Source organism: Arthrobacter sp. 05T444 (assembly GCF_056395905.1).
Map to the genome: position 1 here is coordinate 1 of NZ_JBFTKK010000014.1, position 57,671 is coordinate 57,671.

At 66.2% G+C, this 57,671-nt stretch carries 47 protein-coding genes, 1 tRNA gene, 1 pseudogene and 1 riboswitch (1 of these 50 running past the window's edge); of the genes and pseudogenes, 27 read left to right on the plus strand and 22 right to left on the minus strand.

The features are described 5' to 3' along the window. The first annotated feature begins 390 nt into the window (after positions 1-390). The 4 genes and pseudogenes from AC1DD3_RS13990 (at position 391) to AC1DD3_RS14005 (ending at position 6,762) form a co-directional block, all read left to right on the plus strand. Positions 391-1,631 (plus strand): annotated as a pseudogene (locus tag AC1DD3_RS13990) (IS256 family transposase). Positions 1,632-2,140: 509 nt separating this feature from the next. Continuing rightward, positions 2,141-2,428, plus strand: coding sequence for an HU family DNA-binding protein (locus tag AC1DD3_RS13995; RefSeq protein WP_056625601.1), 288 nt, complete (start codon positions 2,141-2,143; stop codon positions 2,426-2,428). A 141-nt stretch (positions 2,429-2,569) separates the two neighbouring features. Then, entirely contained in the window at positions 2,570-4,741 is a 2,172-nt protein-coding gene (locus AC1DD3_RS14000; RefSeq protein ID WP_476881945.1) for a bifunctional copper resistance protein CopD/cytochrome c oxidase assembly protein, read from the plus strand. Further along, positions 4,741-6,762, plus strand: coding sequence for an NHL domain-containing thioredoxin family protein (locus AC1DD3_RS14005; RefSeq protein ID WP_476881946.1), 2,022 nt, complete (start codon positions 4,741-4,743; stop codon positions 6,760-6,762). Before AC1DD3_RS14000 ends, AC1DD3_RS14005 begins: the two co-directional genes overlap by 1 nt. 116 nt (positions 6,763-6,878) lie before the next feature. Here the strand turns inward: AC1DD3_RS14005 and AC1DD3_RS14010 are convergent, their stop codons facing one another. Together AC1DD3_RS14010 and AC1DD3_RS14015 are read right to left on the minus strand one after the other, a co-directional pair. Continuing rightward, a complete protein-coding gene (locus AC1DD3_RS14010) occupies positions 6,879-7,871 on the minus strand; it encodes a zinc ribbon domain-containing protein (RefSeq protein ID WP_230120745.1) in 993 nt (330 codons plus the stop codon). A 129-nt stretch (positions 7,872-8,000) separates the two neighbouring features. Then, on the minus strand, positions 8,001-9,692 hold the full coding sequence (locus AC1DD3_RS14015) for a helicase HerA-like domain-containing protein (protein WP_230120743.1): 1,692 nt from the start codon (positions 9,690-9,692) through the stop codon (positions 8,001-8,003). A 175-nt stretch (positions 9,693-9,867) separates the two neighbouring features. Here AC1DD3_RS14015 and AC1DD3_RS14020 point away from each other — a divergent pair, with 175 nt between their 5' ends. From AC1DD3_RS14020 to AC1DD3_RS14030, 3 genes are all read left to right on the plus strand, one after another. After that, a complete protein-coding gene (locus tag AC1DD3_RS14020) occupies positions 9,868-10,857 on the plus strand; it encodes an LLM class flavin-dependent oxidoreductase (protein WP_230120741.1) in 990 nt (329 codons plus the stop codon). 401 nt (positions 10,858-11,258) lie between these two features. Then, positions 11,259-12,581 (plus strand): right-handed parallel beta-helix repeat-containing protein, encoded by a 1,323-nt coding sequence (locus AC1DD3_RS14025; RefSeq protein ID WP_476881947.1) that lies wholly within the window; start codon positions 11,259-11,261, stop codon positions 12,579-12,581. Positions 12,582-12,784: 203 nt separating this feature from the next. Beyond that, the gene (locus tag AC1DD3_RS14030) at positions 12,785-15,412 is read left to right on the plus strand and encodes a trehalase-like domain-containing protein (RefSeq protein ID WP_230120737.1); all 2,628 of its coding nucleotides are present in this window, start codon (positions 12,785-12,787) and stop codon (positions 15,410-15,412) included. Between the two features lie 24 nt (positions 15,413-15,436). Here the strand turns inward: AC1DD3_RS14030 and AC1DD3_RS14035 are convergent, their stop codons facing one another. The 4 genes from AC1DD3_RS14035 to AC1DD3_RS14050 form a co-directional block, all read right to left on the minus strand. After that, positions 15,437-16,570, minus strand: coding sequence for an FAD-dependent oxidoreductase (locus tag AC1DD3_RS14035; protein ID WP_476881948.1), 1,134 nt, complete (start codon positions 16,568-16,570; stop codon positions 15,437-15,439). 28 nt (positions 16,571-16,598) lie between these two features. Further along, on the minus strand, positions 16,599-17,525 hold the full coding sequence (locus AC1DD3_RS14040) for an AEC family transporter (protein WP_476881949.1): 927 nt from the start codon (positions 17,523-17,525) through the stop codon (positions 16,599-16,601). A gap of 145 nt (positions 17,526-17,670) precedes the next feature. Beyond that, positions 17,671-18,099: an aspartate 1-decarboxylase gene (gene panD, locus AC1DD3_RS14045; protein ID WP_230120726.1), complete on the minus strand. Its 429-nt coding sequence runs from the start codon at positions 18,097-18,099 to the stop codon at positions 17,671-17,673. 52 nt (positions 18,100-18,151) lie between these two features. Continuing rightward, positions 18,152-19,084, minus strand: a complete 933-nt coding sequence (locus tag AC1DD3_RS14050) for a LysR family transcriptional regulator (protein ID WP_230120725.1) — start codon at positions 19,082-19,084, stop codon at positions 18,152-18,154. A gap of 154 nt (positions 19,085-19,238) precedes the next feature. Here AC1DD3_RS14050 and AC1DD3_RS14055 point away from each other — a divergent pair, with 154 nt between their 5' ends. After that, on the plus strand, positions 19,239-20,702 hold the full coding sequence (locus AC1DD3_RS14055; RefSeq protein ID WP_230120723.1) for an amino acid permease: 1,464 nt from the start codon (positions 19,239-19,241) through the stop codon (positions 20,700-20,702). Positions 20,703-21,056: 354 nt separating this feature from the next. Continuing rightward, the gene (locus AC1DD3_RS14060) at positions 21,057-24,593 is read left to right on the plus strand and encodes a bifunctional proline dehydrogenase/L-glutamate gamma-semialdehyde dehydrogenase (protein WP_476881950.1); all 3,537 of its coding nucleotides are present in this window, start codon (positions 21,057-21,059) and stop codon (positions 24,591-24,593) included. Between the two features lie 597 nt (positions 24,594-25,190). On the opposite strand, the gene AC1DD3_RS14065 is transcribed toward AC1DD3_RS14060, so the two are convergent. Then, positions 25,191-26,045 carry a LysR family transcriptional regulator gene (locus AC1DD3_RS14065; protein WP_476881951.1) on the minus strand — a complete coding sequence of 285 codons (855 nt, stop codon included), beginning with the start codon at positions 26,043-26,045 and terminating at the stop codon, positions 25,191-25,193. Between the two features lie 172 nt (positions 26,046-26,217). Between AC1DD3_RS14065 and AC1DD3_RS14070 the strand changes: the two genes are divergently transcribed. Further along, a complete protein-coding gene (locus AC1DD3_RS14070; protein ID WP_476881952.1) occupies positions 26,218-27,549 on the plus strand; it encodes an MFS transporter in 1,332 nt (443 codons plus the stop codon). Positions 27,550-27,603: 54 nt separating this feature from the next. On the opposite strand, the gene AC1DD3_RS14075 is transcribed toward AC1DD3_RS14070, so the two are convergent. The 3 genes from AC1DD3_RS14075 to AC1DD3_RS14085 form a co-directional block, all read right to left on the minus strand. Continuing rightward, the gene (locus AC1DD3_RS14075; RefSeq protein WP_476881953.1) at positions 27,604-28,767 is read right to left on the minus strand and encodes a N(5)-(carboxyethyl)ornithine synthase; all 1,164 of its coding nucleotides are present in this window, start codon (positions 28,765-28,767) and stop codon (positions 27,604-27,606) included. Then, positions 28,764-28,910, minus strand: a complete 147-nt coding sequence (locus tag AC1DD3_RS14080; RefSeq protein WP_230121423.1) for a hypothetical protein — start codon at positions 28,908-28,910, stop codon at positions 28,764-28,766. The genes AC1DD3_RS14075 and AC1DD3_RS14080 overlap by 4 nt, the downstream gene beginning before the upstream one ends. A gap of 125 nt (positions 28,911-29,035) precedes the next feature. After that, positions 29,036-29,109, minus strand: a tRNA-Gly gene (locus AC1DD3_RS14085). 244 nt (positions 29,110-29,353) lie between these two features. Here AC1DD3_RS14085 and AC1DD3_RS14090 point away from each other — a divergent pair. Then, positions 29,354-29,800 carry an SRPBCC family protein gene (locus tag AC1DD3_RS14090; protein WP_230121424.1) on the plus strand — a complete coding sequence of 149 codons (447 nt, stop codon included), beginning with the start codon at positions 29,354-29,356 and terminating at the stop codon, positions 29,798-29,800. 47 nt (positions 29,801-29,847) lie between these two features. On the opposite strand, the gene AC1DD3_RS14095 is transcribed toward AC1DD3_RS14090, so the two are convergent. Beyond that, the gene (locus AC1DD3_RS14095) at positions 29,848-31,668 is read right to left on the minus strand and encodes a CAP domain-containing protein (RefSeq protein ID WP_230121425.1); all 1,821 of its coding nucleotides are present in this window, start codon (positions 31,666-31,668) and stop codon (positions 29,848-29,850) included. 105 nt (positions 31,669-31,773) lie between these two features. On the opposite strand from AC1DD3_RS14095, the gene dcd reads away from it, so the two are divergent. Both dcd and AC1DD3_RS14105 read left to right on the plus strand, forming a co-directional pair. Further along, a complete protein-coding gene (gene dcd, locus AC1DD3_RS14100) occupies positions 31,774-32,349 on the plus strand; it encodes a dCTP deaminase (protein ID WP_230121426.1) in 576 nt (191 codons plus the stop codon). 165 nt (positions 32,350-32,514) lie between these two features. Continuing rightward, entirely contained in the window at positions 32,515-33,456 is a 942-nt protein-coding gene (locus tag AC1DD3_RS14105; protein ID WP_476881954.1) for a hypothetical protein, read from the plus strand. 69 nt (positions 33,457-33,525) lie between these two features. Here AC1DD3_RS14105 and AC1DD3_RS14110 read toward each other — a convergent pair whose 3' ends face one another. The 3 genes from AC1DD3_RS14110 to AC1DD3_RS14120 all read right to left on the minus strand — a co-directional run bounded on the left by AC1DD3_RS14110 (position 33,526) and on the right by AC1DD3_RS14120 (position 36,719). Beyond that, positions 33,526-34,710: a cation:proton antiporter gene (locus AC1DD3_RS14110; protein ID WP_476881955.1), complete on the minus strand. Its 1,185-nt coding sequence runs from the start codon at positions 34,708-34,710 to the stop codon at positions 33,526-33,528. A gap of 5 nt (positions 34,711-34,715) precedes the next feature. Continuing rightward, on the minus strand, positions 34,716-35,198 hold the full coding sequence (locus AC1DD3_RS14115) for a cation:proton antiporter regulatory subunit (protein ID WP_230121429.1): 483 nt from the start codon (positions 35,196-35,198) through the stop codon (positions 34,716-34,718). Positions 35,199-35,315: 117 nt separating this feature from the next. Next, positions 35,316-36,719, minus strand: a complete 1,404-nt coding sequence (locus AC1DD3_RS14120) for an MFS transporter (RefSeq protein WP_476881956.1) — start codon at positions 36,717-36,719, stop codon at positions 35,316-35,318. A gap of 191 nt (positions 36,720-36,910) precedes the next feature. Here AC1DD3_RS14120 and AC1DD3_RS14125 point away from each other — a divergent pair, with 191 nt between their 5' ends. From AC1DD3_RS14125 to mnhG, 6 genes are read left to right on the plus strand one after another with little or no spacing between them, the layout of a single operon-like run. Continuing rightward, positions 36,911-40,051, plus strand: a complete 3,141-nt coding sequence (locus tag AC1DD3_RS14125; protein ID WP_476881957.1) for a Na+/H+ antiporter subunit A — start codon at positions 36,911-36,913, stop codon at positions 40,049-40,051. Continuing rightward, complete coding sequence (locus AC1DD3_RS14130) at positions 40,048-40,647, plus strand: Na(+)/H(+) antiporter subunit C (RefSeq protein ID WP_476881958.1); 600 nt, start codon at positions 40,048-40,050, stop codon at positions 40,645-40,647. The genes AC1DD3_RS14125 and AC1DD3_RS14130 overlap by 4 nt, the downstream gene beginning before the upstream one ends. Beyond that, on the plus strand, positions 40,644-42,278 hold the full coding sequence (locus AC1DD3_RS14135) for a Na+/H+ antiporter subunit D (protein ID WP_476881959.1): 1,635 nt from the start codon (positions 40,644-40,646) through the stop codon (positions 42,276-42,278). Before AC1DD3_RS14130 ends, AC1DD3_RS14135 begins: the two co-directional genes overlap by 4 nt. Beyond that, complete coding sequence (locus tag AC1DD3_RS14140; protein WP_230119174.1) at positions 42,275-42,820, plus strand: Na+/H+ antiporter subunit E; 546 nt, start codon at positions 42,275-42,277, stop codon at positions 42,818-42,820. Before AC1DD3_RS14135 ends, AC1DD3_RS14140 begins: the two co-directional genes overlap by 4 nt. Further along, the gene (locus AC1DD3_RS14145; RefSeq protein ID WP_230119175.1) at positions 42,817-43,095 is read left to right on the plus strand and encodes an MrpF/PhaF family protein; all 279 of its coding nucleotides are present in this window, start codon (positions 42,817-42,819) and stop codon (positions 43,093-43,095) included. Before AC1DD3_RS14140 ends, AC1DD3_RS14145 begins: the two co-directional genes overlap by 4 nt. Then, positions 43,085-43,501 carry a monovalent cation/H(+) antiporter subunit G gene (gene mnhG, locus AC1DD3_RS14150; RefSeq protein ID WP_476881960.1) on the plus strand — a complete coding sequence of 139 codons (417 nt, stop codon included), beginning with the start codon at positions 43,085-43,087 and terminating at the stop codon, positions 43,499-43,501. The genes AC1DD3_RS14145 and mnhG overlap by 11 nt, the downstream gene beginning before the upstream one ends. A gap of 10 nt (positions 43,502-43,511) precedes the next feature. On the opposite strand, the gene AC1DD3_RS14155 is transcribed toward mnhG, so the two are convergent. The 4 genes from AC1DD3_RS14155 to AC1DD3_RS14170 form a co-directional block, all read right to left on the minus strand. Beyond that, complete coding sequence (locus tag AC1DD3_RS14155; RefSeq protein WP_476881961.1) at positions 43,512-44,276, minus strand: SDR family NAD(P)-dependent oxidoreductase; 765 nt, start codon at positions 44,274-44,276, stop codon at positions 43,512-43,514. Between the two features lie 141 nt (positions 44,277-44,417). Continuing rightward, entirely contained in the window at positions 44,418-45,296 is an 879-nt protein-coding gene (locus AC1DD3_RS14160) for an SDR family oxidoreductase (RefSeq protein ID WP_476881962.1), read from the minus strand. Continuing rightward, entirely contained in the window at positions 45,289-46,266 is a 978-nt protein-coding gene (locus tag AC1DD3_RS14165; RefSeq protein WP_476881963.1) for a helix-turn-helix transcriptional regulator, read from the minus strand. The genes AC1DD3_RS14160 and AC1DD3_RS14165 overlap by 8 nt, the downstream gene beginning before the upstream one ends. Before the next feature lie 96 nt (positions 46,267-46,362). Further along, the gene (locus tag AC1DD3_RS14170; protein WP_476881964.1) at positions 46,363-48,072 is read right to left on the minus strand and encodes a PucR family transcriptional regulator; all 1,710 of its coding nucleotides are present in this window, start codon (positions 48,070-48,072) and stop codon (positions 46,363-46,365) included. Positions 48,073-48,199: 127 nt separating this feature from the next. On the opposite strand from AC1DD3_RS14170, the gene AC1DD3_RS14175 reads away from it, so the two are divergent. From AC1DD3_RS14175 to AC1DD3_RS14195, 5 genes are read left to right on the plus strand one after another with little or no spacing between them, the layout of a single operon-like run. Next, positions 48,200-49,492, plus strand: a complete 1,293-nt coding sequence (locus AC1DD3_RS14175; RefSeq protein WP_476881965.1) for an alpha-hydroxy acid oxidase — start codon at positions 48,200-48,202, stop codon at positions 49,490-49,492. Further along, a complete protein-coding gene (locus AC1DD3_RS14180) occupies positions 49,492-50,436 on the plus strand; it encodes an ABC transporter substrate-binding protein (protein WP_476881966.1) in 945 nt (314 codons plus the stop codon). Before AC1DD3_RS14175 ends, AC1DD3_RS14180 begins: the two co-directional genes overlap by 1 nt. A gap of 12 nt (positions 50,437-50,448) precedes the next feature. Then, positions 50,449-51,381, plus strand: a complete 933-nt coding sequence (locus AC1DD3_RS14185) for an amino acid ABC transporter permease (protein ID WP_476881967.1) — start codon at positions 50,449-50,451, stop codon at positions 51,379-51,381. Beyond that, entirely contained in the window at positions 51,381-52,145 is a 765-nt protein-coding gene (locus AC1DD3_RS14190; protein WP_476881968.1) for an amino acid ABC transporter ATP-binding protein, read from the plus strand. The genes AC1DD3_RS14185 and AC1DD3_RS14190 overlap by 1 nt, the downstream gene beginning before the upstream one ends. Positions 52,146-52,201: 56 nt before the next feature. After that, on the plus strand, positions 52,202-52,582 hold the full coding sequence (locus tag AC1DD3_RS14195; RefSeq protein ID WP_230119184.1) for a RidA family protein: 381 nt from the start codon (positions 52,202-52,204) through the stop codon (positions 52,580-52,582). Between the two features lie 100 nt (positions 52,583-52,682). Here the strand turns inward: AC1DD3_RS14195 and AC1DD3_RS14200 are convergent, their stop codons facing one another. Next, positions 52,683-52,946, minus strand: coding sequence for a DUF4235 domain-containing protein (locus AC1DD3_RS14200; protein WP_230119185.1), 264 nt, complete (start codon positions 52,944-52,946; stop codon positions 52,683-52,685). 35 nt (positions 52,947-52,981) lie between these two features. Then, on the minus strand, positions 52,982-53,527 hold the full coding sequence (locus AC1DD3_RS14205; protein WP_230119186.1) for a heme-degrading domain-containing protein: 546 nt from the start codon (positions 53,525-53,527) through the stop codon (positions 52,982-52,984). A gap of 168 nt (positions 53,528-53,695) precedes the next feature. After that, positions 53,696-53,839, plus strand: a riboswitch (TPP riboswitch). Between the two features lie 71 nt (positions 53,840-53,910). Between AC1DD3_RS14205 and AC1DD3_RS14210 the strand changes: the two genes are divergently transcribed. From AC1DD3_RS14210 to AC1DD3_RS14220, 3 genes are read left to right on the plus strand one after another with little or no spacing between them, the layout of a single operon-like run. Beyond that, on the plus strand, positions 53,911-54,531 hold the full coding sequence (locus AC1DD3_RS14210; protein WP_230119187.1) for an ECF transporter S component: 621 nt from the start codon (positions 53,911-53,913) through the stop codon (positions 54,529-54,531). Beyond that, positions 54,531-56,180 (plus strand): ABC transporter ATP-binding protein, encoded by a 1,650-nt coding sequence (locus tag AC1DD3_RS14215; RefSeq protein WP_230119188.1) that lies wholly within the window; start codon positions 54,531-54,533, stop codon positions 56,178-56,180. The genes AC1DD3_RS14210 and AC1DD3_RS14215 overlap by 1 nt, the downstream gene beginning before the upstream one ends. Then, a complete protein-coding gene (locus tag AC1DD3_RS14220) occupies positions 56,177-56,980 on the plus strand; it encodes an energy-coupling factor transporter transmembrane component T family protein (protein WP_230119189.1) in 804 nt (267 codons plus the stop codon). Before AC1DD3_RS14215 ends, AC1DD3_RS14220 begins: the two co-directional genes overlap by 4 nt. 21 nt (positions 56,981-57,001) lie before the next feature. Here AC1DD3_RS14220 and AC1DD3_RS14225 read toward each other — a convergent pair whose 3' ends face one another. Continuing rightward, on the minus strand, positions 57,002-57,532 hold the full coding sequence (locus AC1DD3_RS14225) for a GNAT family N-acetyltransferase (RefSeq protein WP_230119190.1): 531 nt from the start codon (positions 57,530-57,532) through the stop codon (positions 57,002-57,004). A gap of 120 nt (positions 57,533-57,652) precedes the next feature. Continuing rightward, positions 57,653-57,671, minus strand: partial view of a glycoside hydrolase family 25 domain-containing protein gene (locus AC1DD3_RS14230; RefSeq protein WP_230119191.1) — the end only. The gene runs 938 nt beyond the window's last position; only the last 19 of its 957 coding nucleotides appear in the window; its start codon lies beyond the right edge, outside the window; it ends in the stop codon at positions 57,653-57,655.

Sequence of the window (57,671 nt, forward strand, 5' to 3'; positions counted from 1 at the left end):
GGTGTGGGAGAGTAGGTCACCGCCGGACACTATTTACGGCCAAGGCCCCGACAGCAAATGTCGGGGCCTTCGCTCTTTAACCCCAAATATCCCCCCGGAGTCGACGGGCCCTGCCAGCACGGCCCCGCCACTGCCCGGCCGCGGTGCCGACAGACTCAACGGCAGGGGTTTTGCACCGGCCGAGATTTATAGGCACGCTCTCTCACTTCCTGCACCGAAACAAGGGACCCTCACGCACTTCCTGCACCCTCTCCGGCCACGCCCTCTCACTTCCTGCAGCTTCCTGGGCAACGCTCTCTCACCCCACCAAGGTCGGCCGGGACTGTAGATTTTCTGGTGTAACTCCTGAGGAAGAAGGAGAGAGCCGTGACGGATGTGACAGCCGCCGCGATCGGTGCGGTGGACGAGGAACTGGTTCGGCAGCTGACGGAGCGCGCCCGGGCCGAGGGGCTGCAGCTGACCGGTGAGGGCGGGCTGCTGCAAAAGCTGACCAAGCTGGTGATGGAATCGGCGCTGGAGGGCGAACTGGACGATCATCTCGGCTACGGCAAGCACGATCCGGCCGGGCGCGACGGCGGCAACTCCCGCAACGGCCGGCGGTCCAAGACGCTGCTGACCGAGGCCGGGCCGGTAGAGATCTCGGTGCCCAGGGACCGCGACGGGTCGTTCGAGCCGCGGATCGTGGCCAAGCGGCAACGCCGGCTGACCGGCGTGGACGACCTGGTGATCTCTCTTTCGGCCAAAGGCCTGACCCATGGCGAGATCGCGGCGCACCTGGCGGAAGTCTATGGCGCCGGGGTGTCCAAACAGACCATCTCCACGATCACCGACCGGGTGCTGGAGGGGATGGGCGAGTGGCAGAGCCGCCCCCTTGACCCGGTGTACCCGGTGATCTTCATCGACTGCGTGAACGTGAAGATCCGCGACGGCCAGGTCGCGAACCGCCCGATCTACGTCGCCTTGGCCGTCACGGTGGACGGGACCCGGGACATCCTCGGGCTCTGGGCCGGGGAGCACAGGGACAGCGAGGGCGCGAAGTACTGGCTGCGGGTGCTGACCGAGATCAAGAACCGCGGCGTGGCCGACTGCTGCATCGCCGTCTGCGACGGCCTAAAGGGCCTGCCGGACGCAGTCGCGGCGGTGTGGCCGCAGACCGTCGTGCAGACGTGCATCGTTCACTTGCTGCGCAACAGCTTCCGCTATGCCTCGAGGAAGGACTGGTCGCAGATCGCCAAGGACATGAAACCGGTCTAGACCGCGCCGAGCGAGACAGCCGCGGTGGACCGGTTCGCGGAGTTCGCCGGCAAGTGGGAGAAACGGTACCCGGCCATCATCGGACTCTGGACCAACGCCTGGGCGGAGTTCGTACCGTTCCTGCAATTCGACAACGAGATCCGCACAGTGATCTGCACCACCAACGCGATCGAGAGCATCAACGCTCGGATCCGCCGAGCCGAGAACGCCCGCGGCCACTTCCCCACCGAACAGGCCGCGCTGAAATGCGTCTATCTGGCGATCATGAGCCTGGACCCCACCGGCAAGGGCCGAAACGCTGGACCAACCGCTGGAAGGCCGCCCTGAACGCCTTCGAAATCACCTTCGACGGACGCCTTTCCGCCGGCAGGAACTAAACAAGAAACAACCCCAGTTACACCGAATAATTAACAGACCCCATCTGGGCACCCAGGCAAGCACGCCGCCGTCGAACCCGACAGCATGAAAAAGCGTCGGTGACTTTCCCCAGGAAGTGAGGGAGCGTCCGTAGTTCTCCCGCAGGAAGTGAGAGAGCGTCGCCGTGGGGCGTGCGGAGAGTGAGAGAGCGTCGGTGACTTTCCCGCAGGAAGTGAGAGAGCGTCGCAGTGGGGCGTGCGGGAAGTGAGAAAGGGTGGCGCCCCTTTCCCCGCGGCGTCGTGCTTTATGTTCGCTGAGACTTTATGTTCGCTGAGATAGGCCGGCGACAGTCCGCTGAGGGCGCAATTCGAAGCAAAACCCCCGAATTTCCGGTGATTTAGGTCAAAAAGTCGCGGAAACACGCGGAATTTGTCCCCCTCACGAGTGCAAGCTGGTAAGTTTTCGAACAGTGGCTTGTACGCATGCCGCGTGCAGGCTCCAGAAATCAAAAGCGTCCAGGAGGACATAAATGGCTAAGAACCGTAGTGAACTTGTTGCAGAGGTAGCAGGCAAGGCCGGCACCAGCCAGGCAGCCGTCAACTCCGTGCTCGATGCACTGTTCGAGGTTTTCGAATCTTCCGTCGCCTCCGGCGAGAAGATCACCATCCCGGGCTGGCTCGCAGTTGAGCGCACCGACCGTGCAGCCCGCACTGGCCGCAACCCGCAGACCGGCGAGACCATCCAGATCGCAGCCGGCCACAGCGTCAAGCTGACCGCAGGCTCCAAGCTCAAGGCAGCTGTCTCCAACAAGAAGTAGTCTTCTTTTACAGCTCTGACGGAGCGGCAACCCTCTCGGTTGCCGCTCCGCTTGCGTTTAAGCCCCCCTTCCCGCCGGTCCGCCGCGTGCGCCACTCGGCTCCGATTCGCTGCGCAGGCGGCGGTAGCGGACAATGGGTAGGTGCCCTCAGCAGCAGAATCCCGTGTCCCACAGCCTGCGCCCAACCCGGAAGCGCAGAGCCAAGCTGACGCCGCGCTCGGCATTGCCCGGCCCTGGCAGTTGGCGGGACTGGCTGCACTTTTCCTGGGACTCGCGGCAGCACTGCTGTTCTCGGGTGCAGCCGCCGCCCGGGAGGTCTCCGATCCCGGGGCCATGGTCCGCTGGGGCCTTCCCGTCAGCAAGGCAGTCCACAACGTCTCGCTGGCCACCGTGATCGGCGGGCTCATCTTCGCCGCAGGCATCCTGCCGAAGAACCTGGGCAGAGGCCGCTCCAAGCAGGAGGATGCGCCGGAGCACCCGGCCTTCGCGCGCGCCATGGGCGTCGCAGCGGCCGCAGGTGTGGCGTGGACGCTCTCCGCGATCGCCGTGCTGGTCCTCACCTATGCCGACGTGGCAGGGCAGGGGATCTCCGGCGACGCGGAATTCACCAAGGCACTGGTCTTCTTCATGACCGACATAGCAACCGGACGCGCCTGGCTGGCCGTAACGGTCATCGCGGCCGTGGTTACGACCGCGCTGTTTGGCGTCCGGTCACTGACGGGCCTGGCGCTGACCCTGGTGCTTGCACTGGCCGGGCTGGTGCCCACCGCGCTCATCGGACATTCGGCGAGCTCGAATGACCACGACGGTGCCATCAGCTCACTGGGCCTGCACCTCGTGGGCGTGAGTGTCTGGGTCGGCGGCATCATCCTGCTGGCGCTGCTCTCGGGCGTCCTGGCCGGCTCGCGGACTTCCGCGGGTGGGGCCGCGCCGTCCTTGCCCGGCGGCCCGGCTGACATCACCGAGCCGACGCTGCGGCGTTTCTCGTCGCTGGCGGGATTCGCCTTCGCGCTGGTCTTCGCCTCCGGCGTGCTCAACGCCAGCGTCCGGGTGACCAACTGGGGCGATCTGTTCGGCTCTCCCTATGGCCAGCTGATCCTCGCGAAGACGGCCGCCACAATCGTGCTCGGCGGCATCGGGTTCATGCACCGGCAGTGGGTGATCCCGCAGCTGGGCCGCAAGGGTTCGGTCATGTCCTCGCGGCGCGTGCTGTGGCAGCTGATCCTGATGGAGCTCCTCATCATGGGGGCCACATCCGGAATCGCCGTAGCGCTCGGCCGTTCGGCACCGCCCGAACCGACCACGTACGCGCCTGATGCTTCGCCGGCTTTCATCCTGTCCGGTTACAACCTGCCTCCGGAGCTGACCCCCGAACGCTGGCTCAGCGAGTGGCGCCTGGACTGGATCTGGGTTGCGGTGGCCGTCTTCGGGCTGGTGTCCTACTTCCTGGGCGTGGCCAAGGTCCGCGCCCGGGGGGACAAATGGCAGCTCTTCCGGTCCGCCAACTGGGTGGTCGGCCTGCTGGTGCTGACGTATGTGACCTCAGGGCCGCCGGCCGTATATGGTCGTGTGCTGTTTTCCGCGCACATGGTGGACCACATGGCCCTGACCATGGTGGCGCCACTCTTCCTCGTCCTGGGCGCCCCCGTGACGCTTGCGCTGCGGGCACTGCCTGCCCGGGGCGACGGCTCCCGGGGCCTGCGCGAGTGGCTGCTGCTGTTCGTCCACTCAAAGTTCTCGCAGCTCGTGACCCACCCGCTCTTCGCCGCAGCAAACTTCGCCGGTTCGATCGTGCTGTTCTACTACTCCGATGCCTTTGGCTTCGCGATGCGGGAACACGTGGGCCACGAGCTGATGAACCTGCACTTTGCGCTGACCGGGTACATCTTCGTGCTCAGCATGATCGGCACCGACCCGCTTCCGCGGCGTGCCCCCTTCCCGCTGCGGCTCGTGCTGCTGCTGGCCACCATGGGCTTCCACGCATTCTTCGGCGTCGCCATCATGGGCGGCACCGGCCTGCTCGCCGCCGACTACTTCGGCAACCTTGGCCGGAACTGGGGGCCGTCGGCACTCCTGGACCAGCAACTGGGCGGCGCAGTGGCCTGGGGCATCGGCGAAGTGCCCACGCTGCTGGTGGCGATCGGCGTCGCCGTCATGTGGTCCAGGTCCGATGAACGGGAGACGCGCCGCACGGACCGGGCCGCGGACAGGAATAACGACGCCGATCTCACCGCTTACAACGATATGTTTGCCAAATTGGCCGAACGCGACGCCAAGCTGGCTGAACGCAACTCAAAGCTGGAAGGACGCTGATGAGCGAAACCGTACGCACCCACCACCGGGTACGCGCCTCCGAACTGGTGGGCCGCAACTGGCTGAACACCGGCGGCAAGTCCCTCGACCTGGAGGCCCTGCGCGGCAAGATTGTGCTGCTGGACTTCTGGACCTTCTGCTGCATCAACTGCCTGCATGTCCTGGACGAACTGCGCCCGCTGGAAGAGAAGTACTCCGACGTCCTGGTAACGGTCGGCGTGCACTCGCCGAAATTCGAGCATGAAGCAGATCCTGTGGCCCTCGCCGCCGCCGTGGAACGCTACGAGATCCACCACCCGGTCCTGGACGACCCCGAGCTGGAAACCTGGAAGGCCTACACGGCACGAGCCTGGCCCACGCTGGTCGTCATCGACCCCGAGGGCTACATCGTGGCCCATCTGTCCGGCGAAGGCCACGCTGACGGCCTTGCCGTGCTCATCCCCGAGCTGATTGCCGAGCACGAAGCCCGCGGGACCCTCCACCGCGGCAACGGCCCGTATGTGGCGCCGGAGCCGACGTCGGGCACCCTGCGGTTCCCGGGCAAGGCCCTGTACCTCCCGGCGGGGCGGGGAACCTCTGCTGTCGCTTCCGCCGAAGAGCCCGACGCCGGTGCTGCCGCCGGCACAGACGCCGGCACCTGGCTGGTCACGGACACGGGCCACCACCGCCTCCTGGAGCTCGCCACCGACTTCCGGACGGTGCTCGGCACCTTCGGGACCGGCACCAAAGGGCACGCCGACGGCCCCGCGGCAGCACTGGACTCCCGTGAGCCGATCGCGGAATTCAACGAACCGCAGGGACTTGTCCTGCTGCCGGAAGACGTGGCAACGAAGACGGGCTACGACGTCGTGATTGCAGACACTGTCAACCACCGACTGAGGGGGCTGTCGCTTGCAGACGGAACCGTCACCACCCTTGTTGGAAACGGCGTGCAGCGACTGCTGGAGACCGGCCCGGCCCGCGTTGACGAAGACGCTGCAGGCTTCACCGGACGCCTCAGCGAACACCCGCTTGAGGTCTCCCTCAGCTCTCCGTGGGATGTGGTGTGGTCAGCCAGGCTGAACGCCGTGGTGATCGCCATGGCCGGCGTGCACCAGATCTTCAGCTTTGACCCCCTGTCGGGGGCCGTGTCCATCATCGCCGGCAACGGACTCGAGGGGCTGCTTGACGGGGCCGCCCATGAAGCGTGGTTTGCCCAGCCGTCCGGTCTGGCCGAGGACGCCGACGGCAACATCTGGGTGGCGGACTCTGAGACCTCCGCCCTCCGGAAGCTCGCGATTGACGACGACGGGACCGTCACCGTTGAATCGGCAGTCGGCAAGGGCCTCTTCGATTTCGGTTTCCGCGACGGCGAGGCTGCGGAGGCTCGCCTGCAGCACCCGCTCGGGGTCACCGTGCTTCCGGACGGTTCGGTGGCCATAGCCGACACGTACAACGGTGCGGTGCGGCGCTACGACCCTGTGACCAAGACCGTGTCCACCCTCGCACGGGGGCTTTCCGAGCCCTCCGATGTGATCGTGGACCACACCCAGGTGGCCGGCAAGGAGCCGCTGCTGGTGGTGGTGGAGGCCAACAAACACCAGCTCGTGTACGTCCCCATCCCCAAGGAGGCCCAGCAGGTGGACGAGGGCGCCGCGCAGACGCACCGGCCCAAGAGCCCCGTCGCCCCGGGACTCCTCGAGCTGACGGTCCGCTTCACCGCGCCCACCGGCCAGAAGCTTGATGACCGCTGGGGCGATCCCACGCAGCTGAAGATCTCGTCCACGCCGCCCGAGTTGCTGGTGGCCGGGGGCGGGACGTCCGTGGGCCTGCTCCGTACCCTGGAGCTTTCCTCCGACGTGCCCGAGGGCGTGCTGCACATTACCGCACGTGCCGCAGCCTGCGACGGCCCGGAAACCGATGACGGCGAGATCCCGGACCACGCCGCGTGCCACCTGTACCAGCAGGACTGGGGCATCCCGGTGGTGCTGCAGGCAGACGGTGACGCCGAATTGGTCCTGGACCTCCGCGGCATGGACTAGGCGTACTTGCGTACTTGCGTGCTGAACTGGCCCGGCTTTGGACCCCCAGGGGTTGAGAGCCGGGCCAGCTTTGTCGGGGCCGCGGCGCTGCGCCGGCACCCGGCAGCCGGGCGGGACTAGAAGCTCAGGAGCGGCGTGACCTTGATGGTGTCGCCGTCGATGTCCAAGCGCGTGGTGAAGCTGAAGTCGTGCACCACGTTCAGGGCGGAGACGGCGCCCGTGAAGAGGTCAACCTGCTGGGCGGTGATTCTGGCCTTGCCGTCAAGGGGTGCCACCACCCATTTGCCGTCGAACGGCTCGATGCTGATCTTCGGGTACTCGGTGATGCCCCATTTGATGGTGCCGTCCACAACCCGGTTGTTGGTGGCATGGTAGAACGGGCAGTCGGGCTGAAGCCTCTGCTGCTTATCGGCCTCGGCGGCGCATTTGTCGAGGAATTCCTTGACCCGGGACGCCACAGCCTGGTTCAGCTCCTCCGTGGCGTGTGTCAGGAGGTTCAGGGGTGCAGCGGGGACGTCCCGCCCGGCAACTGTGGCGCGTGTGGGCGGGGCCGCGAAGAATTGGCCGTTGAGCGAGGCCTCGTACTCTCCAGGGTAGAACACGGCAAAGGTGTTGCGGCCGCCGGGCATATTCACCGGGATGCCGTTGAGGGTGGCATCGCTGGAGTTCACCACGGTCACGTCCACCGTGGGAAGCGCCGCAGGCACAAACGCCCATTTGTTGAAGAACAGCCACTCGGTGCCGGTGCTCTCAAGCAGGAACTCGGTCCGCAGCCTGCTGCCGTCGATCGTGTACTCCATGGGCACCATCACCCGCTTGCCGCCGCGCGATTCGGCATCGCCAAGCTTCACGTTGGCAATCCGCGAGGCGGACGTCTGCAGTGCCGTGCCGTCGAGCATGGCTGCGTCGGCGTCGGGCACGGAGGCGCGGAGCAGGCCCAACGCCCGCTCACCCTCGCCCTTCTGCAGGGCGTCCAGGTATTCGCGCACGGGCTGCTGCGGGCTGGCCACGGAATTGTTCACCAGATTGACCGAAACGATGGCTCCGGCCACGGCAAGCATGAGGCCCAGTAGCCATCCGGCCGCCATCCTCACCAACGCTTGACTCATCTGCACGCCCCTTACGTTACCTGCAAGTTACGTGAACGCAGGAGTAACAGGCGCCGTGCATGACGCGGGGCAGCCACAGAAAAACGTCCGACGGCGGGGCGTCGCCGGTGCCGGTGGCGCCTTCTGGCGCTAGCGGCGCCGCCGGGACGACGTGCCGAAAACGCCGCGTAATAGCTCGCGGCCCAGCTGTGTTCCCATCGAGCGGACCATGCTTTTCAGGCCTCCGCCGAGGGCCCCGCCGAGCGCGCCCGTGATGTCCTCCATCATGCCGCCGGCAGGGGGAGCCGGGCGCGGTGCAGGCGCCTGACGGGTTTCGGGGGCCGGCCTGCTGCTGGGGCGTCCAAGGATTTCCTCCTCGATGCGGCGGGCGTCGGCGTCCACTGCGTTGGGATCCAGGCTGCCGGGGACGAACACCCCGGGGGACGGAACCGGCGGCAGGCCCGGTGCCGCGGCACCCGTAGGCGCGGCGGCCTTTCCGGACAGTTTTTCATAGGCGGAAACGTTGTCCACGGCAGTCCCGTACTTGGCGAGCAGCACCGAACCGGCCACTGTGCTCTTGACCAGTTCTTCCGTGCTGGGGCCCATGACAGACTCGGGGGCCCGGAGACGGGTGAGGGCCACCGGCGTGGGCGCGCCCTTCTCGTTCATGACCGTGATGACGGCTTCGCCAATGCCTGCCGAGGTGAGCGTTTCCTCGAGGTCGTAATCACTGACAGGGAAGGTGGAGACGGTGGCCTTGAGTGCCTTGGCATCCTCCGGCGTGAAGGCCCGGAGGGCGTGCTGGACGCGGTTGGCCAGCTGGCCGAGCACGTCTGCCGGGACGTCCTTCGGCGTCTGCGTTACAAAGAAGATGCCCACGCCCTTGGACCGGATCAGCCGGACAGTGGTGGTGATGGCTTCAAGGAACGCCTTGGAAGCGTCATTGAACAGGAGGTGGGCCTCATCGAGGAAAAAGACCAGCTTGGGTTTGTCGAGGTCGCCGGCCTCGGGCAGGTCCTCGAACAGGTCCGCCAGGAGCCACATCAGGAAGGTGGAGAACACCATGGGCTTGGTCTGCAGGGTGGGCAGCTCGAGGCAGGTGATGACTCCGCGGCCGTCAGGGGCGGTACGGAGAAGTTCGGCGGTGTCGAACTCGGGCTCGCCGAAGAAACGCTCCATGCCCTGCGCTTCCAGTGTCACCAGCTCGCGGAGGATGACCCCTGCCGTTGCCTTGGACAGGCCGCCCAGGTCCTGCAGGGCCGCCTTGCCCTCGTCCGACGTGAGGAACTGGATGACGGCACGGAGGTCTTTGAGGTCGATCAGTTCGAGGTTGTTCTTGTCCGCGAAGTGGAAGACGAGCTGGAGGCTGGATTCCTGCGTGTCGTTGAGCTCCATGACGCGGGAAAGCAGAATGGGCCCGAAAGAGGTGATGGTGGCGCGGACAGGAATGCCGTTGCCGTCCCCGCCGAGGGCCAGGAACTCCACCGGAAACGTTTTGCCGGCCCACGGCTGCCCGATGCTTTCGGTCCGCGCCGCCAGCTTTTCACTCCCGGTTGCAGCAGTGGCGAGGCCGGACAGATCGCCCTTGATGTCCGCCAGGAAAACGGGCACGCCGGCGGTGGAGAGCTGCTCGGCCATCATGTGCAGCGTAACGGTCTTGCCGGTGCCGGTGGCGCCGGCGACGAGCCCGTGCCGGTTCATCATGGACAGCGGCAGCCGGACCGGCGCATCTTTGTGAAGTTCGCCGTCGACGATGGCGGCCCCCAGCTCGATCGTGGCACCCTCAAGCGCATAGCCTTTTTGGATGGTGGCGACTTTGTCTGCTGTTGATTTGTTGGCCATGCGGCTAGCTTAGTGGCGGACCACCGCCCGGCGGCCAGCCTTGGCGGACAAAACTGTGGACAGCGTCACCCGGCCCGGCAGAAATAACCCCCGTGCCGCCGTCGTTGTGGAAGGTGTGCCGTGCAACCATCCGTCCCGGCACGCCAGCGAAACGCAACGAAAGGCCGGCTCCACCGTGACTGTTCCCCTCTCCATCCTTGACCTTGCGACCATCGGCAAGGGCCAGACGGCGGCGGAGAGCTTCGCCGGGAGCGTTGCCATGGCGCAGAGCGCGGAGCGGCTGGGCTACCGGCGCGTCTGGTACGCCGAGCACCACAACATGTCCTCGATTGCATCTTCGGCCACGAGCGTCCTGATCGCGCACGTTGCCGCGCACACCGAGAGCATCCGGCTGGGGGCTGGTGGAGTGATGCTGCCCAACCACTCGCCGCTCACCATCGCCGAGCAGTTCGGGACACTTGAGACGCTGCACCCGGGGCGCATCGACCTGGGACTGGGCCGTGCACCCGGCAGCGACCAGAACACCATGCGGGCGCTCCGCCGCGACCCCGGTTCGGCCGACACCTTTCCCCAGGACGTCCTGGAACTGCAGGGTTACCTGAGCGGACCCACGCGCATCCAAGGCGTTGAAGCTACCCCGGGCAAGGGAACCAATGTTCCCCTGTACATCCTGGGCTCGTCCCTGTTCGGGGCCCGGCTCGCCGCACAGCTGGGACTGCCCTATGCCTTCGCTTCCCACTTTGCTCCGAACGCGCTTCAGGACGCGGTGGCCATCTACCGCCGGGAATTCAAGCCGTCTGAGCAGCTCGCGGCACCGCACGTCATCGCCGGAGTCAATGTGATTGCGGCCGAGTCGGCGTCGGACGCGCAGTCGACCTTTAAGGACACCCTGCGCGCCCGCGTCTCGCTGTTCTTCGGCGGCGGGCGGGAGTTCACGGACGACGAAGCGGACATGGTCCTGGACTCCCCGCAGGGCCAGCATGTCTCGCAGATGATGAAGTACTCCGCTGTGGGCACGCCGGACGTCGTCATGGAGTACCTGGACGGATTCGCGAAGCATGCCGACGCCGACGAACTCATCGTCGCGCACCAAAGCACCGGCACCGCTGCGCGGCTGCATTCAGTGGAACTGCTGGCGGAAGCAGCCGGCCTGGCCCGCGTGTGACAAACGTTTAAATAATATTTATCTGCGGTGTGTGAAAGCCATCCAAGGAACGGATCCGCAGGTCAGCGTAATTTCTGCCCCATGCCCCGCGTTTCATTGAGGGTTTAATGGACCGTTATTCAACCGATATCTTTTGACTTCGACGCCGACCACAACTTAACGTTATGTGCGCAAGGTCTCCATTTACTCCGGTGGTGGCGGGGACTCCCAGGCCGCCGGACGCATTAGCTTCTGCACGCGCAGAGCGTGGCAAGTCAGGCGAAAGTAGCGGTCTCGCATAGTCACTACACCTGATCCCCGCACGCCCAAAAGGCGTTGAGGGGCCAGTTCGGCGCTGCCTGATTTCAAATCCACGGATGGAATGCGATCAGCTCCGTTCACAAACAGACCCAGGTGAAAACATGAAGATCAAATCCACCGGCGCAGCCATACTCATGACCTTCCTCATGGTCAGCGGCCTGGTTGCGGGATTCTCGGCCCCGGCCTCAGCTGCGGGCACGACATACTACGTCAGCGCTGCCGGCAGCGACAGCAATGCGGGCACGTCCAGCGCTGCCCCCTGGAAGACCCTGACAAAACTCAATCAGGCCGTTCTCAAGCCGGGAGACACCGTCAGCCTCCGCAAGGGCGACACCTGGACCGGCGGCATTGTGACTGCCCAGAGCGGCACGTCCACAGCGCCGATCACCCTGAACAGTTACGGCACCGGCAACGCGCCGACAGTCACCGGCGGCAAGTCCGGCAACTGCGTCAGGATCAACGGCAACTACACCACCGTCGACGGACTGCGGGCCGTTTCCTGCGGCTACGCGGGTTTCAGCCTTACCGGGGACCGCAATATCGTGCAGAACTCCAGCGCCTCCACCAATGCAGTTGGCCTCAAAATCGGTACCGGCTCCGATTTCGGCAAGTACACGGGCAATTCACTGACGAACAACAACGTGATGAACGTGAATACCCTCGGTACGAATTGCGGAACACCTTCTGCCGTGAACTGCAATGACGACTCCGGCGCCTTTGGCGTGCTGATCAACGGTAACGACAATGAGTTTTCCGGCAATACCGTCAGCGGTTCGACAGGGAAGTCCTACGACTACAACCAGGACGGCGGCGCTTTTGAAATCTACAACGGCAACCGCAACAACATTCACCACAATGTGTCCCTGGATAACAACAACTTCTCCGAACTCGGAAGGTCCTCGGGGACGGCGGACGCCAACACGTTCCGCTATAACCTGGTCCGCTCCACCTGTGGAGCAAACTGCTCCGAAGCCAAGGGCCTGATCGCCCGAGGAAACGGCACGTCCTTCGGGCCCACCAACGGAACTGTTTTCGAGTTCAACACGGTCTACCTCACGGGTACGCAGTCCCAGGCGATCGTTTGCCACGCAACCTGCCCGTCCTCCACGGTGATCCGAGCCAACATCCTCGTGGGTGTCAAGAACTCGCTGTGGATCAACGGTTCAGGCTGGACCGAGAAGCAGAACGTTCTCAACGGGCCTGTGAACGTCACACCGAACAGCACCTCCACCACCGCGTCAGCGCGTTTCGTGAGCGCCCCGACTGACCTCCGCCTCACCAGCATCAGTCCAGCCATCGACCGGGCCGGGGCCAGCGCCTACACCCTGGACCTGGCCGGAGCTCCTTCCACCCAGAACGGCGACTGCGCGGGAACGGCGGCCGCGGACTCCGGCGCCTATGAGTACGATTCGCCGAACTGCTGAGTCGGGCAGCCGGTAGCCCCCCGATCGGCTAGCGCCAGCACCTGAGTCCGCCTGGGCCACACCGCAATGTGGCCCGGGCGGACTTTTTGCATTCTGCGACGAAGTTACATGACCGCAATGACCGGGATATTCAGGGGAAACGGCAGCAGCGGAAACTGAAGGTGTCCAAAACCGCTTGGGGATGATCCGAAGGATTTTCGCGCATGCCAACTCCGCTCAACCAGACGGTGGCCGCTTCCGCACTGCTGACAAAATCTTTGCCGCTGGACCTGCTGAGGGCCTTTGTCCAGTCGGAAGCCGCGGACGACGGACTCACCCCCAAACTGCTCGGCGAGCTGAAGATCCTGGCCCGCACTCCCGGGCTGCTCGTGGCCTGCAATTACGGCGGAACGCTGTGCGCCGCGGAGGGCATCTCCACCGAAACGTTGCCCCTGGGCGGCGCGGCGATTGCCCTCCGCGCCCTGGCTGCGCTGCCCAACACGCATGCCGCCGTCATCTCCGGCCGGTCCTTGCGGGACCTCGCGGCGGTGTCGCGGCTTCCCGCGGAGGTGCATCTCGTGGGGTCGCACGGGGCCGAGTTCGATATGGGCTTCGCCCACGGGCTGTCCCTGGCCACCGAATCCGTCCTGCAGCAGGCCAACCAGGCCCTGCTTGAATCGATCGGCGCGTACAAGGGCATCAGCATCGAACGGAAACCGGTGGCCGTCTCGGTGCATACCCGCCCGGCGGCTCCCGAGGTCGCATCCGAGGCAGCACAGAAGGCCGAGGAGGTGGCCCGGGCGCACGGCCTGTTCTTCGTTGTGGACGGTTCCGTGCTGGATCTGTCCGTGACTGCGCCCTCCAAAGCCGAGGCGCTGGAACACCTGCGCGCCCGCCTCGGCGTGAGCGCGGCGCTGTACGCGGGGGATGCCGCGAGCGACGAATTGGCGATGGCCACGCTCCGCGGCCCCGACATGGGACTGTGGGTGGGAGGCCTGCCCACCTCGGCGAAGCACCGGCTGAGGGACCCGGAATCGTTCGCGCGCGTGCTGGCCATCCTCTTCGAACTGCGGCGTGCGTGGCTGTTCGGCGAGGATGCGGTGGGCCTGGAACGGCATTCCATGATCGGCAATGGCTCCTCCACGGCACTGCTCACGCCCGAGGCCAAGATCTGCTGGATGAGCCACCCCCTGCCGGACTCCGGCTCGCTCTTTGCGCATATTCTGGGCGGCGATGCGGCCGGCCATTTCTCGGTGGAGCCGGTCAAAGCCTCACAGGTGCTGGGCCAGCGCTACGTGGACAGCACCATGATCGTTGAGACCCGCTGGGCGGACGTCACCGTGACCGACTATCTCGAACCGGCCCCGGACGGGATCACCAGCCTGGTCCGGGTGCTGTCCGGTACGGGTGCGGCGCGGATCGTCTTTGCGCCCCGGCCGGACTACGCCAACGCGCCGTTCAGCATGGAAGCGCGCGGCGGCGAACTGCACGTCGTCGGCACGTCAGACCCCATCGTTTTGCTCGCTCCCGGCGTCAGCTTCGCCGTCGCCTCGGACGGCCGGCACGCGACGGCAACAGCCGAGATCAACCTGCAGCACGGTCCCGTGGTCCTCAATCTCCGCTGCGGTGACACCGGGATGCAACACCCGAACGGGACAGACGAAACCGCCCGCCGCTCCGCCGTCGCGCATCATTCCCGCCGCTGGGTGCAGGGCCTGGTGCTGCCCGCTGTGAAGCCGTCGCTGGTGCGGCGCTCGGCCCTGGTCCTGCGCGCGCTGGTCCATGAACCCACCGGCGCCGTGCTGGCGGCACCCACCACGTCGTTGCCGGAAGGGATCGGCGGCACCCGCAACTGGGATTACCGTTACTGCTGGCTCAGGGACGGTTCCATGACCGTGAACGCGCTCGTGGACCTGGGGTCGACGGCGGAGGCCGAGGGCTTCCTGAGGTGGCTTGGCGGGATTCTTGCCAACGCCCCCGGCCCGGAGTGGCTGCATCCGCTCTACTCGGTCACCGGGGCGCCGCTGTCCACCGAAGCCATCATCGAAAGCCTGCCCGGGTATGCGGGATCGCGGCCCGTGCGGATCGGCAACGCCGCCGACCACCAGGTCCAGCTGGACGTGTTTGGGCCCATTGCGGAGCTGATCCACGGGCTGAGCGAAGCGCAGGGCTCGCTGGCCGACTCGCACTGGGAGCTGATGGTGCAGATGACGCGCGCGGTGCTGGCCCGGTGGCATGAGGCGGACCACGGCATCTGGGAGGCCAGGCGCGCCGCGCGGCACCACGTCTATACCAAGGTCATGTGCTGGGTGACCCTGGACCGCGCCCTCCGCACCGCAGCCCGCCACGGCCGCGAGCCCGGGCCCTCCTGGGCTTCCACAGCAGCCACCATCAGGGACGAGGTGCTCCGGGAGGGCTGGGACGAGTCTGCTGCCTCCTACACCGTCGCTTACGACAGTCCGGACCTTGATGCCGCCGTCCTGCACATCGGACTGTCGGGCCTGCTGGAGGTGACCGACCAGCGCTTCCTGGACACCGTCACCGCCGTGGAGCGGGAGCTCCGCGTCGGGCCCACCGTCTTCCGGTACAGGTACGATGACGGCCTGCCGGGCCTGGAGGGCGGCTTCCACATCTGCACCACCTGGCTCATTGAAGCGTATGTGGCGGTGGGCCGCATCGCGGAGGCCTGGGATCTGTTCGATCAGCTGGTCAACCTGTTCGGGCCCACCGGGCTGCTGCCGGAGGAGTACGATCCGGGCACCGAGACCCATCTGGGAAACCACCCGCAGGCGTACTCGCACCTCGGCTTCATCCGCTGTGCCCGGCTCCTGGACCAGCATCAGCGAAGCTAGGCCAGAGCGGCCGTGTCCGCGCTCCTAGCGAATACCGGTGCGGGCGGCCGAGAAGATGGCCGGTGCGGCGCCTTCCCCGGTGGCCACGTCGGCCAGGATCCTGCCCACCACTGGCGTGAACTTGAAGCCATGGCCGGCAAAGCCGGCCCCGATGACCACCGGGCCGATGCGGTCCAGGACGAAGTTGTGGTCAGCGGCGGTGGTGTAGGTGCAGCTGATGTCGGCCATGGAACCGGCATCAACGCCCGGCAGCCAGTGCCTGGCGTAGCGCTGCAGGGCGGCCCGCTGCAGCGGCTCAGGCTGGAACGATCTGTGGTCCGGGTCCACCACCGGACCCACTCCGTGCCATCCGGCCTTGATGCCTTCGCCGGGGGTGTGCATGCCGTACACGGGAGAGTACCAGTCGTCGTACTCGCCACCGGGGCCAGGGAAATGGTTGAAGCCGGGCCAGTCGGCGCCATCATCCGCGATGCCGAAATGGGCGGGCTGCTCCTGGGTTACGGTCAGCCGCGGCATTCCCGCCACACCGGTGAGCAGCTTCGATGTCCAGCCGCCGGCGGTGACCACCGCCTGGCGGGCGGTAAGCACCTCGGTGCAGCCGCCGTCGTCCACGGTGAGTAGGACGCCGTCGTCGAGAATAATCCTCAGGTCCAGGACCTTTACATGGTGGCGGACCGCCGCGCCGTTCCGGACCGCCAGCCTTTGAAAGGCCGGCAGCGCCGCGTCCGGATTCAGCTGGCCGCCGTCCGGCATGTGCAGGACCTGCTGATCGAAGCGGATGCCGCGCCAGCGCTCGGCGGCTTCAGCCAGGGGCAGGAAGTCGGCCCTGAGGCCGGCACTGTTCAGTGCGGCATGCATGGTGCCAAGCTGCGGATCCGGACCGTGGTTTACGACGCCGGTGCGCGCCAGCAGCCGCTCGCCGCTCTCGTCTTCGAGTTCAGCCCAGAGCCGGAGTGCCTCCGCCAGCATGGCGACGTAGTCCGGCTCGGAGTACGCCAGGCTGAGGTTCCGGGTGGAGCCGTGCGATGCGCCGACGCGGTGCCCAGGCCCGAACTGTTCCAGCAGGGTCACGTCGCGCCCTCGCTTGGCCAAAGCCCAGGCGGCAGCGGAGCCCATGGCCCCGCCTCCGATGACGACGGTGTCCAAGGATGTGTTCAAGGTTCCTCCACGTTCGGTCGAAGGGCGTTCACGTCAGCAGCACGGCCACGCCGATCATGGCCGGCACGGCCACCACGGTGGTGATCAGCACCGTGTCCTTGGCAACGGTGAGGCCGGTCTTGTAGCGGCTGGCGGCCACGAAGACGTTCTGGGCCGTGGGCAGGGCGGACGTCACCACGACGGCGAAGAGCGCCTGGCCGTCCATGCCCAGCGCGAAGCGGGCAAAGGCATAGGCGATCGCCGGGTGGACGATGAGCTTGAAGGCGCTCGCCAGCAGGGTGTCAATCCGGCGTCCCATGGCGGCCTGCAGCGGCCGGGAACCGTTCAGGCTCATGCCGAAGGCCATCAGCATGGCCGGAATGGCGGCACCGCCGATCAGGTGGATGGGCTGCAGGACAAGCGGCGGAACCTGCCAGCCAGTCCCGGCCACCACCAGCCCCAGGGCGGAGCCGACGATCATCGGGTTCTTCACGATCATCAGGACGAAGCGGAGCGGCGTGGTGCGGTGGGCGCTGGTGGTCGAATCAAGGGCCATGAGGAACAGCGGCGTGAAGAACGCGAGCTGAAAGATCAGCAGGGGAGCCACATAGCTGGCGTCGCCCAGGACGTACACGGCGATGGGGATGCCGAGGTTGGCCGAGTTTGCCAGGGAGGCACTCATGGATGACATGAGTGCCTCCGGAATGCTGCGCTTGAGCAGGAACCTGACGATGACGAAGAAGATGGCAGCGGTGGCCATGGCGCCCACGGCAGTGACCAGCAACGGGGCGGCGAAAACGTCGTGAAGCCGTGCCTTGCTGAGGGTCTCGAAGAGCAGGGCGGGACTGGCCACGAAGAAGGTCAGCCCGCTGAGGACCTGACGGGCATTTTCGCCCAGGATGCCCTGCCTACCGACGAACATGCCCACCAGGATGATGGTCCAGACAACGAAAAAGCCCGCAAGAACGCCTAGCATCCGGTTGTCGCAGAAGGCTCGTAAGTGCAGGGGGTGGCGTCCACCGTCCCAGCCTAATCAGATTTATTCGGCGAAGGACGGGCTTGTGGCAGGGATCTCGCTATTCGGGCAGTGAGAGTTGCCCTGGGTCAGATGCGGGGCGCAGTCAGCTGCACGTGGCGTTGTTCAACGCAAACGGCGGGCGCATGAGCCCGGCGGTGTGGCCCTCGGCAGGATCGTTGCCGATCCGGACAATCTTGTTGTCCTTGTCAACGTGGACCACCTTGGGAGTGTAGGCCCTGGCCTCTTCCGTGGTCATCTGGGCGTAGGTGATCAGAATGACGAGGTCGTTTTCGTGCATCAGGTGCGCGGCCGCGCCGTTGATCCCGATGACACCGGAACCGCGCTCGCCGGCGATGGTGTAGGTCTCAAGGCGGGCGCCGTTGGTGACGTCCACAATGGCCACGAGCTCGCCGGGCAGGATGTCGGCAGCATCCAGCAGGTCCAGGTCTACGGTGACGGAGCCCACGTAGTGCAGGTCCGCGTGCGTGACAGTGGCGCGGTGGATCTTGGACTTAAACATTGTGCGATTCATAACTTCAACAGTCTAACGCCGGGCAAGCCGTATCGCTGTGACGCAGGAGACACTATGGCGATGCTTCCATTTCATGATCTTTGGCCGCCGCGATCGAGGCAGCGGTGGCCGCCAGGATCTCACGGGCGGCGAGAATGGCCGGGCGCTGGGCGCTTGAGCGGCGCGCTGATGTGAAGACCGTCCTGCGCGGTTTCCCGGGCAGTTCCATCAGCTGGGCTGTGGTGCCGCGGCCGGTCCAGACCAAATCCGGCATGAGGGCGACGGCGTTGCCCGATTCAATTAACCGGATCTGGGCCTGGAGGTCTGCGGTTTCAAAGCGCACGTCGGGTTCGAAGCCCGCGCTTCTGCAGGCCTGCTCGGCCCAGTGACGCGAGGCGGCGCCGCGCGGCTCCATGACCCACGGCAGCTCCTCCGTGTCCGCGAGCGACGTGATGACCTTCCTGTCCGCGGCCGGGGGCGGCACGGCAAGCCTGATGGCATCACTGGTCAGCCGTACCCGGTCCAGTTCCGGATACCGGGGTGCGGCGTGCCCGGGATACTGCTCGGCAATGACGAGGTCGAAGTCCCGGGCCCACGTTTCATGCAGGGCCGTTTCCGGCTCCCGCTGCGTCATTTCGATCCGCACCTCCGGGTAGCTGGCGGTCATGCGGGTCAAGGTGTCCGGCATGAGCGCCAGCGCCGCCGACTGGAAGACGGCGATCCGGACAGTGCCGGAGACGGTGGTGAGCGACGCGGCGAGGTCGGCCTCGGCCTGCTCCAGCGTCTCGAGGAGCTGTGCCGTGTGGGCCACCAGGACTTCCGCCTGGGGAGTGAGCTGGACTCTCCGGCCGGTTTTCCTGAGCAATTCCACCCCTACTTCCTTCTCAAGCAGGGCCAGTTGCTGGGACACTGAGGACGGACTGTACTGCAGGGCGGCGGCCACCTCGGCGAGGGTGCCCCGGATCTTCAGCTCGCGGAGCAGTCTCAGGCGGCGGACGTCGAGCACTGACTGTTCCTTTGGGTTGAGTAAATGAGTGGATGAACTAATGAATACTGTTTAGAAGTATTCACTTTATCTAATGCAACGTTGCTTGCATACTGATCAGAGTTACCCCCATCACAGGGCGGATGATGGGGCCGCACCTACGCAGGAGTCCTTGATGACCATTAAAGATCCCACCCAGTCTGTGATGCGGCGCAAGCCCATCGATGACATCGAAGTAGAGAACAAGCACAGCGGCCTGTTCAAGTCCCTTGGGCTGTGGCAGCTCACAGCCATCGGCGTCGGCGGCATTATCGGCGTTGGCATCTTTTCGCTCGCCGGCCTCGTGGCCCATGGTAGCGAGGACACCCCCGGCGTCGGCCCGGCCGTCCTGTTTTCCTTTCTGATCGCGGGCCTGGCATCAGCGGCCGCGGCGCTCTCCTATGCCGAATTTGCCGGCATGATCCCGCGCGCTGGCTCCGCCTATACATACGGATACGTGGCCCTTGGGGAGGTCATCGGCTGGTTCATCGGCTGGGACCTGCTGCTGGAGTACATTGCCATCGTGGCGGTGGTGGCCATCGGCATCTCCGGCTACTTCGATGCCTTCCTGTCCGGTATCGGGATCCATATGCCCGTCTGGATGACGTCGACAGCGGATGAGGGCAAGGGCGGCATCGTCAACATTCCCGCGATCGTGGTCTGCCTCATCGTGACCTGGATCCTGTCCCGTGGCACCAAGGCGTTCGGCCGGTTTGAACTCGTGGCCGTGGCCATCAAGGTGGTCCTGATCATATTCATCATCGGATTGGGCATCTTCTACGTCGACACCAACAACTACAATCCGTTCATGCCGAGTGGCTTCGGCCCAGTGGTGGCAGGTTCGGCCACCGTGTTCTTCGCCGTGTTCGGCTACGACGCCATGAGTACCGCGGCGGAGGAGGCTACCGACGGCAAGAAGCACATGCCCAAGGCCATCATCCTCTCCCTCATCGTGGCCATGCTCCTTTATGTTGCCGCCACTTTGGTACTGACCGGGATGCAGAATTACCAAGAGATCGACCCAAAGGCTGGGTTCGCGTCTGCCTTCTCCTCGGTGGGGCTGCCGGTGATCGCCACCATCATTTCCGTTTTCGCCGTCCTTTCCATCCTCACGGTGATGCTGACCTTCCTCCTGGGTGTCACCCGCGTCTGGTTCTCAATGAGCCGCGACGGACTGCTCCCGGGCTGGTTCGCCAAGACGGACCGGCACGGCACTCCGCAGCGCGTCACCTGGATCGCCGGCATCACATCAGCGTTCCTGGCGGGAGTTTTCCCCATCAAGGAGGTCGCGGATCTGACCAACATCGGCATTCTGGCCGCCTTCGTCGTCGTCTGTCTCTCGGTCATCATCTTCCGCTACAAGAGGCCCGACGCCCCGCGTACCTTTCGGCTCCCGCTGATGCCCTTGGTGCCAGCCTTCGGCATCCTGTCCTCCGGCTTCCTCATGACGCAACTTCCCTTCGCCACCTGGGTGCGGTTCGTCATCTGGCTCATCATCGGCCTGACCATCTACTTCGGCTACGGACGGAAGCACTCCCTAATGAACCCGAACAGCCCGCGTCACAACGAGGCCGTGGAGATGCACACCCCGGTGAACTAGCAACGCGAACGCTCTCTCACTTCCTGTCGCAAATCACAGGACGCTCTCTCACATATTGCGGAATATTGACGAACCCTCTCTCACCCAGTGAGAGAGGGTTCGTTGTCTTTCTGCAGGAAGTGCGAGAGCGTCCGGCGGGGAGGCGACCGGAAGTGAGAGAGCGTCCGGGGGAGGTTGCCGAATATTGTCCAAAAAGGTGGGCAAATCCGCCGCATTTCCGAACGTTCGGACGGGTCCGCGAGCCTTCGGTTTTTCTAACTTGTATTGCTCAGAAAAGATCGCTTTATCTTATGTGAATGCAGGCTCATACTGATGAGTGAGACGGTCCCCACCCACTGAAAGAGCGAGACAGCCATGACCAACACCGCAACGGATCACCGAGTGAATGCAGGCAAGGACGCCGCTGAAACCGGCGCCGTCGCCACCGCCCCGTCCGGCTCCGGCGTCGCCGAGGCCGCAGCCCTGGCCGAGGAAACCATTGTCCTGGTCCGCCACTGGCTGACCGAAGCCGCCAAGGTACCCGTGGACGCTTCCGCGGAACAGCTCGCCGGCGTCCTGAAGGACCCGAACGGCCTTGACTTCACCGTCGGTTTCGTGGACGGCGTGGTCCGTCCCGAAGACCTGCACGTCGCCGCTCGGAACCTGGCCGCCCTGGCGCCAAAGGTTCCCGCCTTCCTGCCCTGGCACATGCGCAGCGCTGTCCGCCTCGGCGGCACCATGGCCCCCGTCCTGCCTCAGGTGGTCATTCCCATTGCCCGCCGCGTGCTGCGTGCAATGGTGGGCCACCTCATCGTCGACGCCACCGATGCAAAGCTCGGCCCGGCCATCGCCAAGATCCGCAAGGACGGCATCAAACTCAACGTGAACCTGCTCGGCGAGGCCGTCCTGGGCGAGCACGAAGCAGCCCGCCGGCTCGAGGGCACCCACACGCTGCTGGCCCGGCCTGATGTGGACTACGTCTCCATCAAGGTGTCCTCCACTGTGGCTCCGCACTCCGCCTGGGCCTTCGACGAAGCCGTGGAGCACGTCGTCGAAAAGCTCACCCCGCTGTTCGCCAAAGCCGCGTCCTTCGCCAGCGGCGGACAGAACGCCAAGTTCATCAACCTGGACATGGAGGAGTACAAGGACCTGGACATGACCATCGCGGTCTTCACCCGGATCCTGGACAGGCCCGAATTCAAGAACCTCGAAGCCGGCATCGTGCTTCAGGCCTACCTCCCGGACGCGCTCGCCGCCATGATCCGATTGCAGGACTGGGCCGCCGCACGCCGCGCGGACGGCGGTGCAGGCATCAAGGTCCGCGTCGTCAAGGGCGCCAATCTGCCCATGGAACAGGTGGAGTCCTCCCTCCACGACTGGCCGCTGGCAACCTGGGGCACCAAGCAGGACTCCGACACCAACTACAAGCGCGTCATCAACTACGCCCTGCACCCGGACCGCATCAGCAACATCCGGATCGGCGTGGCCGGTCACAACCTCTTTGACATCGCCTTCGCGTGGCTGCTGGCCAAGAAGCGCGGCGTGGAATCCGGCATCGAGTTCGAGATGCTCCTGGGCATGGCCCAGGGCCAGGCCGAGGCCGTGAAGAAGGACGTCGGCTCGCTGCTGCTCTACACCCCGGTGGTGCACCCTGCCGAGTTCGACGTGGCGATCGCCTACCTGATCCGCCGCCTCGAAGAGGGTGCCAGTCAGGACAACTTCATGTCCGCCGTCTTCGAACTCAGCGAAAACGAATCCCTTTTCGAGCGCGAGAAGCAGCGTTTCATGCGGTCCCTGGAAAGTCTCGACGGCGAAGTGCCGCCGCCGAACCGCGTGCAGAACCGCAGCCTTCCGGCCGAAACCAGGCCGCACGACCACTTCGAGAACACCCCGGACACCGACCCGTCCCTGCCAGCCAACCGCGACTGGGGCCGCGCCATCCTGGGCCGTATTCCGTCCTCGACCCTCGGTAACGCTTCCGTGGCGGCCGCGACCATCACGGACGCGGGCACCCTCAACAGGGTGATCGAAACCGCGGTCGAAAAGGGCAAGGCCTGGGGAGCGCTCTCCGGCGCCGAACGCGCCGAGATCCTGCACCGCGCCGGCGAAACCCTCGAGGCCCGCCGCGCGGATCTGCTCGAGGTCATGGCAAGCGAGACCGGAAAGACCATCGACCAGGGCGACCCCGAGGTCAGCGAGGCCGTCGACTTCGCCCACTACTACGCCGAGTCGGCACGCAAGCTTGACGACGTCGACGGCGCCACGTTCGTTCCGGCGAAACTCACCGTAGTGACACCGCCGTGGAACTTCCCGGTGGCCATCCCCGCCGGTTCCACCCTCGCGGCTCTCGCCGCCGGCTCCGCCGTCGTCATCAAGCCCGCCAAGCAGGCGCGCCGCAGCGGCGCCGTGATGATCGAGGCCCTCTGGGAAGCCGGCGTTCCCCGCGACGTGCTGACCATGGTGCAGCTCGGCGAGCGTGAGCTCGGCCAGCAGCTGATTTCGCACCCCGCGGTTGACCGCGTGATCCTCACCGGCGGCTACGAGACGGCCGAGCTGTTCCGGTCCTTCCGGAAGGACCTGCCGCTGCTCGCCGAGACCAGCGGCAAGAACGCCATCATCGTGACCCCCAGCGCCGACCTGGACCTTGCCGCCAAGGACGTGGCGTACTCCGCGTTCGGGCACGCCGGGCAGAAGTGTTCGGCTGCGTCCCTGGTGATCCTCGTGGGCTCCGTGGCCAAGTCCAGGCGCTTCCACAACCAGCTGATCGACGCCGTGACCTCCCTCAAGGTGGGCTACCCGGAGGACCCGACGAGCCAGATGGGTCCGATCATCGAGCCAGCCGGCGGCAAGCTGCTCAACGCCCTCACCACGCTGGGTGAAGGCGAAAACTGGGCCGTTGAGCCGCGGAAGCTGGACGGCACGGGCCGGCTGTGGAGCCCCGGTGTCCGCTACGGCGTGCGGCGCGGATCCTACTTCCACCTGACCGAGTTCTTCGGGCCGGTCCTCGGCGTGATGACCGCGGAGACCCTGGAAGAGGCCATTGCCATCCAGAACCAGATCGAATACGGCCTCACGGCAGGCCTGCACTCCCTCAGCACCGACGAACTGGACCTGTGGCTGGACACCATCCAGGCCGGCAACCTGTACGTGAACCGCGGCATCACCGGTGCGATCGTCCAGCGCCAGCCGTTCGGCGGCTGGAAGAAATCCGCCGTCGGGGCCGGCACCAAGGCCGGCGGACCCAACTACCTTGCAGGCCTGGGCGACTGGACCAGCAAGGAAAGCTCGCACGGTTCAGCCGCACGCATCACCCACCCGGGTGTGCGCCGGCTCGTCAACGCGGCGAAGGCCGAGCTCGACGCTGCGGAGCTGGAGTCGCTGCAGCGGGCACTGGGCTCCGATGCCTTGGCCTGGGCAGACGAATTCGGCACCGCCAGGGATGTCTCCGGGCTGAGCGCCGAGCGCAACATCTTCCGGTACCGTGCGCTGCCGGTCAGCGTCCGGCTGTCCGACGGCGAAACTGTCCACGCGCTGCTCCGCACAGTAGCCGCCGGCGTGCTTGCCGGGTCGAAGCTGACGGTCTCCACCGGCGTTGAACTTCCGGCACAGGTGCGTTCCGTGCTGACCGGACTGGACATCCCCGTCACGGTGGAGGACGACGCCGCGTGGCTGGCCTCCGCGGGCCGGCTCGCTGGCGCCGGCAAACTGTCGGGCGCACGCATCCGCCTGATCGGCGGCTCGGCGGCCGCGCTGGCAGAGGCAACGGGTGGCCGACCGGACGTGGCAATCTACGCGCACGACGTGACCGAAGCGGGCCGCGTCGAAATGCTGCCGTTCCTGCACGAGCAGGCCGTCAGCATCACGGCACACCGGTTCGGGACGCTTAACCACCTGTCCGATGCGCTGATCTAACAAACCAGGTTGGCGCGCGCCGGTTCGGGAACGGGCCGGCACACGCACAGGCAGAACAAAAACGGGCGGGCACCATCAGGTGCCCGCCCGTTTCACATTCCAGGGTGTTTGCGGTGACGCTGAGCCTTGACCCCCAGCGCTTTGAAGGCCCGCGCGCGCCGGCCCAACGCGCCGAGTCCAGTGCGCTCAGCCCAGATACCAGCCGGGCGGCGCCCAGGACGATGGAACACTGTGGGCGGAAAATTCTTCGCATCGCGTGCAGGTGTAGGCGACTTCGCCCAGCGTCCTGACGGTGCCGTCTTGGCGGTACGTTGGCGGAACGAAAGATTCAAGGTAGATGAACTCGTCTGTTCCGCATTTGTCGCAGTTGGGCTTGCCAACGTATTCGGTGTCTACTGTCGTAGAGTGGCGGGGGAAGTGGCGGTTAGCGGTTGTGGTCACGGCGTGCCTATCCCGAACAATGCCTGCCTCGTTGCAGGATTAGTTCGTCATCGAATCGGTGTCATCGGCCGCTGCATGACCGGCAACAGTCACAGCATAAGCCCGCAGTATAACGATTATCAATCGTTTTGCTTCCATATCCAGGGGGCCCCGGGCTCAAACCTGCTTCTTCAGAGTCCGTCCCATGATTGCCTGGGTCAGTGCGTCAATGACTTCGGCGTTGGCCAGCGGGTTGCGAATCAGGGTGAAATCGACGTCGCCCACCGGCGGCAGCTCGAAGCGGCGCGTGATGATTTTCAAGTCCTCCGGCACCAGCGACGAGGGCATGACCGCCACGCCGATTCCTGCGCGCACGGCCGCCAGCACGCCGCTGATCTGCCTGGTGGTGCAGGTGATGCGCCAGGTCCGGCCCGCGGACTCAAGGGCGTCGATGGCGAGTTTGCGGCTCAGGCTCGGAGACGGATAGGCGATCAGTGGCACCGTGTCTCCCGGCTGCAGCGTGGTCTGTTCCAGGCCCACCCAGGAAAAGGAGTCGTGCTGGACCACGATGCCGTCCTTCGCGCCCGCCACCCACTTCACGAAAACAAGGTCCAGCTGGCCGGAGTTGAGCCGCTTGTAGAGCTGGTCGCTCTGGCCGACGGTCAGCTCAAGGTTGATCTGTGGATAGATTTGCCGGAACTCCCTGAGGATGCGCGGCAGTCCGGTGATGGCGAGGTCGTCGGCGGTGCCGAACCGGAGCCGCCCCCGCATCGCTGAGCCGGAGAAGTAGCGGGCGGCGGCATCATGGGCCGCGAGGATGCTGCGGGCGAACCCGGCCATGGCATCACCGTTGTCCGTCAGCCGAACGTCGCGGGTGTCCCGGGTGATCAGCACCCGCTTCGCGGCCGTCTCGAGTTTGCGCACGTGTTGGCTGACGGTCGGCTGGGCCAGCCCCAGCCGGTCGGCGGCCTTGGTGAAACTCAGCGTTTCGGCAACGGCGAGGAAGGATCGCAGCTGGGCCGGTTCGAACATGCGGACTCCTGGTGGCTGGCGCGCACCGCCGGCGGGCGGGCTGGGTGGGGTCTGTCGGGGCATGCATTACGTTCCGCAATGCTACTTATAAGCCCCATAGTCTTCCATAATCATCAGCTCCAACTCTAGCGTTAGAGGCACCCCCGTCAGCCCGCTCTCCTGAGGACTTCCTGTGACACCCCCACCGCCGTCAACGGCCACCGTCACCCAGCCCGTCGCCGTCGTCAGTGAGCGCCTCCCATGGCGTCACACGTTCATCTCCCTCCGCGTTCCCAACTTCCGGATCTTCGCGATCGGACACTTTGTTGCAGTCATTGCCCTGTGGATGCAGCGGATCGCCCAAGACTGGCTGGTGCTTCAGCTCTCCGGTTCCGTCACCGCCGTCGGCTTCACCGTGGCGCTGCAGTTCACGCCGTCCCTGGTGCTGGGACCCTGGGGCGGCATGATTGCGGACCGGTTCGCGAAACGCAGGATCCTGATCAGCTGCCAGTCAATGGCGGCGGTCTTGGCGGCCGCTCTCGCCGGGCCGGCCCTCAGCGGAGCCATAGAAGTGTGGCATGTGTATGTCATAGCGTTCGTGCTGGGCCTGGTCACAGTGCTGGACCAGCCGGCCCGGCAGGTGTTCGTCCATGAACTCGTGGGCCCCCGGTACCTGCGGAATGCCATCAGCGTGAACTCCACAACGTTCCAGCTGGGTGGACTGATAGGGCCCGCAGTCGCGGGCGTGCTCCTCACCGCGGTCGGCGCCGGGTGGGCCTTCGCCGCCAATGCCGTTGCGTGCTGTTCCACGGTGACCATGCTGCTTCTCCTGCGCAAGGACGAGCTGTTCATCAGCGCCCCCGCACCGAAGCGCAAGGGCATGCTCCGCGAAGGGCTGCGGTATGCGCTCAGCAAACCCACCATCTACTGGCCGTGGCTGATGGCAGGATTCATTGCCGTGTTCGCCATGAGCCTGCCCGTGCTGCTGGCCGCGTTCGCGGACCATGTCTATGGCATCGGTGCCGGCGGCTACGGCATGCTGAACGCCCTGGTCGCTTTGGGTGCGCTGGCAGGGGCAATCGCCTCCACCAGACGGCGCCAGCTCCGGCTGCGGTCAGTGGTCCTGGGCGCCGGAATGTACGGCCTCATGCTGTGCCTGTCAGCCTTCACGCCGTCGCTGGCATGGTTCGGCGCGGCCATGGTGCTGTCCGGATTCTGGTGTCTGATGTTCCTCACGGCGTCCAACCAGCTGGTCCAGACCAGCTCCAACATGGCGATCCGTGGCAGGGTAATGAGCCTGTACATCATGGTTCTGATCGGCGGACAGGCCATCGGTGGACCCATGATCGGAAGCATCGCCGAACACTTTGGTCCGCACGCCGCCCTGCTGGTGGCAGGAGGGCTGCCGGTGCTCGCAGCGGCGACGGTCGCCGTCGTGCTTGCCCGCCGGGGCGAGCTGAAGCTCAAGGTGGACTTCCGGGACCGGCGGCGCCTGCTGCGGGTGGTGCAGCGGGCCGCCGCCTAGCGGCTGGCCTTCCGGCGGCCCCAATTGGCCGGGAGCGCCGGTTGGCCGGCAGTGCTAGCTTTCCGGAATCGGCGCGTGCGGGTAGTCCGCCGCGCGCCGCTGGAACTCCAGCACGTCCTTGTTGATGACCCCGCCGTCGCGGATTTCGATGGCGCGGCTGATGGTTTCGTTCTCCTGCCAGGCAGCCGGCCCGGACATCACGGTTTCCAGGAACGGCAGGAGTGCCTCGCTAATTTCCCAGCTTGAGGAGTTCCACAGGTAGGACGGGCTGTGGTCCACCGCGTAGTAATCGATGTGGTCGCCCACGGTGAACATCGGTTCGGCAAAGCTGGTGGTCTTGGCCCAGCTGAAACCCATGCCCTCGTCGCAGGAAACATCCACGATCAGGCTGCCGGGACGGAACGCCCCGAGGTCGTCCGCTTGCAGATAGGTGAGCGGATTGTTCGGGTCCTGCAGCGTGCAGTTGACTACGATGTCGCTCTCGGCCAGGAACGGCGCCAGGGGGACGCGGCCACGCTCGGTGATGACCTGGCTGAGGAACGGCGCCTTGTCGTCGTGGTCGAACTGCGTGATCCGCACCGAGTGGATGGGGGAGCCCACAGCAGCGACGCCGCGGTTGGTGAGCACCTGGACGTCGTGGATGCCATGCGCGTTCAGGGCCGTTACCGCCCCGCGCGCGGTGGCACCGAAACCGATGACGACGGCGCTGAGCCGCCGTCCATAGTCTCCCGTCGACCCGGTAAGCGCCAGGGCGTGGATCACCGAGCAGTAGCCGGCCAGCTCGTTGTTCTTGTGGAAAACGTGGAGGCCGAAGCCGCCGTCGCTGGCCCAGTGGTTCATGGCCTCGAAGGCGATGAGGGTGAGCTTCTTGTCGATGGCCAGCTGTGTGATGGCCCGGTCCTGGACGCAGTGCGGCCAGCCCCAGAGGGTTTGGCCGTCGCGGAGTTCGGCGAGGTCCTGGGGCTGCGGTTTCGGCAGCAGCACGACGTCGGCTTTCGCCACAAGCTCTTCCCGGCTGGCCAGGCGCCCCACCAGCGGGCCGAGCTGGGCATCGGACAAGCCAAAGCGTTCGCCGTAGCCACGCTCCAGGATCAACCGCTGGCGCAGCTCCGGCGCAATCCGCTCGAGGTGGAGCGGGTGCAGGGGCAGGCGGCGCTCGTCGGGTTTGCGCGACGAGGCAACCACGCCCAGGGTGAGATGGTTCGGCGAACCCGTCACTTCTTCTTTGCCGGCATCGGTTTGGCTGAAGTCTTGTCCAGCGAGCTGGCCGGCGCTGAGGTGGCCCTCTTGTCGGCGCGCTTTTCCTTGATGGATTTGCCGGATTTTTTGGATGCTGCTTGACGGGGGGATTTGTCAGCCATGATTGCTCCTGTAGCGGAACCGAAGAAGTTCCTGACTTCTGACCATACAGGTAACTGCCAAACGCGCCCTTGAAAGGGAACGGCCCGGGCGGCCGTGAAACGTGCCGGCGGGGACTGGGGAGAAATGGAGCGGCTGACGGGAATCGAACCCGCGTATCGAGCTTGGGAAGCTAGCGCTCTACCATTGAGCTACAGCCGCAGCGCACCGGATTCCGCCGGCGCAGAACCTAGCTTAGCGCAGTTGCGGTGCCGCTCTGCCCACATGCTCTCCGTGTCCTCGCCGGAGCGCCGCCGACGCAGTTCCGTCCCGTCTCCCCGTAACTCTTCGGTAAAGGCCCGGTCCTCTTTCGCTGGGCCCCGGGCGCCGGTGGCTATCCTGATGTCCGTTAGCTGCAGAACGGGGGAACGGGCTACACGGACAGGCCCGACGTCGAAAGGATCCCATGGCATTTGCGGAACACGAGGTTTTCGTTCAGCGCGATGCCATCACCGTCTACTCCTTTCTCCTGAACGGACTGAACCTTCCCCGCTGGCAGCCGACTATTCGCAGCATCAGCCTGAGCTCCGGTCCTGCCGGGGCGCCGGGGGCCAGATATCAGGTGACGCTGATGGGCCTGCGCGGGCACCCGGTTGCGGGGGATTACGAAATCACGCAGGCCCGGCCGGGTGCTGAAATCCAGTTCCAGGTGGTGGCCGGCCCGTCCCTGTCGCGCGGCGGCTTCTACCTCAGCACCGAGGGCAGCGGAACACGGGTGCGCTTTGCGCTCGAAGCCCCGCTCAAGGGACTCCGGACCTTCACCCGCACCGCGGTCCAGCGGAGATTGCAGGAAGATGTAGCGCAGATTGGACGGCTCCCGGCAGTATTGGAAGAGCGTCCGACGGCGGTCTGAGACCCCGCTGCCGGCGCTCCGGTTCCGCTGGGCTACTGCGCCGCGGGCTACTGCGCCAGCCGGTGGCCTGCCCAGTTTCCGGGAACAGCTGAGGGCGTCGCAAGCGCCCCGCCGCTGAGATCCCAGTACTGTACGGCGTCGCCGGCCCGCTGGATGGCCAGGCCGGTGGAATAGGGTCCGGTGACGCCACGCAGCGCACGGATGGCCAACACGTCACCCCAGCCGCCCGCCACGACGCCCCGCGCCTCGGCCACCGGTGACAGGCGGCCGGAACCCCGGTAGAGGGATACGGTGCCGTCACCTTGGCGGGCCAGCAGATCCTGGAACCCGTCGCCGTCGTAATCGGCCATGGCTAGCCGCGTCGCGGAGACGCCGGAGGCGATCAGGGTGCGCTGGACGAGGTCGCCGCTGCCCTGGTTGGGATACAGCCAGAGGTTGGCCGCGGCGTCGAGGGCCAGGAGTTGGGGCAGCCTGTTGGTTGAGCACCAGCCGCCGACCGCCAGTGTGAGGCCCGCCCAGCCGGACTGGCCCAGCGTCACGGGCGGCAGGAATCCGCCCGTGAGCACACCCGAGTGCAGCGTAAGCCGGCCGTCGTTCCACTGGCTCACCACGTCGAAAACGCCGTCGCGCTCCCAGTCCGTGACGAACACCGTCTTGGCTGCCGCGAAACCCGTGCCGATGGGTTCCGCCGGGCCAAACAGCCCCGACCCCAACGAGGAACGGTTGACGAGTTGGCCTGTCGCGTCCACTGAGACGAGGTCCCCAGCGCTGCGGATGGATGCCGTGGCCAGATCAAGGGTGGGCGGCATGTGTTTGACCAGGGGATCGCAGACGCTGGCGGGTTCGGCGGGAAGAGCGGTGGTGCCGCCCGGGCTCGCGGTGGTCCCGGCGGGGAGGGCTGAATAGCCGAAGAAGTTCACCACGCCCCACATGGTGTAGCGGTTCGGGGTGGTTTGCCAGTTTCCGTCGGTGAACGTGATGCCAATGCCCACCACGTTGAAACGCGGATCGGTCAGGATGGCGTTGTGGGCCGGGGAGCCTTTCCACCACTCGACGAGCTGCGCGGCATCGCGGTCCCAGCGGACGGCAATGACCTCGCCCGCGCCGTTGTTCGGGCTGAGGGCCCGTGCGTCCGTCCAGAAGTTCGCCCGGTGCTCGATGACTTCGCGGGAGGCGACGCTGTCGGACCACTCCTGCGCCAAGCCTGCCACCGTCGCGTGGTACTTCACGGCAGCGAGCCCCAGGGATGCCCGGTAGGTGTTGATCGCGTTGAAGACAGCGGCGACCTGGGCTGCGTTGCTGTCGGGCACCAGGGCCTCGGGGGTGAGGGTTCCCGGGGCAACGGACGCGGCCGACTTTGTCTGGGCCGATCCTCCCAGCGTCGGCGGCGGCGCGGACGCGAATGCACCGGCAGGGGCTGAGAGCGGCGGGATGGACGCCGGTTCAGGCGGGCCGGCGGCGGTTGACCCTGAAGCCGCAGGGTCCGGGGGTCCGACGGCCGGCTGCGCGGTGGTCATCTGCTGGGTCGTCACCTGCGCCGTGGCCGTCGTTCGTTGCGAGGCCACGGCAGGTGATGACGCCGCCGGGACCGAGGCGGTCGATGAAGGCAGTGCGGAGGGGGCTGGCGGCGCTGGCGCCGCTTCCACGGCTGTGGCGGGCGGCTGCCCGGGTGAGGGGGCCGCGGAGGCCGGCCCGCCGTCGTCGGCCGAAGAGGAAGTGGTGCCGCCCGGGGTGGGTTGCGCCGTCACGACCTGGTGGGCAACAGCCTGACGGCCGGGCTCCGGCGCCGGAACGCCGCTCGCCGCCGGAGCCGACAGTGCGAGGGCGCACATGATCGCAACAACGGCCTGGGCCGCAATCTTCTTCAAAATATCCCCAGCTCTATTTTGGCCGTGTGACGTGAGACCGTCGGCCGGATTGTTCTCGCAACACTAATGGGAGGCGCGGGCGCCAGCAATGCTATTTTTGAAGGTGTGCTGATCTCTGACCGCGACATTCGTGCCGAAATTGATTCCGAACGGATCGTGCTGGACCCGTACGACTCCGGGATGGTGCAGCCGTCCTCCGTGGATGTCCGGATTGACCGCTTTTTCCGGCTGTTCGACAACCACAAGTACGCCCACATCGATCCCGCGGAAGAGCAGCCCGAGCTGACCCGCCTGGTGGAGGTGGAGGAGGGCGAGCCGTTCATCCTGCACCCCGGTGAGTTTGTGCTGGGCTCCACCTACGAAACCGTCACACTGCCGGACGACATCGCCGCGCGTCTCGAGGGCAAGTCGTCCCTTGGCCGGCTGGGCCTGCTGACGCACTCCACCGCCGGCTTTATCGATCCCGGATTCTCCGGCCACGTCACGCTGGAGCTGTCCAACATGGCCACGCTGCCCATCAAGCTCTGGCCGGGAATGAAGATCGGCCAGCTCTGCTTCTTCCGCCTGACCTCTGCTGCCGAGCACCCCTACGGCTCCGGCGAGTACGGCAACCGCTACCAGGGCCAGCGCGGACCCACCGCGAGCCGCAGCCACCTGAACTTCCACCGCACGGACATTTAGCGCTCTGGTTTGGCGCCCGGGCTCACGCCGACGCGTGAGGTCTCGGCGCTTTGACTCCACGTAACCGCCGAGACCTCACGCATCGATGAGCGCTCCGCGGCGGCACTACCCCTCCCCACTGTGGATAACCCGAATCGGCCTCCGCGAAGGTGCCCACAATGGCCCATGAGGAAGCCGCAACCGTTACCCGACGCTCTCGCGGGCAGGTCCTTCACCCTAGTCGAGCAGCTCGCCGAGGGGGTGCCACCACATCGCGCATGGCGCAGCGACCTCCGCGTGGCAAGCCGCGGGGTGCGGGTGCCGTGGGGCGCGGGACAGGACCTGGCGCATACCTGCCGGCTGCTTGCCGGAATGTGTCCTTCCACTGTGTGCTGCTCCGGAACAGCCGGTCTGCTCTGGCGATGCCCGCTGCCGTGGTTTGTCCAGAATGAGTTCCGGGTGCACCTGGCACGGGTGGACGGCGGGACGCGACCCGTCCGGAAGGGGGTAGCCGGCCACCGCCTCGACCTGCGGGGCTCTGACCTGACCGTGCTCGACGGCGTTCCCCTCACCACTCCGGCCAGGACCTGGTTCGACCTGGCTTCGGTACTCGAGCCGGAAGATTTGGTGGTCGCCGCGGACTTCTTCATCTGCAGCCAGTCGCGGAGCTTCGGCCGCAACCGGCTGGCCCTGTGTTCCTTGGCCGATTTGCGGAACCAGGTGGAGACTAACAGAGGCGCCCGGGGTATCCGAAAGGCGAAGGCAGCGCTTGAGCTGGCACGGGTTGGCGCCGACTCTGCGCCCGAGACCAGGCTCCGGCTGGCCTTCGGCAGGCTCGGCCTCCCCGAACCCGTGCTGAGCCATGTGGTCATGGATGAGACGGGATGGGAACTGGCCTGGCCGGACATGGCCTTTCCCGGCTTCAAGGTGGCGGTGAACTACGACGGCCGGCACCACCTGGAGCTCCGCCAGCGTGAATCGGATATCCGGCGCGACGAGTCCATCGACGCGATCGGCTGGACCTCCGTCACCGTAACCGCGGGACAGGTGAAGGCCCATGGCTACGACGGGTGCGCCCACCGCGTCCTGGACGCCCTTGTCAGGGCCGGGTGGCGGAACGAGACGTGAGATCTCCGCGCTTCGAATCCGGGTAAGTGCCGAGATCTCGCGCATCGATGACACGCCGGAGCGACGGTGTCAGGCGCGGACCGTCTCGGTCCTTGCAGGGCGGGAGAACTTCTTGACCAGCGGCTCGACGTAGCGCGCGGCCAAGGGGCCGAAGATCGCCATGAGCAGGACATAGGCCGTGGCGAGGGCGGCCAGCTCGGCCTGGACCACGCCTGACGTGACCGCGAGGCCTGCAATGACAATCGAGAACTCGCCGCGGGCAATCAGTGAGGCTCCCGCGCGGAACCGGCCCGGCCGTGCAATGCCTGCCCGCTTGGCGGCCCACACCCCGGTGAGCATCTTCGTCGCGGCGGTGACGACGGCGAGGACGAGCGCCCATCCGAGGACTGGCGGGATGGACATAGGATCCGTATTGAGCCCGAAGGCCACGAAGAAGATGGCGGCGAACAGGTCCCGCAGGGGCTCGAGGATCCTGGTGGCGCTGTGGGCCGTGGCGCCGGAGATGGCAATCCCGAGCATGAACGCGCCCACCGCGGCTGACACCTGCAGGGCCGCGGCCACGCCGGCCACCAGGAGCGCCGCGCCGAGCAGATTGAGCAGGAAGACTTCGGAGTTTTCGCTGTGCACCGCTTTGGAGACGTGATGACCATGCCGCAGCGCCACCACCAGCACCACAGTGACCACGGCCAGCGAAATGCCCACGGTCTGCAGGCCCCCCAGAAAGCTGACGCCGGCAAGTGTGGCAGTGAGGATCGGGAGGTAAACGGCCATGGCCAGGTCTTCGAACACCAGGATCGAGAGCACTACCGGCGTTTCCCTGTTACCGATACGGCCAAGGTCCGTGATGACCTTGGCCGCTATGCCGGACGAGGAGATGTAAGTGACCCCGCCCATCACCATGGCACCGACCAGGCCCCACCCGAGCATCGCGGCGAGGGCGGCCCCGGGGGCGAAATTGAGCACCAGGTCCAAGACGCCGCCCTGCCAGGATCTCCGCAGCCCGGTGACCAGTTCGGCGGCCGTATATTCCAGACCGAGCATAAGCAGCAGCAGGATGACGCCGATTTCACCGGAGAGGTGCGCGAACTCCTTCATCCCGCTCAGTTCCACGAGGCCGCCCGCGCCGAAGCACAGGCCACCCACCAGATAAAGCGGGATGGGAGACATGCCGATCCGGCCGGCCAGCCTCGCCAGCAGGCCGAGGGAGAACACGACCGCACCCAGTTCGATGAGAGTCAGGGCCAGGCGGTCCATGACGGTCAGCCGTTGCGGAGGATATCGGCCGCTGAATCAAGGCCTTCTTGCGTACCGACAGCGACCAGAAGATCGCCTGAGTGAAGGACGACGTCGGGCCCTGGTGAGGGAACCACCTCACCTTCACGCATGATCGCCACGATCGAAACACCGCACCGGGTGCGGATGCATGCCTTGCCCATGGGCTGGTTTTGGAACGGTGAGTCCGGGGCGATGGAGAACTGCCTCGTCACGATGCCAGGAACCTCGCGGTGGGCCTCCGTCAGCTTCATGGCCAGATGCTGGCCGCCCAGCAGGTTGCCGAGGGTGGCAGCTTCGTCGCCGGTCAGCGGAATGGAGGCCTGGCAAGTGTCGGGATCATCCCACGTGGAAACGAACAGTTCTGTCTGGCCCTCGCGCAGCTCCACTACGCCGATCCTCCGACCGGAGGCTGTCATGAAGTCCTTGCGCCTGCCGAGGCCGGGGAGGTCCGTCTCTTCCACGTTCATACCATCAGCCTAGTCCGCGAACGGACATTTACGGCCCTGATCGGACGGCGAAACGGGGCCTCAAGGATCCGTTCGCGCCTGGGGTTGGGTGGGGAGGGGCTTAAGGATCCGTTCCCGCTAGGCGTCCGGGACGACGGCGATTTCGGTTTCGCTGGGCGGCTTCACCGGGAGGAGGACCAGCAGTCCGGCGAGGAGCACCACCATGATCCCCAGAATGCCCCAGCGCTGTGCCTCCCCTTCAGCCACCAGCGGTGTGGCCACGGTGATGCACAGCGTGAACAGCGTCGGGGCCAGGAAGCTGACGGCCCGGCCGGTGGTTGCGTACAGGCCGAACAGTTCTCCGGATTCGCCCTGCGGCGCCAACCTTGCCAGGTACGCGCGGGAAGACGACTGGGCCGGCCCCACGAACAGGCAAAGGAACAGCCCGAACACCCAGAACGTGGTGCTGCCGGCCCAGGCCGTGCCGAAGAAGACGTAGTCGCCGTTGCCCAGCACCAGGATCACCGTCCCGGCGACCAGCAGGCCGGTCAGGGAGCCGAGGATCACGGCCTTGGGACCGACCCTGTCGTCCAGGAATCCGCCGACGATGGCTCCCGCGGCAGCCACGATGTTGCCGAAGATGGCGAAGAAGATGACCTGCGAAAGTTCGAAGCCGAAGGTTCCTGCCGCAATGATCCCGCCGAACGTGAAGACCGCAGCCAGCCCGTCCCGGAAAATGGCGCTGGCCAGCAGGAAGAAAATCGTGTGCGGGCTGGTCCGGTAGATCGCCTTGATCCTGCGCATGAGCAGCCCGTACGACGCGAGGAACCCGAGGCGGCCTCCGCGCCGGGCCCTGGGCAGTTCCGGGACAGCGAACATTACGGGCAGCGCGAAGATGAAGAACCACAATGCCGAGAACACTGCCACCAGCCGGATGTTAAGGCTGTCCTGCGTGGAGGCGCCAAACCACTCGAAGCGGGGCTGGACGAAGAGCTGAAGCACAATCAGCAGGGCCACGATTCCGCCGAGGTACCCCATGCCCCAGCCGAAGCCGCTGACCTTGCCGATGTTCCGCGGCGTGGAGACCTGCGCCAGCATGGCGTTGTAGTTGACCCCGGCGAACTCAAAGAAGACGTTGGCCAGCGCGATCAGCGAGACTCCCAGCAGCAGGAACTCCGGGCCGGGGTACACGAAAAAGCAGAGCGCCGTCAGGAGCGCGACGACGGCGGTGTTGACTCCCAGCCACAGCTTGCGCCGGCCGCCGGTGTCCGAACGCTGTCCGGTAACGGGCGCCAGCAGTGCGATCGCCGCTCCCGCGATGGCCAGGGCTCCGCCGAGCGCCGCCGATGCCTGGTCTTCGCCGCCGAACGCCTTGGAGGTCAGGTACACCGTGAAGACGAATGTGGTCATGACGGCGTTGAACGCTGCGGAGCCCCAGTCCCAGGCGGCCCACGCCAGAATGCGCCCCTTGTTCGAGGCATTGTTCCCGGCTTCGAGTTCCGACGACGGCTGCATGGCCTCGGGAGCGGCGGCGGAGTTCATAGGCAGATGCTATCCGCCCGCGGCGAACACTGACGGGAAACTCTCCCGCGGACCCGGGAAACTTGCGCCAACGTCCGGCGGTGAAGGGAAAAGTGTCAGTGCCCGCTTGATAAACTGTCGGGACCGAACCCAACGAATGACCGCCTGCTCCAACTTTTGATAATCGAATTCCTGACTTTGCGGAGATACCAGTGATCACAGTCCTTGCCGTGCACTTTGCGGTTGCTGCTGTGGCGCCGCTTATCTTCCGGAAATTCGGTCGGAGTTCGTTTTATGCGCTGGCGGCCGTGCCCGCCGGCTCATTTGTCTGGCTGCTGCTGCAGCACGGCGCCGTCTACGGCACGGCGCCCCAGCACGCCGCTGGAGGTCCGGGCCAGGCCACCGAGGTCATCCCGTGGATCCCTGGCCTCGGCATGGAGTTTGCCTTCCGCATGGATGCCCTGGCCTGGGTCATGTCCCTGCTGGTGCTCGGCGTGGGCGCCCTGGTTCTCGTGTACTGCGCCCGGTACTTCAAGAACAAGGACAGCTACCTGGGCGGCTTCGGCGCCCAGCTTCTGGCGTTCGCCGGGGCGATGTTCGGCCTGGTCACCGCAGATGACCTGCTCCTGCTGTTCATCTTCTGGGAACTCACCACGGTCCTGTCGTATCTTCTGATCGGCTACGCGCGCACCCGCCTCGCTGCCCGCCGCTCCGCCCTGCAGGCACTCATGGTCACGACGGCGGGCGGCCTTGCCATGCTCGTTGGCCTGATCATGCTCGGGGCCAGTGCCGGCACCTACCGGATATCAGCCATCCTGGAACAGGCGCCCGGGCTGGTCGGCGGGCAAACGGCGGGAGCCGTGGGCGCCGCCGTCGTACTGATCCTTATTGGCGCGGTCACCAAATCAGCGCTGGTCCCGTTCCACTTCTGGCTTCCGGGAGCCATGGCCGCCCCCACGCCGGTGAGCGCCTACCTGCACGCAGCTGCGATGGTGAAGGCCGGCGTCTACATCGTGGCACGGCTGGCCCCGGGATTCACCGATACGGCGTGCTGGCTCCCCATGGTGCTTGGGCTGGGCCTAGCCACCATGCTCGTGGGCGGGTACCGGGCACTGCGGCAGACCGACATCAAGCTCATCCTGGCCTACGGCACCGTCAGCCAGCTCGGCTTCCTCACCATGGTGGTGGGCCTTGGCAAACCCGACGCGGCGCTCGCGGGCCTCGCCTTGTTGCTGGCGCACGGACTCTTCAAGGCCACGCTGTTCCTCGTGGTTGGCATCATCGACCACCAGTCCGGCACGCGCGATATCCGCAAGCTCTCCGGCGTCTTCCGGTCGTCGCGTGCCCTGGCGGTCGTGGCCGCGATCGGTGCCGCCTCCATGGCGGGTGTCCCGCTGCTGGGAGGCTTTGTGGCCAAAGAATCCGTGCTCGAGGCCTTCGTCCACTTCGCGGGCGAGCCCGGCTACGGACCGTGGGGCGCGGTGGTCCTCGCCGGAGTGGTGCTCGGATCAGTGCTTACTTTCGCCTACAGCGCCCGGTTCCTGTGGGGCGCCTTCGCGGAGAAGCCGGGCGTGGACCGTACGCCGTTCAAGGCGATCAAGCCGTCCTTCCTCGCGGCGCCCGCCGTCCTGAGTTTTCTCACCATCGTTTACGGCCTGTGGCCTGCGCCGGTGGACAGCTGGATCCAGCCGTACGCTGCCCTGTTCACCGGGGGAACGGCCGACGCCGGGACCGGCGGAGGTGCCGCCGGGCACCTGGCGCTGTGGCACGGTCTCACTCCGGCGCTGGGGCTGACGGCCGTCACCTTCGCACTCGGCCTTGCTATGTTCTACGCCCGCGGGCTGGTGGACCGAGCGCAGAGCGCGGTCCCCGGATGGATTGACGCGGACCGCGGCTACCAGCTGACCATCGGCGCCCTGGACGACGCCGCCGTGTGGATCACAGGCCGCACGCAGCGCGGTTCGCTGTACTTCTACCTCGCCGTGATCCTGACCGTCGCGTTCGTGCTGCCGCTGACCGCCCTCATCGCCGCGGGCAAACCGCTGCCGGAAGGGCTGTACTTCATCGATCCCAACTCGCCGCTGCAGATCGTGGCGGGGGCCGGGATCGTGATCGGGGCCCTGGCGGCAGTCCGGGCCAACAAGCGCTTCCTGGCGGTGCTCATGGTCTCGGTGACCGGCTACGGCATTGCCCTGATGTTCGCACTGCAGGGCGCGCCGGACCTTGCTCTGACGCAGATGCTGGTGGAAACCATCATCCTGGTGGCCTTCGTCCTGGCCATGCGCAGCCTGCCGGCCGAACTCCGGGACCGCACCGGCGGCAAGTACCGCGTGGTCCGCGTGATCATCGGGCTGGCCTTTGGCGCCACCATGGTCTTCGCCGCCATCCACGCCATGGGTGCCCGGGTTGCGACGCCGGTGTCCCTGGAGTTCCCGAAGCTCGCCTACGAGGGCGGCGGTGGGCTGAACATCGTTAATGTCACGCTCGTGGACATCCGGGTGTGGGACACGTTCGGCGAGATCTCGGTGCTTGCGCTGGCCGCGACCGGCGTCGCCAGCCTGATCTTCATCCGCGGCCGCGGCGACGGCATCCGCGCATCGGCCACAGTGGCCGAGGGCACGGTGGGCCGCCGCATGGGAGTGGACAAGTCGTCGCGTGACGGCGCCGCCTTGGCGCTGAGCCGCAAGTTCGCCGCCGCCTCCCGCGACGCGTGGCTCGTGGCAGGCCGCACCATGGCGCCCGAACGGCGCTCCATCATCTTTGAAGTGGTCACGCGGCTGATCTTTCACTCGATGATCATCTTTTCTCTCTACCTGCTGTTGGCCGGGCACAACCTTCCCGGCGGCGGGTTCGCGGGCGGGCTCATGGCAGGGCTGGCCCTCACCCTCCGCTACCTGGCGGGCGGACGCTACGAGCTTCGGGAGGCCACCCCCATCAGCGCCGGAACCCTGCTGGGGATCGGCCTGGCAACGGCCGCCGCGTCCGGCGTGGCCCCGCTCCTGCTGGGCGGGCAGGTGTTCCAAAGCGCCATCGTTGAGGTGTGGCTGCCGGTTTTCGGGGACATCAAGTTTGTCACGTCCACCATCTTCGACACCGGCGTCTACATTGTGGTGATCGGGCTGGTGCTGGACGTGCTGCGCAGCCTGGGAGCCGAGATCGACGAGCATTTCGAGGAACAGCCCGGGCAATCCGCCGAGGGGCAATCCGCCGGCCCGCCCGCCGAAGCCGAACCCTCCGCCGGCCCGCAGTCCGAAGCCGAACCTTCCGAAACCCAGCCAGCCGAGGACAGCCCGTCCGCCGGGGACCGGGGGCCCGGCGTCCCGGCCGAGACCACCGCGAGGGGACAGGCATGAGCGTCAACCTCACCCTGCTGACCGTCATGGGCGCGCTGTATGCGTGCGGCATCTACCTCATTCTCGAGCGCAGCCTCACCCGCGTGCTGCTGGGCCTGATGCTGCTGGCCAATGCCACCAACCTGCTGATCCTTGCCACCGGCGGCTACGCCGGCCTGGCCCCGTTCTTCAGCAAAGACACGGACCCAGGCGCCTACAACGACCCCCTGCCCCAGGCACTGATCCTGACCTCGATCGTGATCTCCTTCGCCGTTACCGCCTTTATGCTGGGCATCATTTACCGGACCTGGGTGCTGGCCCGCCAGGACGAGATCCAGGACGACGTCGAGGACCGCCGCGTCGCGGCAACACCCAGCTTCGATGCCGAGGACGACGCCGTCATCCCGGTGGAAACCTCCGAGTTCCCGCTCACCATGCTCGGCTCCGACGGCGCGGCTGTGTCTGACTCGTTTGCAGCTGAAGCCGCCACTGAAGCCGCTCCCGCGCCGGCCGCAGTCCCGGCGGGCGGAGGAACCATCTCCGCCGAAGATGCCGCGCGGGAAGAGAAGCCCGGCTCCGCCAACCTCGATATCAACACTGAAGGAGGCGGAAAGTGAGCATCGCAAGCCTGGCCCCGCTCGCCGTCGTTCTTCCCATCCTGGGCGCAGCCCTGACGTTCGTGCTGATCCGGCGCTCGCGGGCACAGCGGGCCGTGAGCATAGCGCTGCTGTCCCTCACCCTGCTGCTCGAATGCCTGCTGCTGGCCTCCGTCTGGGACGGCGGAACGGAGGCGGTGAACATCGGTGGCTGGCTGCCGCCCTGGGGGATCGTGCTGGTGGTGGATCAGTTCTCCTCGCTGATGCTGGTGGTGTCCTCCGCGGTGAGCCTCGCGGTCCTGGTGTACGCCACCGGTCAGGGCATGGCCGACGGCGACGAGGACGCCCCCGTGTCGATCTTCCACCCCACGTACCTGATTCTCGTGGCAGGTGTCTCGAACGCATTCCTCTCCGGTGATCTCTTCAATCTCTACGTCGGCTTCGAGATCCTGCTCACCGCCAGCTACGTTCTGATGACCCTGGGCGGGACAGGTCCGCGCGTCCGTGCCGGCGTCACGTACGTGGTGGTCTCGGTAGTCTCCTCAGTGCTGTTCCTGATCGCGATCGCCATGATCTACGGGGCCACCGGCACCATCAACATGGCGGACCTCGCCATCAAACTTGCGGAGCTGGACCCGGGCACCAAAACGCTGCTGCACGTCATGATCCTGGTGGCGTTCGGCATCAAGGCCGCCGTGTTCCCGCTGTCCTTCTGGCTGCCTGACTCCTATCCCACGGCACCGGCCCCCGTGACGGCAGTGTTCGCCGGCCTGCTGACCAAGGTGGGCGTCTATGCCATGGTGCGCACAGAGACCCTCCTCTTCCCCGGCGACACCCTCAACTCACCGCTGATGGTGGCCGCGCTGCTGACCATGGTGGTGGGGATCCTGGGTGCCCTGGCCCAAAGCGACATCAAGCGTCTGCTGTCCTTCACCCTGGTCAGTCACATCGGCTACATGGTGTTCGGATTGGCCATGTCCTCGGTGGCGGGGCTCGCCGCTGCCGTGTTCTATGTGGCCCACCACATCACCATCCAGACCAGTCTCTTCCTGGTCACCGGCCTGATCGAGCGCCGCGGCGGAAGCTCGTCCGTGGACCGGCTGGCGGGGCTGGCCAAGCTGTCGCCACTGCTGGCTTTGCTGTTCTTCATCCCCGCCATGAACCTCGCGGGCATCCCGCCGTTCTCCGGATTCCTTGGCAAGCTGGGGCTGATGCAGGCCGGCATCCAGCTCGGCACCCCGCTGGCCTACTCGCTGGTCATCGGCGGCGTTGTGACGAGCCTCCTGACCCTGCTGGCGGTGGCCCGGGTCTGGAACCGTGCGTTCTGGCGAAAGGCCGACGACGCCGAGCACCCCGACCCCGTCCTGCTCGCCGACACCAAGGATTCGGCCACGGGCCCCCGGGCGGGCAAGCGCAACGTCGTCCTGCTGCCCCGGACCATGGTGGGCTCCACGCTGGGCCTGGTGGTCCTCGGCGTGGCGCTCACGGTCTTCGCCGGCCCGCTCTTCCGGGTGGCAGGCCAGTCCGCTGAGGCCATGCTGGACAGGTCTGCGTACATCAAGGCGGTGCTGGGCGAGCATGCGCCCGTTCCGGGCCTGGCCGTGGGTGGCAGCACCCTGAGCGGCAGTGACCCGGGCGGTGACGGAAAATGAGCCGGAAGCGGATCTCCCTGCGGCAGGAACTGCCGCTGCTTGTATGGCTCGTGATCGTCTGGGGTGCCCTCTGGCAGGACTTCAGTCCGGGCAACCTGCTGTTCGGTGCCCTGCTCGCCGCCGTCGTGGCCCGCCTGTTCTACCTGCCGCCGGTGGAGCTGAGCGGGCGCTTCAGCGTCCTCCGGGCCATCCCGTTCGCCGTGCAGTTCCTGGGCAGGGTGGTGGCCGCCAGCTTCCAGGTCTTCTACCTGGCCGTGGTGCGGGGGCCCAAGGTGACCAACGCCGTCGTCGCCGTTCCGCTGCGGAGCCATTCTGACCTGATGGTGACCGCCACCGGGCACGTGATCTCGCTGATTCCCGGATCGCTCGTGGTTGAGGTGGACAGGTCCACGTCCACGCTCTACATCCACGGCCTGAACGTTAGGAACGCTGACGACGTGCTGAAGCTCCGCAAGGAAGTTCGGGACACCGAGGCGGGGCTGATCCGCGTCATGGGCACGAAGGAAGAACTTGCAGCCCTGAACCTGGAGGTGGGCGCATGATGGAGCTCGTCCTGACCGTGACCGCCGTGGTGTTGTCCCTGGCCGCGGCCGGTGCGATCGTGCGCATCGCCCGTGGTCCGTCGCTGCTGGACCGGGTCCTGGCGGCCGACGTCCTGCTGGCCATCCTGGGCGCGGCGCTGTGCATCGACATGGCCGTGAACAGGCACCTAAACAACCTGATGCTGCTGGTGGCGGTGTCCATCATCGGGTTCATCGGCTCAGTGACGGTGGCGCGCTTCGTGGCCGACCGGCGGGAGCACCTCAATGAATCCTGACGCCAACGCCGTGGACACGGTCATCGATGCTGTGTCCGCCGTGTTCATGATCGTGGGGGCAGTGATGTCCCTGGCCGCGGCCATCGGCCTGCTGCGGTTCCCGGATCTCATGAGCCGCATGCACGCTGCCACCAAGCCACAGGTGCTCGGGCTGTTCCTGCTGCTGGCCGCCGTGGGCCTGCAGCTGCGCACGTGGTGGGTGTGGCCGGTACTGCTCGTGGCGTGGATCTTCCAGCTGCTCACGGTGCCGGTGTCCGCCCATATGGTGGGCCGGGCCGGCTACCGCACCAAGCACCTCCACCGGGAACTGCTCAGCACGGATGAGCTGGAAGCCGTTGTGCTGAAGGCCGCCGAAGCGGCCAAGGCGCCGGCTTCCGACGGCGGCCGGTCACCTGCCGCGGAGTGAGCCGTTGCGTTCAGGTCTGGTCGGTGGGCATGATCCACAGCTCGCCGATGGAGGCGTGCCGGGGCCGGGTGACCATGTAGGCGACGCCGTCGGCGATGTCCTCGGGTGCGAGGACCTCCGTCTGCTCATAGAACGGATCGATCATCTCGCCGCGGACCTCGGGGTTGTTGTGTGAACCCAGTTCGGTGTCCACGCCGCCGGGTTCCAGGACGCCGACGCGCACGTGGCGCTGGGTGACTTCCTGGCGAAGGGATTCGGTAAAGCCGTTGACGCCGAACTTTGTCAGGTTGTAGACGCCGTAGCCGTTCCAGGCGACGCGCCCGGCGATCGAGCTGATGTTGACGATGTCCGCGACGCGGCGCGGGCCGTCCTCGGCGGCTTTGAGCAGGTGCGGCAGGGCGGCGTGCGTGGTGTGGAGCAGGCCCTGGACGTTGATGGCGATCATGCGGTCCCACTCGGCGGGGTCGGCGCCGACGACCGGGCCAAGGAGCATGAGGCCGGCGTTGTTGACCAGGATATCCAGCTGTCCGAAGCGCTCAGCGGTCCGGTCTACGGCGGCCTGCGCCTGGGCGCGGTCGGTGATGTCGGCTTCGATGACCAATGCGGTGCCGCCGGCTTCTTCGATCTCTGCGGCCAGAGCCTCCAGGCGGTCCCGGCGCCGGGCGACGAGCGCGACGGACGCGCCGATTGCAGCGAGCTGCCGAGCGGTGGCGGCGCCGATGCCGCTGCTGGCGCCGGTGACGAGGGCGGCAGTTCCGGTCAGTTTCGATGTCATGGCTGGGTTCTCCTCAAGATGTTGGTGCCGGTTTTGGGCAGCCGGTAGCCATAGCCGTCCAGCGGGTTGGTGGCGGTGGGCTTTGCGGCGGGTTTGGGAGACGGCGGCGGGACCTCCCGCCGTCGTCCGTTTGCGTTGCTGTCAGGCGTCGTCGTGGGCGAGGTTGCCGGAGAGTCGGCGGTGGGCGTCGGCCTGGTCCTGGAGTTCCTTGGCCCGGGTCTCGAATACTCCGACGGCGTCCGCGCCGGCTGCGAACCGCAGCGGCGGCTCATCCAGCTCGGCCAACTGGATCAGTGCGTCGGCGAGCTTCGCCGGGTCCCCGCCCTGCAGGCCGTTCATGCCCTTCCACGCGGTGACCGTCTGCTCTGTCCGCAAGGCGTAGTCTTCGATGGTGGATACGGCGTAGCTGGTGGATTCCGGGGTGAGCAGCTCGGTGCGGAAGAATCCCGGTTCGACGATCATGGTACGGATGCCGAACGGGGCGATTTCCATGGCCAGGGACTCCGCCCAGCCCTCGACGCCGAACTTCGACGCGGCGTACGCGGTGAGGAACTCCCCGCCCGTGATCCCGGCGGTCGAGGAGATCGTGACGACCAGGCCCGAGCGCTGGGCCCGCAGGACCGGCAGGGCCGCCCGGGTGACGTTCATGGGCCCGAACATGGTGGTTTCAATCTGTGTTCGGAAGTCGTCCGGGGTGATTTCCTCAAAGAATCCTGCGTAGAAGTTGCCGGCGTTGTTCACCAGGACGTCGATGCGTCCGAAACGGTCAACTGCAGCCTGGATGGCTGCCGCCGCATCCGCAGGGTCAGTGACGTCGAGCTTCACCGCCAGCAGGTTCTCGTTTTCGCCTACGGCCTGGGCGACCCTTTCCGGGTTGCGGCCGGTGGCGACCACCGCGTGGCCGGCCGCCAGGGCCGCCTTCGCGATGTCGGTGCCCATCCCGCGGCCGGCGCCGGTGATGAACCAGACCTTCTTGGCCATGTTTTCCTTCTGCACTGTCTTGGTTTTCTTCTCAGTCATGGTTTAGTTTTCCCTGGGTATGTGGTCCCGGCTGCGCGTGGGGGCGCATCTCCGGGACGGCGGAGACACCGGCAGGATCGCCGGTGATGGTGGTTTGGGGAGGCGATGCCGCCCAGCTGGCGAGGAACGCCAGCGCGTTTTCAGACGCGGAGCCCGGTTCGGCGGTGAAGGTGAACAGGGTCTGTCCCTCATCGCCGGGAAGGTCCAGCGTCTCGAACTGCAGGGACAGTTCCCCGGCGACCGGGTGGTGGAAGCGCTTGGTCCCCGTGGTGTGTATCCGCACGTCGTGCCCGGCCCATAACGCGGCGAACAGGCCGCTGCTCGTGGTCAGCTCCCCGACCAGCTCGTTCAGCGCCCGGTCGTGGGGGTTACGCCCTGCTTCCGATCGCAGCATCGCGACCGTGGTGGCCGCGATCGCACGCCAATCGGGGTAGAAATCGCCTGCACGCGGGTCGAGGAAGAGATAGCGTGCCTGGTTCGGGAGCCGACCCGGGGTGTCCGGCCCCGACGGTCCGGCGAATTTGAACACCTCCGCGTACAGCGCACGGCCCAACAGGTTGGCGGCCAGTACGTCCGAGCGGCCGTTCTGCACCATGGCCACCACTCCGGTCATGCCGTCCAGCAGACGCAGCACCCCGGGACGGACCCGTTGCTGTGCCGGCCGGCGCGGCGTCCGGCGGGCCGGCGCGTTGGCCGTCCGGGCCAAATCCATCAGGTGTGCCCGCTCGGCCTCGTCCAGCTGAAGAGCAGCGGCCACAGCCTCGAGCACGGAGTCTGAGACGCCGCGCACGCTGCCGCGTTCCAGCCGCGTGTAGTAGTCCGTGCTCACACCGGCGAGCTGCGCCACTTCCTCCCGGCGCAGGCCGGGCACGCGCCGCAGCTCCCCATAGCTGGGAATACCCGCCTGCTCAGGGCTGAGCTTCGCGCGCCGCGAGATCAGGAACTCACGGACTTCTTCTTTTCTGTCCACAACCACCACGCTACGCAGCCCGAGAACCGGGTGGCAGTGTCCATCAGACACCCCCAAGCCGCCTGAAACAAAAGGGGCCTGTTCTCTGCCGGAGGCCTAAGCCAGCGCGCTGGCAGGTCCGGATCTCGGTGCAGTTGGTGTCGCCCGCGGTGCGAGATCCATGGTTGTGAGGCGCAGCCACAGCCAGAGCCGCTTCTGCGGGTCGTCCAGATCCAGGTCAAAGTCCTTGGCCAGGCGTGCGACCCGGTAACGGACGGTGTTGTTGTGCACGTGGAGGCGTTCCGCCATCGTGGAAATGCTTCCGTTCGAAGCCAGATATGCCCGGAGGGTGTCCAGGTAGCCGGTCTGCTGCTCGGCATCGTGGGCCTGGATCCTGGTGATGTCGTCGACGTCGGAAAGTCCGTTTTCGGCGATGAACGCCCCGATTTTCAAGAGATTCAGCGGGATCCGGTAGTCCTCGAATAGCCCGGCGGCGGGGGATTGCACCCCACCGGAACCGGAACCCGGCGTTTCCGTTTGCCGACGGAGCAGGTATTGCAGCGTTTGCAACGCTTCGGATCTGGATTCCGGCAGGTCCTCTAGCCGGGGTGCGATGCCGCCAACGGCTGCGATGAGCGGGTAGGAGCTGATCGTGTGTGCGTAGGCGCCGATTTCCTGGACCACACGCCGATGGACGGCCCTTGGAGCGGTCCCTTCGCAGGGCAGAAGAGCGTAGACCACCGAGTCAATGAGGGCACTGTGGCTGGTGTTGAACTGAAGGTTGCAGACTGTCGTAACAAGATGCAGCAGCCGTTGTATGTCGCGCACCGATTCAAGGCTCCCGGTTTCGGGCCGGACGATGGAAAACGCCGCGACCGCGAGCCCGTGGGCTGCATCGAGTCCCAGCTGGGCGGCGGCAAACGCGGCGTGCGCCGTGTCGTCCATGAGCGTGCGGATCAAGTCCCCGTTCCGGCGTTCCCCAAAGTCGGAGGCCGAGCGGGCATGGAGCATGTGGAGTCCGGCCAGTGGCGCCATCCTGCCGAGTGCGTTCAGCGCCGCCTCGCGTTTGTCTTCGCCCGGGTCGATGATCCAGATCGAGCCAAGAAGTTCCCCGCCGGCTCTCACGGCGAGGGCCAGCCTTGCCATCTCATCATCTATTGCGGGGACTAACACTGCCCCCGAGGACGCATAGACGGTCTTGAAATCCGTGTCGAAGGCCGGCGGCTGGATCTCCTGCAGGGAGAGTGTCGTGACGCGGCGCAGTTCGTCGACGGGCTGTCCCGGCAATGTCGAGTAACCGAGCACCCGTCCGAGCGGGTCCACGATGCTTGCTGCACCGTTGGTGATCGACGCCGCGGCGTTGGCGAACGCGTAAAGGTCCCCGAGCCGGACACCTGAGACGGAATCGGCGGCCGCCCCCATGACCGATGCCCTGGCAAGTGTCACCAGGCGGGTCCAGTCCACATTGTCAGGTGCAACCAGGACGGCCAGGCTGTGCCGGACTGCGGCAGACCGTAGCTGCTCCATCGGCGTCCCATGGGCTTTGACGATCACTGCAGCAGCATCGCTGTTAGAGGCCCGGTGCATCAGCTGGTCGAAATCGACCGAGCCACAGGTCAGGCCGACGGCCAGAATGATGCGGTCGTGGACGCTTGTCCATTCGTCGAAGGGGTCATACATGAGGACATCCGATACGGGATGGCTGAGGTTTTCCGGTGTGGGGTTGGCATGCACCAGATCGGCCTGCATTAGCTGGATGCAATCCGACAGCCGTACGACGGCCCCGTGAAGATCGCCCTCCGTCAGGTCCGTTTTATGCGTATCCATACCTTGGAATTTATCACGGGCAATCCGCAAATCTTTTAGCCGAACTCACATATAGAAGGCGCGAGATCTGCGTCACCATTGGGGAAGGAAGCGACAAGGAAGTCCTTCAAAACCAAGAGGATCAGCAGTGAAATTCAAAGACATCAGGGCCCTCGCCACGGTCCAAGGCCCGGCCCGGACGGCCTCGGAGCGCCTCGCCAGGCGTTGCTACAGCGTCGAGGACATGAGGAAGCTCGCATCGAAACGCCTCCCCGGCAGCATTTTTGACTACATCGAGGGCGGCGGCGAGGACGAGGTGTCCCTGCGGCGCAACCAGTCCTCCTTTGATGACTGGTCCTTCCTGCCGAAGTGGGGATCTGTCCAGGACCTTGACCTCAGCTCAACCCTCCTGGGTGGCCCGGTATCGATGCCCCTGACGCTCGCCCCGACCGGCGGCACCAGGCTGTTCCATCCGGACGGTGAGACCGCTGTTGCCAGTGCGGCAATGGAGGCCGGCGTCCCCTACGGCCTGGCGCACCTGAGCACAACCCCCATGGAGCACGTCAGCGCCGCTACCCCCGGCCTCCGGCGCTGGTTCAACATCGAACCGATAGGGGACAAGGTAGAGCTGCAGGCAATCCTGGACAGGGCCGCGGCCGCAGGCTATGAAGGCCTGCTGGTCAACGTTGACTGCCGCGCCATCGGCCACCGCGAACGGGATTACCACAACGGGTTCACCGCGCCTCCGTCCATCAAGATGAAGACCGTCGTCGAGGGAGCCCTGCACCCGCGGTGGGCGCTTGGGTTCCTGGCCAATGACGCGATCGCCTTCCCCAACCTGGACGCCGAGATCCCCGACGGTCCCTTGTCCAGTACCCCTGACATGTGGCGGACGCTGCTTGCCGGTTCCTACGAACCGACGGACTGGGATGACATCCGGGATCTGCGTGCCCGCTGGAACGGCCCCATCATCCTCAAGGGGGTGGTTAATCCCAACGATGCCGCCACGGCCGCCGAGATCGGCATCGACGCCATCCAGGTCAGCAACCACGGCGGCCGGCAGCTCGATCACATGGCCTCGCCCCTGGACCTCCTCCCGGACATCGTCGACCGGGCGGAAGGCCGGCTCGAAATCATCGTCGACGGCGGCATCCGCCGCGGCTCCGACGTCGTCAAGGCCATCGCCCTCGGCGCCGACGCCTGTTCCATCGGCCGCCCTTACCTGTACGGCCTCGCGGCCGCGGGCCAGGCCGGCGTTGCCCATGTCCTGAGAATGTTCGAGGCCGAAATGACGCGCACCATGGTGCTCCTCGGGGTGTCTTCAATCCAGGAGCTTCGGCTGGAAGGCCGTGGGCTGATCCGGCACCGCAATGCACCCCTTGCCCGCACCTCACCCGCCCCGAAGGCCCACAAGGGCCTGGTAGAAATGAGAACCCCCTGATGAAACCTTCATTTGCCACCACCCGAGGCAGATATCGCCGCCTTGGATCGTCCGTCGTCGCAACGGCGGCGCTGGTGCTTGCTGTCACGGCATGCACCCCTGCCGGCACTGCATCGCCTTCGACTTCTTCCGGTTCGGCCGTGCCGGGGACCGGCGTGCCGGCGCTGGAAGTCAACCAAGCCGCCGTCGGACTTCTCCCGGAGTCCATCAAAACGTCCAAGGTGCTGCGGGTGGCCATCCCCACCAACGAGCCGCCTACCCAGTTCTACCGGGAGGGCACGCAGGAGATGACGGGCACCAATCCCGACGTGGCGCGCCTCATCGGTGAGGCATTGGGTGTCAAAGTCGACATCCAGGTGGCCAACTTCGACGCCATAATTCCCGGGCTTGCTGCCGGTCGGTATGACATGACCGTCTCTTCCATGACACCCACCACCAAGCGGATGGAAGTCCTGGACTTCGTTGATTACATGCAGGTCGGCGGCGGCGTTGCCGTGCCCAAGGGCAACCCGGCGGGGATCAAAGACCAGCACGCACTGTGCGGTAAGAAGGTCGGCCTCCTCACCGGGTCCTACCAGCTCACGGTCGACGTCCCGAAATTCGACCAGGCCTGCACCTTCGACGGTAAAGAAGCGATCCAGCGCAGCGAGTTCCAGGACACGCGGCAGGCCATCTCCGCCCTCACCAGCGGACGGTTGGACGCCGTACTGGCGGATGCGCCCATCCTGAACTTTGCCGCCACCCAGAACCCGCAGATCGAGATCGCCGCAGAGTACGACGTCACGCCTGTTGGGGTTGGCGTGCCGAAGGACTCCAGCCTGGTCAAGTCGGTCTCTGCTGCCCTGGACGCAGTGATCAAGAGCGATTCCTACAAGAAGGTGCTGGGGAAGTACGGACTTGAATCCAGCGCCATCACTGACGCCCGCGTCAATTTCGCCCAATAGGAGGTGAACACCATGCAGCAACACTCAATCCCTGACACCAGGAAGCAAGCCCCGCCGGCATCGGAGGACTCCATCCCGGTGGTGCCGCTCAGGCACCCCGTCCGGCTGGCCATCGCAGCCGTTTTGATCCTCCTTGCCCTCAGCGCCGCGTGGGACGTGGCGGTGAATCAGCGGTACCACTGGGATGTTGTCATCTCGTATCTCTTCGCTCCACAGATCATTGCCGGTGCCGGGCTGACGATCCTCCTGACGGTGGTATCGATGAGCGTCGGTATTGCCCTGGGCACGCTCCTTGCCGTCATGCGGCTCTCAGCGAATCCGATTCTCAGCACGATCAGCCGGAGTTACATCTGGTTCTTCCGTGGCACTCCGCTCTTGGTGCAGCTGATCTTTTGGTACAACATCGCCGCCCTGTATCCGGTGATCGCCTTCGGGCTTCCCTTCGGCGGGCCGTCCCTTATCCTCGGATCGGCCAACGTGCTGATCTCGCCATTGGGTGCCGCGTTGCTGGGCCTGTCCCTGAATGAGGCCGCCTACATGGCCGAAATCATCCGTGGCGGCATCGGGTCCGTGGACAAGGGCCAGTATGACGCCGCCCGGGCACTTGGAATGGACGGCGGAAAGCTCATGCGCCGCGTGATCCTGCCCCAGGCCATGCGCGTGGTCCTCCCACCGACCGGCAACCAGGTCATTTCCATGCTCAAAGGCACGGCCCTTGTCAGCGTCCTGGCGATCTCGGACCTGCTCTACTCGGCCCAGATCATCTACGCCAACAACTACCAGACGATCCCGCTGCTCATCGTCGCCAGCCTCTGGTACCTGCTGATGACAACCATCCTGAGCTTCTTCCAAACCAAACTCGAACGACGGTATGGCCGCGGCTTCGACGTCGCGCCGCGACGGACCCGCCAGCAAAAGGCCCAGCCAAAGACAAGGACAGCATGATGAACGCCGCCATGGTGGAAGCCCAGGGTGTCCGCAAGAGCTTCGGCTCAACGGAAATCCTCAAAGGCATTGATCTGAGAGTCGAACGCGGTTCGGTGACCTGCCTGATCGGACCGTCCGGTTCCGGGAAGACCACTTTCCTCCGGTGCATCAACCACCTGGAAAAGGTCGACGCCGGTCGCCTTTACGTAGACGAACACCTGGTGGGCTACACCGAGCGCCACGGACGACTTTACGAAATGAAAGAGCGCCAGACCGCACGCTCACGGCTGAACGCGGGCATGGTTTTCCAACGCTTCAACCTCTTCCCGCACATGACGGTGCTGGAGAACATCGTGGAAGCGCCCGTCCATGTGCTCGGGCGTCCGCGGAACGAAGTCACCGCCGAAGCGCAGACGCTGCTGGACCGCGTCGGGCTCGGCGACCGGGGACACTCCTACCCCCAGGAGCTCTCCGGCGGGCAGCAACAGCGGATCGCAATCGCGCGGGCACTGGCCATGAAACCCAAGCTCATGCTCTTCGATGAACCCACGTCCGCACTCGACCCGGAGCTCGTCGGCGAAGTGCTCGACGTCATGAAATCCCTCGCCGAGGCCGGGATGACCATGGTCGTCGTCACGCACGAACTTGGCTTTGCCCGTCAGGTCAGCGACCAGGTCGTTTTCATGGATCAGGGGGTGGTCGTCGAAAGCGGACCCCCCGCGGAGGTCCTTGGTTCACCGCGGCACGAACGCACCCAGGCCTTTCTTTCAAAGGTCCTCTAAGAACATCAACAACTCCGGCCGGCCACCGCGCCGGTCACACGAAAGGAATCCTCCCCATGCCTCGACAGCAGGTAACCACAGACCTCGCGCCCAGCCCGGCCGGACCCTACTCCCAGGCGATCGCCGCCAACGGCTTCCTCTTCACCGCGGGCCAGACACCCCACGACCCCGTCACCGGTGACACCGTCGGCACCACCATCGAGGAGCAGACCGTCCAGGCCATGAAGAACCTGGCTGCAGTCCTGGCCGGGCACGGACTGGACTTCTCCCACGTCGTCAAAGCAACGGTGCACCTGCACCATCCCGGCCGGGATTTTTCAGGGTTCAATGCCACGTACGAAGGGTTCGTCGAAGCCCCCTACCCGGCTCGAACCACCGTCGGTTCATTCCTGGGAGACTTCCTGGTCGAAATCGACGTCGTAGCCGCCATACCGTAGCCAGCCCAGGACCTCCGCTGGGGAATGACCGCGGACCACGGCCCCGTCTGATGCAGTGTCCAGCATTAGTCGGGCCCGTGGTCGGCTCACCAGGAAGTGGCTAGACGATGTCCTGGGTTTTGGCGAAGCGGGTGATCGCCCGCTGTGTGCCCCGGTTGGCCAGCACCTGGATGATGGCGCTCACCGAAGCTGAAATGAGGGCAAAGGTGAGGGCCGAGCGGAGCGTCGTGGGGACGTCGTCCTTCCCGCCCTTGGGCGGCTTGCGGCCGGTGGTCTTTTCCCAGATGGTGTCCACGGCCTTGGTGCCGGCGAATCCGGCGAGCAGGCTAATGCCGGTGCCAAGCAGCTTGATGAAAAAACTCATTCCGAAACTCCTTGCGACGTGAATACAGACTGCCCCTAGCCTAGCCGCATGGACGCATGGATTTCCCGAAGTGCCCGCACCACCAGATCGTGGTCGGCCTTCTGCGGCAACCCTGAGACCGTCACCGTGGCTACCGCACCCACGCCTTCCACGTAAATGGGGAATGAGCCGCCGTGGGCGGCATACCTGGACTGGTCAAACCAGGCGTTGTCCTCGATGCGGCCCCCGCCGAGTCGGCCGCGCAGTCCCACGAGCAGGGACGGTTCCTCGTAGCGTGCTGCGGTCCGCTGCTTGGCCTTGACCCAGTGCTCGTTGTCCGGGGTGGCACCCTCCAGTGCCACATGGAACAGCACGTGTTCGCCCTTGGTGATGTCGACGGCGATGGGCAGGTTGCCGATCTTGCCGAGCTCAACCAGCAGGAGGCCGAGGTTGAGGGCGTCGTCCCTGCCGAACCGGGGAAACTGCAGCTCGGTGATTTCCGCTTCGATGCTGGCGATCAGGGCTGCCAGAGCGCCCGCCGGCTGCTCGGCGGCGGAGTCGGGGTCAAAAGCGGCTTGGCTGCCGTGATCCTGTTGCGTCATGGCCCCAATGTACTCCGCGCTGTCCTCGCGCCGCCCCGTCCCAGGCAGCCTCTGTTCGCCGCCCTCTGGCGCCTCCGCGCACTTCCCGGATACCTCCCGGATTGTGACCGCGGCGCCGGTCTTCCGCGGCCGTCCCGGTGTAAACTGGATCAGCCCACAAGGGCAGATTTATTACGACAGGGGAGCGCCGCCGTCGGGCATCACTGGCAACTGCCAGCGAAACCGAGGATGGGCGCTGAGAGTGCGGACCGCCGCAGACCCTCGAACCTGATCCGGCTAGTACCGGCGCAAGGGAGTCGAGTTCTCAAAGTGTCCGGCAGCAGGCAAACCAACCGCCAGCAGCCGGGGAGCGCTTTCCCCTCCTGTTCCTCAGGAGGACCATCATGACAACTGCAACAATCAAGAAGACCGGCTACAACTGGCGCGTGGCTGACATCGTGGTGGCGGCACTGATCGCGGTCGCCGGCGGCGTGATCTTCTGGGCCTGGTCCCAGGGCGCCAACCTAATCTCCGCCCCCGTCAACGCCGTGTACCCGCCCCTCTCCGGCCTCTACGCCGGCGGCTGGATGATTCCGGCGGTGCTCGGCATGCTCATCGTCCGCAAGCCGGGTGCGGCACTGTTCTGCGAAGCCGTCGCCGCCACGGGCGAGCTGATCATGGGCTCCCAGTACGGCACCACGGTGCTGATCTCGGGCATCCTGCAGGGCCTGGGTGCGGAGCTCGTGTTCGCCGCCTTCATGTACAAGAAATTCAACCTCCCCGCTTCGCTGCTGGCCGGCGCGGGTGCGGGCCTGTTCTGCGGCCTGAATGACTCCTTCGCTCCGTGGGGCTGGAACATTGCGTACGCCGCTGGGGACAAGCTCGCGTATATCGTGTTCTGCGCCATTTCCGGCGCGGTCATCGCCGGCGTGCTGTCCTGGATCGCTACCCGCGGCCTGGCCAGGACGGGCGTGCTGAGCTCGTTCGCGTCCCGCAAGGCAGCCACGGAGCCCGTCTTCTCCTGATGCCCGCACATTACGACGGCGGCGTCCGCCCAGCCGCGGTCACCGCCCGCGGCTGGGGCTGGCGCCACGCGGGACGGTCCAGGCCCGCCGTCAACGCGCTGGACCTGGACATCCGGCCGGGGGAGCGGGTCCTGTTGCTGGGACCTTCCGGCGCCGGCAAGTCCACGCTGCTTCACGCCCTCGCCGGGGTTCTGGGTGACGGCACCTCGGGAAACAGCGCAGCCGGCGACGGCGGCCTTGCCGACAGCGACGACGCGGACGAGACCGGCAGCCTGCTGATTGCCGGCGAACCGCCGCGCGCGCGGCGCGGCCGCGCCGGCCTCATGCAGCAGGACCCCGAAACGCAGGTGGTCCTCTCCCGCCTCGGCGACGACGTAGCGTTCGGTGCCGAAAACCTCTCCGTGCCCCGCGACGAAATCTGGACCCGCGTCCACGAGGCACTGGACGACGTCGGGCTCGCGCACCTTCCGCTGGACCACGCGACGTCGGCCCTGTCCGGCGGGCAGAAACAGCGCCTTGCGCTGGCCGGCATCCTGGCGATGCGGCCGGGGCTCATCCTGCTGGACGAGCCGACCGCCAATCTCGACCCGGCAGGCGTGCTGGAAGTCCGCGACGCCGTGGGCCGCTGCCTCGACAAGACGGGCGCCACGCTGGTGGTCGTGGAGCACCGGGTAGCCGTATGGAAGGACCTGGTAGACCGGATCGTGGTGCTGCAGCCTGGATCCGGCACGCAGCCGGCGGTGCTGATCGACGGTACGCCGGACCAGGTTCTTGAACAAGCGCGCGAGATGCTCATTGCCGCCGGGGTCTGGGTTCCCGGATATGTCCCGGCCGCGCGGCAGCGGACTCTTGCCGGAACCTCGGCTGAAGTCACGGGCCAGCTGCTGCTCGCCGCAGAGGGCCTGGCCGTCTCACGCGAGCGGCCACGCCGCCGCGGCTTCAGGTCCGTTCCGCCCGTGCCTGTCCAGCGGGACATCACGGCCCAGGTCCGCGCCGGCGAAGCGCTGACCATTACCGGGCCCAACGGCGCCGGGAAATCCACGTTTGCCCTGACGCTCGCCGGCCTGATCCCGCCCGTTGACGGCAAGGTGTCCGCCACCGTGGAACTGAGCCGCGGCGCCGGGATCGACCCGTACAAGTGGCGGGCCGAGCAGCTGATCGCGAGGATCGGCACCGTGTTCCAGGAACCCGAGCACCAGTTCGTCACGGGCAGGGTCCTGGACGAGCTGCAGTTCGGCCCGCGGCACATGGGCCACGGGGAAGAGCGCGTTGACGAGCTGCTGGAGCGGCTTCGCCTGACCGGTCTCGTGGACGCCAACCCGTACACGCTTTCCGGCGGGGAAAAGCGCAGGCTTTCCGTGGCCACGGTGCTCGCGGCCCATCCCCAGGTCCTGATCCTGGACGAGCCGACGTTCGGCCAGGATGCAAACACCTGGGCCGAGCTCGCCTCCTTCCTGTCCGAACTGCTCGACGCCGGCACCGCCGTGGTTTCCGTGACGCACGACCAGGAATTCACGCATGTGTTGGGCGGGACCGAGTTCAGGCTCGCCCCCCGGGGACTGGGTCAGCCGGGCACGGCTCAGCCGGGCACGGCTCAGCCGGGCACGGGCGGGCACGCCCTCGGCGCACCGGAACAGGCCCCGACATGAGGGACGCGCTGAGCCTTTCCGGAAACCAGGCGCTGCTGACCCGGGCCAACCCGCTGGCCAAATTCGCCGCCGTCTTCCTCATCACCCTTGTTCTGGCCCTGTCCATCGACTGGATGTCCGCGTCCGTGGCGCTGGCCTGCGAACTGCTGCTTTTCCCGCTCGCCGGCCTGACGTTCACGCTGCTCTGGCAGCGCGGCTGGCCGCTGATTGTCGCTGCCGCCGTGGGCGGCTGGAGCACGTCCATCCTGTCGCCGGACAGCGGGAAGGTACTGCTCGACGTCGGCATCTGGTCCATGAGCGAAGGTTCCCTCCAGCTGGGGCTGGGTTTCCTGCTCCGCGGCCTCGCGATTGCTTTGCCAGCGGTGCTGCTGATGAGCTGCACGGACCCCACCGACCTCGCCGATTCGTTGGCGCAGAAGGGCCGCCTGCCGCACCGGTTCGTGCTGGGCACGCTCGCGGCCATGCGACTCGTGGGGCTCATGGCGGAGGAATGGCAGACCATCGGCATGGCCCGGCGCGCCCGCGGCGTGGGGTCCCGGGGCAACCCGTGGCAGCGGCTGCGCGCCACCTTGGGGCAGAGCTTCGGCCTGCTGGTCCAGGCCATCCGGCGCGCGACCCGCCTCGCCGTCACCATGGAGGCGCGCGGCTTCGGCGGGGCCACACGGACGTGGGCCCGCGAATCGACCTACAGCCGCTTGGATATCTGGGTGCTGCTCGGCGGAGCGGTGATCGCGGCTGGCGCCGTGGTTGCTGCCGTATGGGCCGGGACCTGGAACATGGTGTGGCTCGAAGGGTCCTAGGTGTAGTTGGCCAGCGCCGGACTACCTTGTCATCCGCAGTTCGACGAGTCCTTCCCAGTCTTCAATGGCTTCCTTCGTTCCGTTGAACTCGAAGCCGTTGCGGCGGTAGAAGGCCTGGGCCCTGGGGTTGTCCTGGGCCACCCACAGGGCTGCGGGCTCGGCTCCGAGCGTTGCATCAAGAAGCCGTTGGCCCAGCCCGGAACCGTGGTGGGCTTTCAGCACGTAGATGCCCCAGAGCTCAGCCCTGCCGTCGGAACGTGCGTCAGCGGAGCCTGCCGCCGGCGGAAGCGGGCCGGGCGGAAGTAGGCGCGGCGGAAGTGAGCCGGCAAATCCCACCAGCCGTCCGCCGACGTCTGCAACGAATTGGCGCCCGGCGTGGGCGCCGTTCAGTAGCCGGAGCCACATGGCCAGCCGCTCGTCCACGCTCTGCCTGGCAAAAAAGTCGGGGGACAGCAGTCCCGAGTAGGTCTCTCGCCAGCACTCGAGCTGGAGTTGGGCGAGGATTTCCGCGTCTTCGATGGTGGCGGTCCGGATGGTGTCGGTGTGGCGCATGGCCCGAGTCTAACCATGGGGCAGGGCCTAACCACGGGGCAGGGCCTAACTACAGGGCAGGGCCTAACCACGGGTCAGGCCGGGGCTCCGGAGGCCTCCCGCCGTGCCTGGGCGTCCGGGTCAGATGCAGGAGTAGTCG

Bases quoted from the DNA above. Each gene is read 5' to 3' on its own strand.
- AC1DD3_RS13995 (WP_056625601.1), top strand. From the start codon at position 2,141: ATGGCTAAGAACCGTAGTGAACTTGTTGCAGAGGTAGCAGGCAAGGCC.
- AC1DD3_RS14055 (WP_230120723.1), top strand. From the start codon at position 19,239: ATGACCATTAAAGATCCCACCCAGTCTGTGATGCGGCGCAAGCCCATC.
- AC1DD3_RS14005 (WP_476881946.1), top strand. From the start codon at position 4,741: ATGAGCGAAACCGTACGCACCCACCACCGGGTACGCGCCTCCGAACTG.
- mnhG (WP_476881960.1), top strand. From the start codon at position 43,085: ATGAATCCTGACGCCAACGCCGTGGACACGGTCATCGATGCTGTGTCC.
- AC1DD3_RS14195 (WP_230119184.1), top strand. From the start codon at position 52,202: ATGCCTCGACAGCAGGTAACCACAGACCTCGCGCCCAGCCCGGCCGGA.
- AC1DD3_RS14170 (WP_476881964.1), bottom strand. From the start codon at position 48,072: ATGGATACGCATAAAACGGACCTGACGGAGGGCGATCTTCACGGGGCC.
- AC1DD3_RS14205 (WP_230119186.1), bottom strand. From the start codon at position 53,527: ATGACGCAACAGGATCACGGCAGCCAAGCCGCTTTTGACCCCGACTCC.
- AC1DD3_RS14060 (WP_476881950.1), top strand. From the start codon at position 21,057: ATGACCAACACCGCAACGGATCACCGAGTGAATGCAGGCAAGGACGCC.
- AC1DD3_RS14120 (WP_476881956.1), bottom strand. From the start codon at position 36,719: ATGAACTCCGCCGCCGCTCCCGAGGCCATGCAGCCGTCGTCGGAACTC.
- AC1DD3_RS14015 (WP_230120743.1), bottom strand. From the start codon at position 9,692: ATGGCCAACAAATCAACAGCAGACAAAGTCGCCACCATCCAAAAAGGC.
- AC1DD3_RS14210 (WP_230119187.1), top strand. From the start codon at position 53,911: ATGACAACTGCAACAATCAAGAAGACCGGCTACAACTGGCGCGTGGCT.
- AC1DD3_RS14105 (WP_476881954.1), top strand. From the start codon at position 32,515: ATGAGGAAGCCGCAACCGTTACCCGACGCTCTCGCGGGCAGGTCCTTC.
- AC1DD3_RS14010 (WP_230120745.1), bottom strand. From the start codon at position 7,871: ATGAGTCAAGCGTTGGTGAGGATGGCGGCCGGATGGCTACTGGGCCTC.
- AC1DD3_RS14040 (WP_476881949.1), bottom strand. From the start codon at position 17,525: ATGCTAGGCGTTCTTGCGGGCTTTTTCGTTGTCTGGACCATCATCCTG.
- AC1DD3_RS14030 (WP_230120737.1), top strand. From the start codon at position 12,785: ATGCCAACTCCGCTCAACCAGACGGTGGCCGCTTCCGCACTGCTGACA.
- AC1DD3_RS14080 (WP_230121423.1), bottom strand. From the start codon at position 28,910: ATGGCTGACAAATCCCCCCGTCAAGCAGCATCCAAAAAATCCGGCAAA.
- AC1DD3_RS14190 (WP_476881968.1), top strand. From the start codon at position 51,381: ATGAACGCCGCCATGGTGGAAGCCCAGGGTGTCCGCAAGAGCTTCGGC.
- AC1DD3_RS14065 (WP_476881951.1), bottom strand. From the start codon at position 26,045: ATGTTCGAACCGGCCCAGCTGCGATCCTTCCTCGCCGTTGCCGAAACG.
- AC1DD3_RS14220 (WP_230119189.1), top strand. From the start codon at position 56,177: ATGAGGGACGCGCTGAGCCTTTCCGGAAACCAGGCGCTGCTGACCCGG.
- AC1DD3_RS14140 (WP_230119174.1), top strand. From the start codon at position 42,275: ATGAGCCGGAAGCGGATCTCCCTGCGGCAGGAACTGCCGCTGCTTGTA.
- AC1DD3_RS14225 (WP_230119190.1), bottom strand. From the start codon at position 57,532: ATGCGCCACACCGACACCATCCGGACCGCCACCATCGAAGACGCGGAA.
- AC1DD3_RS14185 (WP_476881967.1), top strand. From the start codon at position 50,449: ATGCAGCAACACTCAATCCCTGACACCAGGAAGCAAGCCCCGCCGGCA.
- AC1DD3_RS14215 (WP_230119188.1), top strand. From the start codon at position 54,531: ATGCCCGCACATTACGACGGCGGCGTCCGCCCAGCCGCGGTCACCGCC.
- AC1DD3_RS14155 (WP_476881961.1), bottom strand. From the start codon at position 44,276: ATGACATCGAAACTGACCGGAACTGCCGCCCTCGTCACCGGCGCCAGC.
- AC1DD3_RS14130 (WP_476881958.1), top strand. From the start codon at position 40,048: ATGAGCGTCAACCTCACCCTGCTGACCGTCATGGGCGCGCTGTATGCG.
- AC1DD3_RS14160 (WP_476881962.1), bottom strand. From the start codon at position 45,296: ATGACTGAGAAGAAAACCAAGACAGTGCAGAAGGAAAACATGGCCAAG.
- AC1DD3_RS14110 (WP_476881955.1), bottom strand. From the start codon at position 34,710: ATGGACCGCCTGGCCCTGACTCTCATCGAACTGGGTGCGGTCGTGTTC.
- AC1DD3_RS14200 (WP_230119185.1), bottom strand. From the start codon at position 52,946: ATGAGTTTTTTCATCAAGCTGCTTGGCACCGGCATTAGCCTGCTCGCC.
- panD (WP_230120726.1), bottom strand. From the start codon at position 18,099: ATGAATCGCACAATGTTTAAGTCCAAGATCCACCGCGCCACTGTCACG.
- AC1DD3_RS14115 (WP_230121429.1), bottom strand. From the start codon at position 35,198: ATGAACGTGGAAGAGACGGACCTCCCCGGCCTCGGCAGGCGCAAGGAC.
- AC1DD3_RS14180 (WP_476881966.1), top strand. From the start codon at position 49,492: ATGAAACCTTCATTTGCCACCACCCGAGGCAGATATCGCCGCCTTGGA.
- AC1DD3_RS14025 (WP_476881947.1), top strand. From the start codon at position 11,259: ATGAAGATCAAATCCACCGGCGCAGCCATACTCATGACCTTCCTCATG.
- AC1DD3_RS14145 (WP_230119175.1), top strand. From the start codon at position 42,817: ATGATGGAGCTCGTCCTGACCGTGACCGCCGTGGTGTTGTCCCTGGCC.
- AC1DD3_RS14090 (WP_230121424.1), top strand. From the start codon at position 29,354: ATGGCATTTGCGGAACACGAGGTTTTCGTTCAGCGCGATGCCATCACC.